The organism is Allobosea sp. 67-29, from assembly GCF_001898115.1.
Lineage (GTDB): Bacteria > Pseudomonadota > Alphaproteobacteria > Rhizobiales > Beijerinckiaceae > Allobosea.
The window spans coordinates 246,129-300,370 of the sequence record NZ_MKSQ01000005.1; the positions used below are offsets into that span (position 1 = coordinate 246,129).

57 protein-coding genes and 1 other RNA gene (1 of these 58 only partly in view) are annotated in these 54,242 nt (G+C 68.9%); 28 read left to right on the plus strand and 30 right to left on the minus strand.

Annotation, left to right across the window (positions count from 1 at the left end):
* Window positions 1–1,047 precede the first annotated feature (1,047 nt).
* The 5 genes from BGO20_RS01720 to BGO20_RS01740 are packed head-to-tail and all read right to left on the minus strand — an operon-like array spanning window position 1,048 to window position 6,247.
* Entirely contained in the window at window positions 1,048–1,953 is a 906-nt protein-coding gene (locus BGO20_RS01720; RefSeq protein WP_291662966.1) for a polysaccharide deacetylase family protein, read from the minus strand.
* Window positions 1,954–1,964: 11 nt separating this feature from the next.
* Window positions 1,965–3,677, minus strand: coding sequence for a dipeptide ABC transporter ATP-binding protein (locus tag BGO20_RS01725; RefSeq protein WP_291662968.1), 1,713 nt, complete (start codon window positions 3,675–3,677; stop codon window positions 1,965–1,967).
* Window positions 3,674–4,552 (minus strand): ABC transporter permease, encoded by an 879-nt coding sequence (locus tag BGO20_RS01730; protein ID WP_291662969.1) that lies wholly within the window; start codon window positions 4,550–4,552, stop codon window positions 3,674–3,676. Before BGO20_RS01730 ends, BGO20_RS01725 begins: the two co-directional genes overlap by 4 nt.
* Complete coding sequence (locus tag BGO20_RS01735; protein ID WP_291662970.1) at window positions 4,549–5,523, minus strand: ABC transporter permease; 975 nt, start codon at window positions 5,521–5,523, stop codon at window positions 4,549–4,551. The genes BGO20_RS01730 and BGO20_RS01735 overlap by 4 nt, the downstream gene beginning before the upstream one ends.
* Before the next feature lie 22 nt (window positions 5,524–5,545).
* Window positions 5,546–6,247, minus strand: coding sequence for a creatininase family protein (locus BGO20_RS01740; protein ID WP_291662971.1), 702 nt, complete (start codon window positions 6,245–6,247; stop codon window positions 5,546–5,548).
* 165 nt (window positions 6,248–6,412) lie between these two features.
* Between BGO20_RS01740 and BGO20_RS01745 the strand changes: the two genes are divergently transcribed.
* From BGO20_RS01745 to BGO20_RS01765, 5 genes are all read left to right on the plus strand, one after another.
* On the plus strand, window positions 6,413–6,943 hold the full coding sequence (locus BGO20_RS01745; RefSeq protein WP_291662972.1) for a MarR family winged helix-turn-helix transcriptional regulator: 531 nt from the start codon (window positions 6,413–6,415) through the stop codon (window positions 6,941–6,943).
* Window positions 6,944–6,970: 27 nt separating this feature from the next.
* The gene (locus BGO20_RS01750) at window positions 6,971–8,563 is read left to right on the plus strand and encodes an ABC transporter substrate-binding protein (protein ID WP_291662974.1); all 1,593 of its coding nucleotides are present in this window, start codon (window positions 6,971–6,973) and stop codon (window positions 8,561–8,563) included.
* Window positions 8,564–8,641: 78 nt separating this feature from the next.
* Entirely contained in the window at window positions 8,642–9,589 is a 948-nt protein-coding gene (locus BGO20_RS01755; RefSeq protein WP_291662975.1) for an isoaspartyl peptidase/L-asparaginase family protein, read from the plus strand.
* Between the two features lie 6 nt (window positions 9,590–9,595).
* The gene (locus tag BGO20_RS01760; protein ID WP_291662977.1) at window positions 9,596–10,633 is read left to right on the plus strand and encodes a ketopantoate reductase family protein; all 1,038 of its coding nucleotides are present in this window, start codon (window positions 9,596–9,598) and stop codon (window positions 10,631–10,633) included.
* Entirely contained in the window at window positions 10,606–11,361 is a 756-nt protein-coding gene (locus BGO20_RS01765; protein ID WP_291662979.1) for an SDR family NAD(P)-dependent oxidoreductase, read from the plus strand. Before BGO20_RS01760 ends, BGO20_RS01765 begins: the two co-directional genes overlap by 28 nt.
* Window positions 11,362–11,365: 4 nt before the next feature.
* Here the strand turns inward: BGO20_RS01765 and BGO20_RS01770 are convergent, their stop codons facing one another.
* Window positions 11,366–11,800, minus strand: a complete 435-nt coding sequence (locus tag BGO20_RS01770; protein ID WP_291662981.1) for a VOC family protein — start codon at window positions 11,798–11,800, stop codon at window positions 11,366–11,368.
* 140 nt (window positions 11,801–11,940) lie between these two features.
* Here BGO20_RS01770 and BGO20_RS01775 point away from each other — a divergent pair, with 140 nt between their 5' ends.
* Entirely contained in the window at window positions 11,941–13,395 is a 1,455-nt protein-coding gene (locus tag BGO20_RS01775; protein ID WP_291662983.1) for an AMP nucleosidase, read from the plus strand.
* 30 nt (window positions 13,396–13,425) lie between these two features.
* Here the strand turns inward: BGO20_RS01775 and metZ are convergent, their stop codons facing one another.
* The 9 genes from metZ to rpmH form a co-directional block, all read right to left on the minus strand.
* Complete coding sequence (gene metZ, locus BGO20_RS01780; RefSeq protein ID WP_291662985.1) at window positions 13,426–14,622, minus strand: O-succinylhomoserine sulfhydrylase; 1,197 nt, start codon at window positions 14,620–14,622, stop codon at window positions 13,426–13,428.
* Between the two features lie 118 nt (window positions 14,623–14,740).
* A complete protein-coding gene (locus BGO20_RS01785; protein WP_291662987.1) occupies window positions 14,741–15,481 on the minus strand; it encodes a pyrimidine 5'-nucleotidase in 741 nt (246 codons plus the stop codon).
* A gap of 177 nt (window positions 15,482–15,658) precedes the next feature.
* A complete protein-coding gene (gene argB / locus BGO20_RS01790) occupies window positions 15,659–16,555 on the minus strand; it encodes an acetylglutamate kinase (RefSeq protein ID WP_291662988.1) in 897 nt (298 codons plus the stop codon).
* 88 nt (window positions 16,556–16,643) lie between these two features.
* Window positions 16,644–17,012 (minus strand): DUF423 domain-containing protein, encoded by a 369-nt coding sequence (locus tag BGO20_RS01795; RefSeq protein ID WP_291662989.1) that lies wholly within the window; start codon window positions 17,010–17,012, stop codon window positions 16,644–16,646.
* A 6-nt stretch (window positions 17,013–17,018) separates the two neighbouring features.
* A complete protein-coding gene (gene yihA / locus BGO20_RS01800; RefSeq protein ID WP_291662990.1) occupies window positions 17,019–17,684 on the minus strand; it encodes a ribosome biogenesis GTP-binding protein YihA/YsxC in 666 nt (221 codons plus the stop codon).
* Between the two features lie 10 nt (window positions 17,685–17,694).
* Entirely contained in the window at window positions 17,695–18,327 is a 633-nt protein-coding gene (locus tag BGO20_RS01805; protein ID WP_291662992.1) for a CatB-related O-acetyltransferase, read from the minus strand.
* 66 nt (window positions 18,328–18,393) lie between these two features.
* Complete coding sequence (gene yidC / locus BGO20_RS01810; protein WP_291663496.1) at window positions 18,394–20,286, minus strand: membrane protein insertase YidC; 1,893 nt, start codon at window positions 20,284–20,286, stop codon at window positions 18,394–18,396.
* Window positions 20,287–20,323: 37 nt separating this feature from the next.
* Window positions 20,324–20,740 (minus strand): ribonuclease P protein component, encoded by a 417-nt coding sequence (gene rnpA / locus BGO20_RS01815; RefSeq protein WP_291662993.1) that lies wholly within the window; start codon window positions 20,738–20,740, stop codon window positions 20,324–20,326.
* 53 nt (window positions 20,741–20,793) lie between these two features.
* On the minus strand, window positions 20,794–20,928 hold the full coding sequence (gene rpmH / locus BGO20_RS01820; RefSeq protein ID WP_038364779.1) for a 50S ribosomal protein L34: 135 nt from the start codon (window positions 20,926–20,928) through the stop codon (window positions 20,794–20,796).
* A 230-nt stretch (window positions 20,929–21,158) separates the two neighbouring features.
* Here rpmH and ffs point away from each other — a divergent pair.
* From ffs to recR, 4 genes are all read left to right on the plus strand, one after another.
* An RNA gene (ffs, locus tag BGO20_RS01825) (signal recognition particle sRNA small type) lies at window positions 21,159–21,255 on the plus strand.
* Window positions 21,256–21,332: 77 nt separating this feature from the next.
* Window positions 21,333–23,198 (plus strand): DNA polymerase III subunit gamma/tau, encoded by a 1,866-nt coding sequence (locus tag BGO20_RS01830; protein ID WP_291662994.1) that lies wholly within the window; start codon window positions 21,333–21,335, stop codon window positions 23,196–23,198.
* A gap of 37 nt (window positions 23,199–23,235) precedes the next feature.
* Window positions 23,236–23,556: a YbaB/EbfC family nucleoid-associated protein gene (locus BGO20_RS01835; RefSeq protein WP_291662995.1), complete on the plus strand. Its 321-nt coding sequence runs from the start codon at window positions 23,236–23,238 to the stop codon at window positions 23,554–23,556.
* Window positions 23,557–23,632: 76 nt separating this feature from the next.
* A complete protein-coding gene (gene recR, locus BGO20_RS01840; RefSeq protein ID WP_291662997.1) occupies window positions 23,633–24,238 on the plus strand; it encodes a recombination mediator RecR in 606 nt (201 codons plus the stop codon).
* A 3-nt stretch (window positions 24,239–24,241) separates the two neighbouring features.
* Here recR and BGO20_RS01845 read toward each other — a convergent pair whose 3' ends face one another.
* Window positions 24,242–24,943 (minus strand): outer membrane protein, encoded by a 702-nt coding sequence (locus BGO20_RS01845; protein ID WP_291662998.1) that lies wholly within the window; start codon window positions 24,941–24,943, stop codon window positions 24,242–24,244.
* A 167-nt stretch (window positions 24,944–25,110) separates the two neighbouring features.
* On the opposite strand from BGO20_RS01845, the gene BGO20_RS01850 reads away from it, so the two are divergent.
* The 3 genes from BGO20_RS01850 to BGO20_RS01860 all read left to right on the plus strand — a co-directional run bounded on the left by BGO20_RS01850 (window position 25,111) and on the right by BGO20_RS01860 (window position 28,388).
* Complete coding sequence (locus BGO20_RS01850) at window positions 25,111–26,160, plus strand: YihY/virulence factor BrkB family protein (RefSeq protein ID WP_291662999.1); 1,050 nt, start codon at window positions 25,111–25,113, stop codon at window positions 26,158–26,160.
* A 4-nt stretch (window positions 26,161–26,164) separates the two neighbouring features.
* On the plus strand, window positions 26,165–27,400 hold the full coding sequence (locus BGO20_RS01855; protein WP_291663000.1) for an NAD(P)/FAD-dependent oxidoreductase: 1,236 nt from the start codon (window positions 26,165–26,167) through the stop codon (window positions 27,398–27,400).
* Between the two features lie 118 nt (window positions 27,401–27,518).
* Window positions 27,519–28,388, plus strand: a complete 870-nt coding sequence (locus BGO20_RS01860) for a VOC family protein (protein WP_291663002.1) — start codon at window positions 27,519–27,521, stop codon at window positions 28,386–28,388.
* Window positions 28,389–28,394: 6 nt separating this feature from the next.
* Here BGO20_RS01860 and BGO20_RS01865 read toward each other — a convergent pair whose 3' ends face one another.
* The 7 genes from BGO20_RS01865 to BGO20_RS01895 all read right to left on the minus strand — a co-directional run bounded on the left by BGO20_RS01865 (window position 28,395) and on the right by BGO20_RS01895 (window position 33,005).
* Window positions 28,395–28,847 (minus strand): GNAT family N-acetyltransferase, encoded by a 453-nt coding sequence (locus BGO20_RS01865; protein WP_291663004.1) that lies wholly within the window; start codon window positions 28,845–28,847, stop codon window positions 28,395–28,397.
* Window positions 28,844–29,818, minus strand: coding sequence for a cysteine synthase A (cysK, locus tag BGO20_RS01870; RefSeq protein ID WP_291663005.1), 975 nt, complete (start codon window positions 29,816–29,818; stop codon window positions 28,844–28,846). The genes BGO20_RS01865 and cysK overlap by 4 nt, the downstream gene beginning before the upstream one ends.
* Before the next feature lie 83 nt (window positions 29,819–29,901).
* Window positions 29,902–30,354, minus strand: a complete 453-nt coding sequence (locus BGO20_RS01875) for an RrF2 family transcriptional regulator (RefSeq protein WP_291663007.1) — start codon at window positions 30,352–30,354, stop codon at window positions 29,902–29,904.
* Between the two features lie 285 nt (window positions 30,355–30,639).
* On the minus strand, window positions 30,640–31,122 hold the full coding sequence (dut, locus tag BGO20_RS01880) for a dUTP diphosphatase (RefSeq protein ID WP_291663008.1): 483 nt from the start codon (window positions 31,120–31,122) through the stop codon (window positions 30,640–30,642).
* Between the two features lie 188 nt (window positions 31,123–31,310).
* The gene (locus BGO20_RS01885) at window positions 31,311–31,916 is read right to left on the minus strand and encodes a pyridoxamine 5'-phosphate oxidase family protein (RefSeq protein ID WP_291663010.1); all 606 of its coding nucleotides are present in this window, start codon (window positions 31,914–31,916) and stop codon (window positions 31,311–31,313) included.
* A gap of 15 nt (window positions 31,917–31,931) precedes the next feature.
* On the minus strand, window positions 31,932–32,396 hold the full coding sequence (locus BGO20_RS01890) for a nuclear transport factor 2 family protein (protein ID WP_291663012.1): 465 nt from the start codon (window positions 32,394–32,396) through the stop codon (window positions 31,932–31,934).
* Between the two features lie 57 nt (window positions 32,397–32,453).
* A complete protein-coding gene (locus tag BGO20_RS01895; protein ID WP_291663014.1) occupies window positions 32,454–33,005 on the minus strand; it encodes a carboxymuconolactone decarboxylase family protein in 552 nt (183 codons plus the stop codon).
* Between the two features lie 112 nt (window positions 33,006–33,117).
* Between BGO20_RS01895 and BGO20_RS01900 the strand changes: the two genes are divergently transcribed.
* Complete coding sequence (locus BGO20_RS01900) at window positions 33,118–34,059, plus strand: LysR family transcriptional regulator (RefSeq protein WP_291663015.1); 942 nt, start codon at window positions 33,118–33,120, stop codon at window positions 34,057–34,059.
* Here BGO20_RS01900 and BGO20_RS01905 read toward each other — a convergent pair.
* The 3 genes from BGO20_RS01905 to BGO20_RS01915 form a co-directional block, all read right to left on the minus strand.
* Window positions 34,042–34,455, minus strand: coding sequence for a DUF6314 family protein (locus tag BGO20_RS01905; RefSeq protein WP_291663016.1), 414 nt, complete (start codon window positions 34,453–34,455; stop codon window positions 34,042–34,044). The two genes, BGO20_RS01900 and BGO20_RS01905, sit on opposite strands and share 18 nt — an antisense overlap.
* A 121-nt stretch (window positions 34,456–34,576) precedes the next feature.
* Complete coding sequence (locus BGO20_RS01910) at window positions 34,577–35,095, minus strand: GlcG/HbpS family heme-binding protein (protein ID WP_291663017.1); 519 nt, start codon at window positions 35,093–35,095, stop codon at window positions 34,577–34,579.
* Window positions 35,096–35,206: 111 nt separating this feature from the next.
* Complete coding sequence (locus tag BGO20_RS01915) at window positions 35,207–36,124, minus strand: alpha/beta fold hydrolase (protein WP_291663019.1); 918 nt, start codon at window positions 36,122–36,124, stop codon at window positions 35,207–35,209.
* A gap of 172 nt (window positions 36,125–36,296) precedes the next feature.
* Between BGO20_RS01915 and BGO20_RS01920 the strand changes: the two genes are divergently transcribed.
* Window positions 36,297–36,902, plus strand: coding sequence for a CGNR zinc finger domain-containing protein (locus BGO20_RS01920; RefSeq protein WP_291663021.1), 606 nt, complete (start codon window positions 36,297–36,299; stop codon window positions 36,900–36,902).
* A gap of 85 nt (window positions 36,903–36,987) precedes the next feature.
* Here the strand turns inward: BGO20_RS01920 and BGO20_RS01925 are convergent, their stop codons facing one another.
* Together BGO20_RS01925 and BGO20_RS01930 are read right to left on the minus strand one after the other, a co-directional pair.
* A complete protein-coding gene (locus tag BGO20_RS01925) occupies window positions 36,988–38,256 on the minus strand; it encodes a phosphopantothenoylcysteine decarboxylase domain-containing protein (RefSeq protein WP_291663022.1) in 1,269 nt (422 codons plus the stop codon).
* A 98-nt stretch (window positions 38,257–38,354) separates the two neighbouring features.
* Entirely contained in the window at window positions 38,355–38,822 is a 468-nt protein-coding gene (locus BGO20_RS01930) for an Lrp/AsnC family transcriptional regulator (RefSeq protein ID WP_291663023.1), read from the minus strand.
* Window positions 38,823–38,983: 161 nt separating this feature from the next.
* Here BGO20_RS01930 and BGO20_RS01935 point away from each other — a divergent pair, with 161 nt between their 5' ends.
* From BGO20_RS01935 to BGO20_RS01950, 4 genes are all read left to right on the plus strand, one after another.
* Window positions 38,984–40,009, plus strand: coding sequence for an ABC transporter substrate-binding protein (locus BGO20_RS01935; RefSeq protein WP_291663024.1), 1,026 nt, complete (start codon window positions 38,984–38,986; stop codon window positions 40,007–40,009).
* Between the two features lie 4 nt (window positions 40,010–40,013).
* Window positions 40,014–40,766, plus strand: a complete 753-nt coding sequence (locus BGO20_RS01940; protein WP_291663025.1) for an ABC transporter permease — start codon at window positions 40,014–40,016, stop codon at window positions 40,764–40,766.
* Window positions 40,742–41,518, plus strand: coding sequence for an ABC transporter ATP-binding protein (locus tag BGO20_RS01945; RefSeq protein WP_291663026.1), 777 nt, complete (start codon window positions 40,742–40,744; stop codon window positions 41,516–41,518). Before BGO20_RS01940 ends, BGO20_RS01945 begins: the two co-directional genes overlap by 25 nt.
* A 91-nt stretch (window positions 41,519–41,609) precedes the next feature.
* Entirely contained in the window at window positions 41,610–43,811 is a 2,202-nt protein-coding gene (locus BGO20_RS01950) for a protein-disulfide reductase DsbD family protein (protein WP_291663028.1), read from the plus strand.
* A gap of 8 nt (window positions 43,812–43,819) precedes the next feature.
* Here BGO20_RS01950 and BGO20_RS01955 read toward each other — a convergent pair whose 3' ends face one another.
* Window positions 43,820–45,025 (minus strand): penicillin-binding protein activator, encoded by a 1,206-nt coding sequence (locus BGO20_RS01955; protein WP_291663030.1) that lies wholly within the window; start codon window positions 45,023–45,025, stop codon window positions 43,820–43,822.
* 171 nt (window positions 45,026–45,196) lie between these two features.
* Between BGO20_RS01955 and rsmI the strand changes: the two genes are divergently transcribed.
* The 3 genes from rsmI (at window position 45,197) to gshB (ending at window position 47,506) form a co-directional block, all read left to right on the plus strand.
* Window positions 45,197–46,105 (plus strand): 16S rRNA (cytidine(1402)-2'-O)-methyltransferase, encoded by a 909-nt coding sequence (gene rsmI / locus BGO20_RS01960; protein ID WP_291663032.1) that lies wholly within the window; start codon window positions 45,197–45,199, stop codon window positions 46,103–46,105.
* Window positions 46,102–46,497, plus strand: a complete 396-nt coding sequence (locus BGO20_RS01965) for a YraN family protein (protein WP_291663034.1) — start codon at window positions 46,102–46,104, stop codon at window positions 46,495–46,497. The genes rsmI and BGO20_RS01965 overlap by 4 nt, the downstream gene beginning before the upstream one ends.
* A 70-nt stretch (window positions 46,498–46,567) precedes the next feature.
* The gene (gene gshB / locus BGO20_RS01970; protein WP_291663036.1) at window positions 46,568–47,506 is read left to right on the plus strand and encodes a glutathione synthase; all 939 of its coding nucleotides are present in this window, start codon (window positions 46,568–46,570) and stop codon (window positions 47,504–47,506) included.
* 154 nt (window positions 47,507–47,660) lie between these two features.
* Here gshB and BGO20_RS01975 read toward each other — a convergent pair whose 3' ends face one another.
* Complete coding sequence (locus tag BGO20_RS01975; protein WP_291663038.1) at window positions 47,661–48,440, minus strand: HesA/MoeB/ThiF family protein; 780 nt, start codon at window positions 48,438–48,440, stop codon at window positions 47,661–47,663.
* A gap of 153 nt (window positions 48,441–48,593) precedes the next feature.
* Here BGO20_RS01975 and BGO20_RS01980 point away from each other — a divergent pair, with 153 nt between their 5' ends.
* The 6 genes in view from BGO20_RS01980 to BGO20_RS02005 are tightly spaced (at most 33 nt apart) and all read left to right on the plus strand, a layout consistent with a single transcriptional unit that may run on beyond the window.
* Complete coding sequence (locus BGO20_RS01980; protein ID WP_291663040.1) at window positions 48,594–49,595, plus strand: BMP family lipoprotein; 1,002 nt, start codon at window positions 48,594–48,596, stop codon at window positions 49,593–49,595.
* A 16-nt stretch (window positions 49,596–49,611) separates the two neighbouring features.
* Complete coding sequence (locus tag BGO20_RS01985) at window positions 49,612–51,150, plus strand: ABC transporter ATP-binding protein (protein ID WP_291663042.1); 1,539 nt, start codon at window positions 49,612–49,614, stop codon at window positions 51,148–51,150.
* Window positions 51,147–52,265: an ABC transporter permease gene (locus tag BGO20_RS01990; RefSeq protein WP_291663043.1), complete on the plus strand. Its 1,119-nt coding sequence runs from the start codon at window positions 51,147–51,149 to the stop codon at window positions 52,263–52,265. The genes BGO20_RS01985 and BGO20_RS01990 overlap by 4 nt, the downstream gene beginning before the upstream one ends.
* Window positions 52,265–53,239 carry an ABC transporter permease gene (locus BGO20_RS01995; protein WP_291663044.1) on the plus strand — a complete coding sequence of 325 codons (975 nt, stop codon included), beginning with the start codon at window positions 52,265–52,267 and terminating at the stop codon, window positions 53,237–53,239. The genes BGO20_RS01990 and BGO20_RS01995 overlap by 1 nt, the downstream gene beginning before the upstream one ends.
* Entirely contained in the window at window positions 53,223–53,648 is a 426-nt protein-coding gene (locus tag BGO20_RS02000; RefSeq protein ID WP_440140621.1) for a cytidine deaminase, read from the plus strand. Before BGO20_RS01995 ends, BGO20_RS02000 begins: the two co-directional genes overlap by 17 nt.
* 33 nt (window positions 53,649–53,681) lie before the next feature.
* Window positions 53,682–54,242, plus strand: the 5' portion of a protein-coding gene (locus BGO20_RS02005) for a purine-nucleoside phosphorylase (RefSeq protein WP_291663047.1). The gene runs 252 nt beyond the window's last position; only the first 561 of its 813 coding nucleotides appear in the window; it begins with the start codon at window positions 53,682–53,684; its stop codon lies off the right edge, out of view.

The following is a 54,242-nucleotide window of genomic DNA, read 5'->3' on the forward strand; positions in this document are numbered from 1 at the left end:
GAAGCGCTGGGCCCCCTGCGTCGCCATGATGCCGCCGATGACGCCGGCGCCAAGGCCGATCGCGCCGGCCACGCCTGGCGAGATGCCGCCGCGGCGTCCTTCACGCTGGGCTGGCTGACCCGGAGCGGCCCCAGGGGCCGGCGGCGCGCTGGCGGGGGCGGCGGCGCCGGGCGGAGAGAGTTGTGCGCCGGACGGCGGCGCCGCGGGCGGCACCGGCCGGTTCGGTTGCGCGGGCGCAGCGGGGGCGGATGGCGCCGCCGGCGAGGCGGGCCGCTGATCCGGTCTGGCTCCGGGCTGGGCGGCGCCGGGTGCGGGCGCGCCGGGCGGCGGTGACGGGCGCTGCGAAGGCTGGGCGCCGGGTTGTGGAGCCGAAGGCGCTGCCCCGGGAATCGCGGGACGGGCCGCTGGCGGCGCCGCTGGCGGAGGAGCGGCGGGGCGCGATGGCGAAGGCGCTGCGGCCGGCGGCGCTGCCGGGGCGGGATGGGGCGCCGGTCGCTCCTGGGTGGCAGGCGGAGCCGGGCGCGGTCCACCGCCGGTCTGTCCGGGAGCCGGCGCCGGGCGGGGCGGCGTGGGGCGCTCGGGCTGCGGCTGTGCGGCCGGCGGCGCGGGGCGTGGCTGGGCGTGCGGCGGGGCGGCCCGCTCGGCCGGAGCCGGAGCCGAAGGCATGGGCGGGCGCGGAGCCGCCGGAGCATGCTGCATCTGCGGCGGGCGCGGTCCTTGCGGAGCGCCGGGCGGTGTCGGCCGCTGCGGCGCATGCTGGCCGGGCTGGGCTCCCGGAGGGCCGTGCGGGCGCTCGCGCGGCCCGCGGCCGCGATCGTCGTCGCCCCCCGATGCCTGGGCGAGCTGGGTGCCCAATGGAGCGAGGGCCTGGCTGGCCTGGGAGAGGACGAGGGCCGGCAGGACGGTTCCGACCAGCAACCAGCGTTTCGTGCGCATTGCAATTCCCGTTGTCCGTTTCAACGTGCGGGCATCAGGCCGCTGTCGGCCTGAACCCGCGATGAAGCGAAAACGGCGGGAATCGGGCAGCGGTTCCGCTGCGCCTTGCCCTTAGAGCCCGGCTTCGGTCTTCACATAGGCCGCGATCTCGGCATGGCTCGCGAACCAGCAATCGCCTTTCGCCTTGGCCAGCCTGACGAGTTCCTCGAGGATCCAGAAGCGCGAGCGATAGGTGATGACATGCGGGTGCATGGTCAGCAGGAAAAGCCCGCCCTCGGCATAGGCACCTTCGAATTCGCGGCGGAAGATGTCGAAGACGGCCTCCGGAGAGGTGTAGGGCCTCAGCGCCTGGAAGCGGTTCATGCTGAGATAGGGCGCGTCGTCGCGGATCCACTCGACCGGCAGCTCGACGATGCCGGTCGGCTCGCCCTTCTCGACGATCTCGTAGGGGTCGTCATCGGCGAAGAGCGAGGAATCATAGAGCAGGCCGAGCTCGCGCTCGACCGCGAGCGTTACCTCGGAGAAATCCCACGAAGGCGTGCGCATGCCCACCGGGCGCACGCCTGTGACCTTCTCCAGCGTGTCGGCCGAGCGCAGGTGCAGTTCGCGCTCGTTCGCGGGGGGAACCGCCGTATTGACCTCGTGGATCCAGCCGTGAAGGCCGATCTCATGGCCCTCGCCGACGATGCGGCGCTGCTCGTCCGGGTAGAGCAGCGCGGTGACGGCGGGCACGAAGAAGCTTGCGGGAATGTCGTGCCGCTTCAGCAGGTCGAGGATCTTGGGCACGCCGACGCGGTTGCCGTACTGGCCCCAGGACAGGCGGCCGACCGACTTGCCTCCGTCGCGCAATTCGTTGGTCTCGTGGTCGACGTCGAAGGAGAGGGCCACGGCACAGCGCGCCCCGTTCTTCCACTTGGCGGGCTTGAGGTTGCGGCCGGCGCGGACCTGCTCGACCTTGCCGCGCCAGATCTCTTCCGGCCATTGCCACGGCAGGAGTTCATCAGGCTGGCTCGTCATGGTCGCTCTCCTCAGGTGGTCACGGCGCCCGGCAAGACCGGCACGGCGGCGAGCAGGCGCTTGGTGTAGTCGTGCTGCGGATGATCGTAGATCGCCCCGGCCGGCCCGCTCTCGACGATCCGGCCGCGATACATGATCGCGACGCGGTCGCAGAGATGGCGGACGACAGAGAGGTCGTGCGAGATGAAGATCAGCGTGAGATCCAGTTCCTGCCGAAGCCTGATCAGCAGGTTGATGATCTGCGCCTGGATCGAGACGTCGAGCGAGGCGACCGGCTCGTCGCAGACGACGACGTCGGGCTGCATCGCGAGCGCTCGCGCGATGGCGACGCGCTGGCGCTGACCACCCGAGAACTGATGCGGATAGCGATCCGCGAAATCCGGATCGAGCCCGACGGCGGCCAGCCATTGCCGGACGTAGGTCTTCGCTTCTCCCCGTGCGATCAAGCCATGCGCCAGCGGCCCCTCGGCGATGCTGTCGCCGACCGTCATGCGCGGGTTGAGCGAGGCGAAGGGGTCCTGGAAGATGGTCTGGACGCGCGTCGTGAGCTTGTGCGGCTGCTCGCCCGCGCTCATCACGGGTGCGCCGTCGATGCGGACGAGGCCGCTGTCCGGCGCATAGATGCCGGCGGCGACGCGCCCGAGCGTCGACTTGCCCGAGCCGGATTCGCCGACCAGGCCGAGCGCCTCGCCGCGCTTCAGCACCAGCGTGACGTCGTCGACCGCCCGCACCGCGTCCGGCGCCTTCGACAGGCCCGCCTTCTGGGCGAGCTTGCGCAGCAGCCCCGGTGTCTGGGCGAAGCGCTTGGCGACGTGCTCGAGGCGGACATAATGCGCGGCATCCGCGACGGCATCCGGCGCCTGCGTCGCGGCGCGCGGCGGCGGCGCGACATCGGAGCCGACGCCGCCGGCCAAGAGCTTGCCGGGCTCGGAACGCGAGGGCAAAGCGTCGAGCAGGGCTTGGGTATAGGCGTGCTGCGGACGGGTCAGCACGTCGAGCGTCGGCCCGGCCTCGACGATCCTGCCATGGCGCATGACGCAGACATGGTCGGCGAGCTCCGCCACGACGGCGAGGTCGTGGCTGATCCAGATCAGTGCCGTGCCGAGTTCGGCGACCAGCTCCTTCATCTCGGCCAGGATCTCTGCCTGCACGGAGACATCGAGCGCCGTGGTCGGCTCGTCGCAGATGATCAGCTTCGGCCGGTGCAGCAGGGCGATCGCGATGGCGACGCGTTGGCGCATGCCGCCGGAGAACTGGTGCGGGTAGAAATCGACCTTGCCGTCCGGATCGGGAATGCGGACCTGCGCCAGCGCCGCGACCGCACGGCGGCGTGCTTCCGCGCCCGAGACCGTCTCGTGCGCTTCCAGAGCGAGCCGGATCTGCGTCCCGATGGTCAGCATCGGGTTCAGCGTCATCATCGGGTCCTGGAAGACCATCGAGATCTGCTTGCCGCGGATCTTGCGCAGCTCGGCCGGCGGCAAGCCGACGAGTTCGCGCCCCTCCAGCCTGACCGAGGAGCCGGGCTCGACGCGACCGGGCGGATCGATCAGGCCGATGATCGAGAAGCCGGTGATGCTCTTGCCGGAGCCGGATTCGCCGACGAGGCCCATGACCTCGCCGCGCTTCAGCGCGAAGGAGACGCCGTCCACCGCCTTCACCAGGCCGGCGCGGGCATGAAAATGGGTCGCGAGATCGGTGACTTCGAGGAGAGGCACGTCGCTCATCGCTTCAGCCTCGGATTGACCTGGTCGCGGATGCGGTCGCCGACGAGGTTGATCGCGACGATCAGCACGATGAGCGCGATGCCGGGATAGATTGAGATCCAGTAGCGGCCCGAGAGCATGTACTGGAAGCCGTTGGCTATGAGCATGCCGAGCGAGGGTTCGGTTACCGGCAGGCCGACGCCGAGGAAGGACAGCGTCGCCTCCAGCGCGATGGCATTGGCCACCTGAACGGTCGCGACTACGATCAGGGGCGGCAGGCAGTTCGGGAAGATATGGCGCAAGACCACGCGCCAGCCCGGCAATGGCGTCGAGAGCACCGCCTCGACATAGTCCTTGCCGCGCTCGGCCGAGGCCGCGCCATGGGCGGTGCGGGCGAAATAGGCGTATTGCGCGGCGGCGAGCGCGGCGATGAGCTGCATCTTGCCCTGCCCCAGCAAGGCCGAGAGCACCAGCGCCAGCAGGATCGCCGGGAAGGCGAGCTGCAGGTCGATGACGCGCATGATGAAGGCCTCACGGCGCCCGCCGGCATAGGCCGCGCCGATGCCGAGCGCGACGCCGAGCGCGAAGGCGATGGCGCCCGCCACCAGCCCCATCTGCAGGGAGATGCGCAGGCCGTAGAGGATCGCGGAAAGCAGGTCGCGCCCCTGAGAATCGGTGCCGAGCCAATGGGTGTAGCCGCCTTCGCCGACATAGCCCGGCGGGCGGCGCGCATCGGAGAGCGAGAGGTTGGCGAGGTCGTAAGGGTCCTGCGGCGCGACCAGCGGGGCCAGCAGGGCGATACCGATCATCAGCACGACGACGGCGAGCGCGACGACCGCGGTGCGGCTCTCGCGGAATTCGGCCCAGAACCGGGCGGCAGGAGAGGCGTCGGTCATCGTGCGCCTCCTTGCCTCAGCCGCGGATCGAGCCCGACATAGGCGAGGTCGACGAGGAAGTTGATGGTGATGAAGACGAAGGCGACGAGCATCAGGTAGGCGACCATCACCGGCCGGTCGAGCGACTGGATGGAGTCGATGATCAGCTTGCCGATGCCCGGCCAGGAGAAGATCGTCTCGGTGACCACCGCGAAGGCGAGCGTCGAGCCGAATTCGAGGCCGAAGACGGTGACGAGCGGGATCGCGATAAGCCTGAGCACGTGCCGGCGCAGCACGGTCCATTCCGAGAGGCCGGCGGCGCGAGCGAATTTCACGGTGTCCGAGAGCATGGTCTCGCGCGTGCCGGCCCTCGCGAGGCGAGTCATCAAGGCGAGCTTGAAGAAGGCGAGGTTCAGTGCCGGCAGCAGCAGATGGCTCAGGCCATTCAGCGTTAGGAAGCTCCACTCGACGCCGAAGATCGAGACGGTCTCGCCGCGCCCGCCGGCCGGGAGCCATTGCAGCTCCACGGCGAAGGCCATGATCAGCACGAGGCCGATCCAGAAGGTCGGCACGGAGAAGCCGAGGATCGAAACGGTCATGATCAGCTTCGAGGCGAAGCTGTCCGGCCGGTAGCCGGCATAGATTCCGGCGGGGATGCCGATCAGCGCCGCGCCGCAGACGGCAGCCAGCGTCAGCTCCAGCGTCGCCGGCAGGCGCGACAGGATCAGCTCCATCACCGGCATGCCGAAGACAAAGGAGCGACCGAAGTCGCCATGCAGCACGCGGCCGAGGAAGGTCAGGTACTGCTCCCAGAGCGGCCGGTCGAGCCCGTAATGGGCGATCGTCTGCAGGCGCAGTTCCTGGCTGACATCGGGGCCGATCAGCACGTCGATCGGGTTGCCGATCGCGTAGACCCCGACGAAGACCAGCACCGACATGACGAGCATGACGACGAGGGCCTGCACCAGCCGGACGGCGACATGGCCTAGCATCGGTGAAGCTTCCGGCTGAGCCTCACGGCCAGTTCTCCACCATGATGGCGCGCGTCTCCTCGACGCCGACCTGCCAGATCCTGAGCATCTCCTCGTCCGGCCGCTGGTAGAGGCCGTGGAAATTGCCATCGCCGAGGATTTCGCGGCGCTTGGCCGGGCTCGCGGCCTGGTAGGCCGCCGCGTTGAAAGGCGGCTTCAGCGTATCCGGCATGGCGACGCCGGCAAGCCGGGTCCAGGGGAAGTTCTCCATCCATGACGCATGGGAGGCGGCCGGATCGACCGCCTTGACCGCCGCCTGGAATTGCGGCGCCGCCCACCAGTTGTGCAGCCGGATGCTCGCGTCGGGATGCCTGTCCAGCCATTCGGTCGCGAAGTTGAGGGCCGGTGCATTGCCGCCATGGCCGTTGACGAGGACGATGCGGCGAAAGCCGGTGCGATAGAAGCCGTCGAAGATGTCGCCGAGCAGAGCCGCATAGGTGCTCATCTTCAGCGAGATGCTGCCCGGGAAATTCAGGAATCCCGGCGTCAGCCCGTAGGCCAGCACCGGAAAGACGGGAATGCCGAGCGGTTCGGCCGCCTCACGCGCCACCCGCTCGGAGAGGATCACGTCGGTCGCGAGGCTCAAATAGGCGTGCTGCTCGACGCTGCCGAGCGGCAGCACGCAGCGGTCGTCGCGCTTCGCCTGCGCCTCGATCTGCATCCAGTTCATCTCGGCGACCAGCACGGCGCGTTCCTTGCTTCGCTGCTGCGGACGGTGGAAGCTTCGCCGTGCCGCTCTCGCGACCTGCCGGCGAAGCCAGGCGAGCCCTATCCGCGATAACCATCCTTGACTCCGGCCTCACGGAGCGTCAAGTTCCATTTGGAACTAAGTCGGCCGGGAGGCATCCCTATGCGGCATGCGCCAACCTCGATCTCGCGCGTCGACACCGGGCACGAGACGGCCGTTGCCGGGCTCGATCCGCTGACGGTGACGAAGCTCTGGGCCAATCCGTGCTGGCTGTCGTTCCGGCTGAATTTCCTCGCCTTCCGCTTCAACGACCCGGTCTATCGCTGGATCGAGACGCGCTACGGCCTCGTTCGGCCGGAGTTCGTCGCGCTCTATGCGGTAGGGTTGAAGGAAGGCGTCGCGGCCAAGAATATCGTGGCTTCGTCCGGTTTGCCGAAGAATACCCTGTCCCGCGCCGTTCAGAAGCTGCTGCAGCGGCGTCTGCTCCGGCGCGAGACGGATGCGGCCGACCTGCGCAGCTATGTGCTGCACCTGACCGCCGCCGGCCGCGCCATCTTCGATGAAACCATGCCGCTGATGGTGAAGCACCAGGCGGCGATGCTCGGCTGCCTCAGCGAGGACGAGCAGCAGCAGCTTTGCGCGCTGATGGACAAGCTCGTGATCGCCTCGCCCGCCTGGCCGCAGGAACTCTGAAACCAACCAACAACAGGGGAACCCGTCATGAAACTCGCGCAGACCTTCCGCCTCGCGGCTTTTGCCGCCTTCCTCGGAGCCGCCGTCTCCACCGGGGCGCTCGCCCAGACCCTGACGATCGGCGTGCGCGCCGGCCCGGAATCGATCGACCCGCATTTCACCGCGACCGGCACCCACGCCGAAGCTCTGAAGCAGGTCTTCGATACGCTGATCTGGTCGGGCGACAAGCTTCAGCTCGAGCCGCGGCTGGCGACGAGCTGGAAGGCGGTCGCCCCTGATGTCTGGGAGTTCAAGCTGCGCCCGGGCGTCAAGTTCCATGACGGCTCGGACTTCACCGCCGAGGATGTCAAGTTCTCGATCGAGCGCATCCCGACCGTGGCCGGTCCCAACCCGACGACGATCTATGTCCGCCGCGTCAAGGAGGTGAAGATCGTCGATCCGCTGACGGTCCAGGTCGTCACCGACGGGCCGGCGCCGAACCTGCCGAACGATTTCATCCGTCTCTTCGTCGTCTCGCACAAGGCCGCTGCCGGCCTCACCAAGGACAACGCCAACGAGGCGTTCAACTCCGGCAAGGCCGCGATCGGCACCGGACCCTACAAGTTCGTCTCCTGGACGCCGAAGGACCAGCTCGTGCTCGAGCGCTTCGACGGCTATTGGGGCCCCAAGGAGCCCTGGGCCAAGGTGGTGCGCAAGGAATTGCCGAACGACGCCGCCCGCGTCGCCCAGCTCAAGGCGGGGCAGGTCGATATCATCGTGCGCGCGCCGGCCTCGGACGTCCCGACGCTGAAGCGCGATCCGAAGCTCTCGGTCGCGACCGTCGATACGGTCTACCTCTTCAACATGGAACTCGACCTGCGCGACAAGCCCACCCAGGTCACCGCGAAGGACGGCTCGGCGCTGCCGAAGAACCCGCTGCAGGACGTCAGGGTGCGCGAGGCGATCGACATCGCCCTCGACCGCCCGGCGCTCGCCGAGATCGCCATGGAAGGCCTCGGCTCGCCCGCCAACCAGCTGGTGACGCCGACCATCGCCGGGTTCAACAAGGAGCTTCCGCCGATCAAGCCGGACATCGCCAAGGCCAAGAAGCTGATGGCCGATGCCGGCTATGCCGACGGCTTCAAGGTCACCTTCTCCTTCACCAGCGATCGCCTGCCCGGAGACCGCCAGGTCGGGACCTCGGTCGCCCAGATGCTCGCCCGCATCGGCATCGAGGCGGTGGCGAACGCCCAGCCGGCGGCGGTGTTCTTCCCGGCCCGGGCCCGTGCGGAATATTCCCTGACGATGTCGGGCTGGGGCACCCTGACGGGCGAAGCCAACTACACGCTCTCCTCGCTGGTCCATTCCAACGAGCCCGCCAAGAAGCTCGGCGCCTTCAACCTGCTCGGCTACAAGAACGCCGAGGTCGACAAGCTGATCGAGGACGCCTCGGTCGAGATGGACGAGGCGAAGCGCAACAAGATGCTCTCCGACGTCGCGGCCATCGTCGCCAAGGACCGGCCCCGCATCGCCGTCACCGCGATCGCCTCGGCCTGGGCGATGCAGAAGGACAAGGTCACGATCAGCCCGCGCGTCGACGAGGATACGCTGGCCATGGACATCAAGCCTGTTAAGAAGTGACGCTTCGCCCCGCCGTCCCGGCCGGCCGCGTGCGGGCCGGGACGGCGGAACCGGCCAGCCCATCGACGGAATCACTTCATGACGCTTGCTCTCGCCATCCACGGCGGCTGCGGCACCTTGCCGAAGGCCGAGATGACCGAAGCCGAATGGGCCCAGGCCCGTGCCGACCTTGCCGGCGCGCTGCGCGCCGGCTGGACGATCCTGAGCAAGGGTGGCAGCTCGGTCGACGCGGTGGAGGCGGCGGTCCGCGCCATGGAGGATTCGCCGCATTTCAACGCCGGGCTCGGCGCCGCCTTCAACACCGATGGCGAACATGAGCTCGATGCCTCGATCATGGATGGCACGACGCTCGCCGCGGGGGCGGTCTGCGCCGCCAAGCGAATCAAGAACCCGATCGTCGCCGCCAAGGCGCTGATGCTCCGCGGCGACCCGCTGCTGCTCGCCGGCCCGGCAGCCGACATCTTTGCCGAGCATGAAGGCATCGATACGGTCGACAACGACTATTTCTCGACCGAGCGGCGCCGCAAGAACCTGTCCTCGATGAAGATTCGCGAGCTGGTCGGCACGGCAGCCGAGGCGAGCGAGGCCGAGAAGCACGGCACGGTGGGTGCGGTCGCCTGCGACGCGCAGGGCCATCTTGCCGCGGCGACCTCGACGGGCGGCTACACCAACAAGCCGGCCGGACGCGTCGGCGATTCGCCGATCATCGGCGCGGGGACCTATGCCCGCGACGGGCGCTGCGCGGTTTCCGGCACCGGCAAGGGCGAGTACTTCATCCGCTATTGCGTGGGCCACGAGATCGCGTCGCTGGTCGCCTACAAGGGGCTTTCGCTGGCGCAGGCGACCCAGGAGGTTCTCGGCGAGCTCTCCTCCTGCAAGATCGGCGCCGGCCTGGTCGCGGTCGATTCGGACGGCACGATCGTCGCTCCCTACAACACCGAGGGGATGTATCGCGGCTGGGTGACGACGGACGGGCTGCTGCATGTCGCCACCCATGGCGACGTCGAGATGGCCGGGCAGGCCTGAGCGCCGATGGACGAGCCGATCCTGATCTGGGGCGCTGGCGCCATCGGCGGGACGCTCGGGGCGTATTGGGCCCGTGCCGGCGTGCCGGTTCTCCTGGTCGACATCGTAACCGGGCATGTCGAGGCCTGTCGCAAGCGTGGGCTCGCCGTCTCCGGGCCGGTCGAAGAATTCCGGCAGATCGTGCCGGCGGTGACGCCGCAGGAACTCGATGGCCGCTATCGCCGCATCGTGCTGGCCGTGAAGGCCGGGGCGACGGAAGCCGCGCTCGCCGCGCTGAAGCCGCATCTCGCCGATGACGGCTTCGTCCTGTCCGCCCAGAACGGGCTCAACGAACTCCTCATCGCGCAAGCGGTCGGTGAGCGGCGCACCATGGGCTGCTTCGTCAATTTCGGGGCCGACTGGCTCGGGCCGGGCGAGATCCTCTACGGCAACCGCGGTGCGGTCGTCGTGGGCGAGCTCGACGGCTCGCTCAGCGGGCGGGCGGCGGAGATGCATCGCCTGCTGCGGCTGTTCGAGCCGGACGCGATCCTGACCGACAACATCTGGGGCTATCTCTGGGGCAAGCTCGCCTACGGCGCGATGCTGTTCGCCACGGCGCTGACCGGCGATTCGATGTCGGCGAACTTCGCCGATCCGCTCCGCCTGCCCGCCTGGCTCGCCCTTGGCCGCGAGGTCGGTGCGGTCGCGGCCCGGCGCGGCATCGTTTCGCTCGGTTTCGGCGGGTTCGACCCGATGGTCTTCGCGCCCGGCGCGCCGGAAGAGCCGCAGCGCGCGGCGATCCGCTGGCTCGCCGATTACACGGCGCAGACCGCCAAGACCCATTCCGGCATCTGGCGCGACCTCGCTGTGCGCAAGCGCAGGACCGAGGTCGACCCGCAGATCGGCATCATCGCCGCGCTCGGCCGCGAGGCCGGCGTCGCCACGCCGGCGCTCGAGGCGCTGGTCGCGCTGATCCACGACATCGAGGAAGGCCGCCGTCCGATGGCCTTCGAGACGCTGAAGGTGCTGATCGACCGATGCAAATCCGTTTCGACGGCCGCGTAGCCCTCGTCACCGGCGCAGCCCAGGGTATCGGGCGGGCCATCGCGGCGGCGCTCGCCGAGGCCGGCGCCGATGTCCATCTCGCCGATATCGACGCCGATGGCGTCGCCGAAACCGCTCGCGCCATCGGTGCGACGGCGCATGCCGCCGATCTCGGTTCGCCTGCGGCCGCGCAGGCGCTGGTCCGTGCCATCGTCTCCGCCGATGACGGGCTTGACCTGCTGGTCCATGCCGCCGGCGGCGTGCGCGGGCAGGTGGGGCGGCCGATCGAGGACATCGCGGAGGAGGATTGGCGCGCCATCTTCGCGGCCAATGTCGATGCCGGCTTCTTTCTGGCCCAGGCCGCGGCACCGGTGATGCGGCAGGCGGGCTATGGCCGCATCGTCACCATTTCGTCCGGCGCGGGGCTGCGGCCGAGCCTCACCGGCATCCAGGCCTATGCCAGCGCCAAGCATGCCCTGGTCGGGCTGACGAAGCAGCTCGCGTGGGAGTTCGGCCCGCATGGCATCACCGTGAATTCGGTGGCGCCCGGCTTCGTCCGCTCGAACCCGGCGACAGAGCGGCAATGGCAGAGCTATGGCCCGGAAGGGCAGAGGAGGCTGGTCGAGGCCATCCATACGCGCCGGCTCGGAACACCGGCCGATATCGCCCATGCGGCACTGTTCTTCCTCAGCGAGCAGGCCGGCTGGATCACCGGCCAGGTGCTTTCGGTCGACGGCGGCCGGTCTTAGGGCCTCAGCCGCAGTCCATCTTGTCGGCAGGTTGCTCGGCGCCGACCATCCAGCTCGTGCCGAAACGGTCGGTCAGCATGCCGAAGCGCGGCGACCAGAAGGTCTCGGACATCGGCATGGCGACCTTGGCGCCGCCTTCGGAGAGCCCGGCGAAGATGCGCTCGGCCTCCTCGGGCGTCTTGACGCCGACGCTGACCGAGACCGAACGCATCGGTCCGTCGCTGCGGTCGGGCGGTGCATCGGAGGCCATCAGCATCTGCCCGTCGATCTCCAGGCAGGCGTGCAGGATCTTGTCGCGCCACGCCGGCGGCACCTGGTCCTCGGCCGGCGTTCCCCGATGGTCCATCATCGCCAGCATCTTGCCGCCCAGCACCTTCTCGTAGTGAGTGAAGGCCTCGCGGCAGTTTCCTTCGAACATCAGATAGGTCGACAGTTTCATCGCAGCCTCCGTGTCGCGGGCCCAATAACTTAACTAATTGGTTTAGTATTGGCCGCGCGGCCGCGGCTGTCAAGGCGGTGCATCGGTTGTTGTCCGGATCGGCCGCGGCTAGAACCGGGCAAGGAAAGGATCCCGCCGCCATGAATTTCGAAGCTGCAGCGACGCCCGAGGCCGCGATCGACCGGCTGGAGCGCCTGTACGAGGAGGCGCGGACGGCGCTGCGCGGCGACCTGCAGCGCTTTTTCGAGACCGGCGAGGCTCCGAAAACGGCGGACCGGGAGCGCTACCGCTACCCGATGCTGCGGGTGACCTACGAGCCGGCGAAGCTGCCGGAGGCGACACGGCGCGGCTATGCCAAATTCGCGGCTCCCGGCGTCTATTCGACCACGGTGACCCAGCCGGCCGAGTTCAGGGCCTACCTCCTCGACCAGCTCAGGCCGCTCGCCATGGAATACGGTGCCCTGATCGAGACAGGTGTTAGCAACCAGGAGATTCCCTACCCCTATGCGCTCGAGGGCGGGGACGAGCTGGGCCGCGGCAAGGCCACGGCCGCCGAGCTCGCCCGGCATTTTCCGACGCCCCTGCTCGCGCTGGTCGGAGACGAGGTCGCCGACGGCAGCTACGAGCTGGTCGAGGGCGAGCCGCGTCCGCTCGCGCTGTTCGACGCCGTGCGCGTCGACTACTCGCTGCGCCGGCTGGTGCATTACACCGGCACCGACTGGCGCGCCGTCCAGCCCTGGGTGCTGCTGACCAACTACCACCGCTATGTCGATCAGTTCGTCCGGCTGGGCTTGGCCGAGATCGAAGCCGGCACGGCCGAGGCGCTGGTCGCGCCGGGCGGCATCCGCATCGACCGTGACGGTGTCGACGTCTCAGCGGCCGAGCGTGTGATGTCGGCACCCTGGCACCGCTTCCAGATGCCGGCCTATCACCTGATCCGGAAGGGCGGCGATGGCGTCACCCTGGTCAATATCGGCGTCGGCCCGTCCAACGCGAAGAACATCACCGACCACCTTGCTGTGCTCAGGCCGAACTGCTGGCTCATGGTGGGCCATTGCGGCGGCCTGCGGCAGACGCAGATCATCGGCGACTATGTCCTGGCGCATGCCTATCTGCGGCAGGACCACATCCTGGACGAGCTGGTCCCGCCGGAGGTTCCGATTCCGGCCCTCGCGGAGGTGCAGGTCGCGCTGCAGCAGGCGGCCGCCGAGATCACGGGAGAGAAGGGCGACCGGCTGAAGCAGCGCCTGCGCACCGGCACCGTCGTCACGCAGGACGATCGCAACTGGGAGCTGCAATGGACGAAGGAGCGGCGCCGCATCAACCTGTCGCGCGCCATCGCGGTCGATATGGAATCCGGCACCATCGCGGCACAGGGCTACCGGCTGCGCGTACCCTACGGCACGCTGCTCTGCGTCTCCGACAAGCCGTTGCACGGCGAGATCAAGCTGCCCGGCGCCGCCAATGCCTTCTATGAGCGCGCGGTCGGCGAGCATCTGCGGATCGGGCTGGCGGCGCTCGAGAAGCTCAAGGAAGCCGGCTCCGCCATCCATTCCCGCAAGCTCAGGAGCTTCGACGAGCCGCCGTTCCGCTAGGGCGGAACGTATCGCGAAGCGCGGCGCGCGTCAGACCTGCGCCAGCGCCTGCTCCAGATCGGCGATCAGGTCGTCCGGATGCTCAAGCCCGATCGAGAGGCGGATCAGCCCGTCGCTCACGCCCATGGCGGCGCGCACCTCCGGGGTGAAGCGCTGATGCGTCGTCGTCGCCGGATGCACGATCAGGCTCTTGGCGTCGCCGAGATTGTTCGAGATCCGGATCAGCCTGCAGGCATCGAGCAGGCGGTAGGCCCCGTCCTTGCCGCCCGGCACCTCGAAGGCGATCATCGTCGAGGGGCCGCTCATCTGGCGCTTGATGATCTCGGCCTGCGGATGGCTCTCGTGACCGGGGAAGATCACCTTGGTCGGCTTGGCCTGCGCGGCCAGCCAGTCGGCCACCTTGCCGGCGTTTTCCGCCTGCTTGCCGACGCGCAGCGGCAGCGTCTCCAGCGACTTCAGCATCACCCAGGCGTTGAAGGGCGAAAGGCTCGGGCCGGTCTGGCGCAGGAACTGCTGGATATCGCCCTCGATCAGCTCCTTGGCGCCGAGGATCAGCCCGCCCAGGCAGCGGCCCTGGCCGTCGATATGCTTGGTCGCGGAGTAGACGACGACGTCGGCGCCGAGCGCCAGCGGGCGCTGGAAGAGCGGGGTGGCGAAGACATTGTCGATCACCAGCTTCGCGCCGACTTCCTTCGCCACCCTGGCGACGGCGGCAATGTCGATCACCTCAAGCGTCGGATTGGCGGGCGATTCAAGGAAGAACAGCTTGGTGTTCGGCCTGACGGCCCGCCGCCAGGCGTCGATTTCGGTGCCCTCGACCAGCGTCGATTCGATGCCGTAGCGCGGCAGATGGTCCTCGATGATGTAGCGGCAGGAGCCGAACAGCGCGCTCGCCGCGACCACATGGTCGCCGGCGCGCAGGGGCGCCATCACTGCTGCCGTGACCGCCGCCATGCCAGTGGCGGTGGCGCGGCAGCTCTCGGCGCCTTCGAAGGCCGCCATCCGGCTTTCGAGCATCGCGACCGTGGGGTTCGACAGCCGGCCGTACTGGAAGCCCGGATCCGTGTTGAGGAAGCGGCCCTCGGCCTGGGCTGCATTGTCGTAGACATGGCCCTGGGTCAGGAACAGGGCTTCGGAGGTCTCGCCGAACTGCGAGCGCATGGTGCCGGCATGGACCAGGCGGGTCTCGGGGTGCAGCTTCGCTGCGGCAGCGTCGACAGTCGACATGGGAGCCTCGGTCCGTTCTTTATAACGGACAACGCCAGTATCAGCTTCCCCTTCGTTCGTAAAGAAGAACAAATCTTCCCCTTTGGGGGACGCCGTGCGGCGCGATCCTTCTCCGCGCTCAGCCGGCCTGTACGGCGGGGCGGCCGAGCGGCTTCAGGAAGCCGGTCAGATCGGCCGTGACGTGGTGGACATGGCCGGCGGCGACGGCCGTCTGCTCCCAGGCCTCGCGGAAGGGGTCGGGCGTCTTCGGCACGATCAGCACGGTCTTCATGCCGAGCGCGCTCGGAACCAGCAGGTTCTTCTCGATGTCCTCGAACATCGCGGCGCGCCCGGGATCGACGGCGTGCTTGGCGAGGAAGTTCTCGTAGGTGGCGCGTTCGGGCTTCGGGGTGAAGCCGGCCTGCACGATGTCGAAGATGTCCTCGAAATGATGCAGGATGCCGAGCTTGCCGGCGACGTTCTCGGCGTGTCCGCGCGAGCCGTTGGTCAGGATCAGCTTGCGGCCGGGTAAGGCCGCGATGGCGTCGCCCAGATCGGGGTTGGGATCGAGCAGGGTCAGGTCGATCTGGTGGGCGAAGTCGAGGAAGTCGTCGGGGTCGACCCCATGCTCCTCCATCAATCCCTTCAGCGTGGTTCCATAGCGCTGATAATAGTATTTCTGCAGCGCCCGCGACGACAGCCCGTCGAGCCCGAATAGCTCGGCCAGGAACAGCGTGATCCGCTCGTCGACCTGGGGCCAGACCTTGGCTTCGTGGGAATAGAGCGTGTTGTCGAGATCGAAGATCCAGTGGTCGACATGCGCGAAGCCCTCGGTGGTCAGGGGCGGGGTCGCGGCGGGTGCATCGGCGAGGTTTTTCATTGGACTCCGTGATGTGGCGAGGCGGAGTCTGCCCTGCAAGTCCTTGGCCAAGGCTTAATCGCGGCGAACCCGTCCGCCTTCATGGCCGGGCGCGATCCGACGCTCCCGGAAGCCGATGCGCCCGGGTCACGAGAATGCCCGGGGAGGCAAGGGCGCCTCACCCGGGAACGGCGCCCGTCAACGCCGGATGATCGTGCCGGCGCCGGTATCGGTGAACAGCTCGATCAGCGCCGCATGAGGCACCTTGCCGTCGAGGATGACGACGGCCTCGACGCCCTTCTCCAGCGCGTAGATGCAGGTCTCGATCTTCGGGATCATGCCGCCCGAGATCGTGCCGTCGGCGATCAGGTGGCGGCACTCCTCGACCGTGAGCTCCGGGATGAGCTGCTTGTCCTTGTTGAGCACACCGGGAACGTCGGTCAGCAGCAGCAGGCGCTTGGCGTTGAGCGCGCCTGCGATCGCTCCGGCGAAGGTGTCGGCGTTGACGTTGTAGGTCTGGCCGTCGGCGGCGGCGCAGACCGGCGCCAGCACCGGGATCAATTCGGCCTTGAGCACGGCGTCGAGGACATCGGTATTGACCTTGTCGGGCTCGCCGACGAAGCCGAGGTCGAGCACCTCCTCGATCTTGGAGTCCGGGTCGACGATGGTGCGCGTCACCTTGCGGGCCGTGACCATGTTGCCGTCCTTGCCGCAAAGCCCGATGGCGCGCCCGCCCTCGCGGGTGATGTAGCCGACGATCTCCTTGTTGACCGAACCGGCGAGCACCATCTCGACGACCTCGACGGTCGCCTCGTCGGTGACGCGCAGCCCCTGCTTGAACTCGGACTGGATGCCGAGCTTCTTGAGCATGGCGGCGATCTGCGGGCCGCCGCCATGGCAGACCACCGGCTTCAGCCCGGACTGCTCGAGCAGCACGATGTCTTCGGCGAAATCCTCGGCGGTGGCGGCGTCGCCCATGGCGTTGCCGCCATACTTGATGACGATCACCTCCTGGTCGTAGCGCTGCATGTGCGGCAGCGCCTGAACCAGCAGCTCGGCCGATTGCGACGGAGTCAGATGGGGATGGTCGGTCATTCGGCAGCTCCGCGCACGGTCGCAGGAAGAATGTGCGGCCGCGCTTCTAGCGGAAGAACGCTCCAGGCGGAAGCAGTCCGGGCGCGGATCAGGCGCGTTTCGTCGACGCGGCCGCGATGGCGAGCCCGAGCCAGCCGCCGAGCATCAGCCAGCCGCCGATCGGCGCGGCGCGCGGGAACAGGGCCGCGCCGGCGAAGCCGCGGCGGGCGAGGTCGGCGGCGAACAGCGCCGCTCCGAGGATGATGGCCGACAGCGCGATCCGGGCGAGCAGGTCGTGGAGATGGCCGGTCCGGCGTGCGGCGGTCGCTCCGATCACGACCGGTGCATGGAAGAGCAGCATCTGGCCGGCGGTCTGGACATTGGCCGTGCCGGCGATGTGGGCGGCGGCCGCCAGCAGCGCGACGCCGGCAAAGCCCATCAGCGCGGCGAGGACGAGATGGAGCCTGGTTGCGGTCATCGGAGCTCAGCCGTGCTCCGCCAGCACGCGGCCGATCGCGGCGCGGAATTCCGGGATGCCCATGCCGGTCTCGCTCGAGGTCAGCAGCACTTCCGGGAAGGCGGCCGGGCGGCGCTTGATCTCGTCATAGGTCGCTTCCGTCATGAACTGCTGGTCGGCCTTCTTCAGCGCGTCGCCCTTGGTCAGCACGACCTGATAGGAGACCGCGGCCTTGTCGAGGGTCTCCAGCACGGCGCCGTCGACGTCCTTCACGCCGTGGCGGGCGTCGATCAGCACGTAGACGCGCATCAGATTGGCGCGGCCGCGCAGGTAGTCGTGGATCAGCCGGGTCCAGGCCGCGACCTTCTCCTTGCCGACGGCGGCATAGCCGTAGCCGGGCATGTCGACGATGGTCAGGCGCTCGTCATGGCCGACCTGGCGGAAGAAGTTGAGCTGCTGCGTGCGGCCCGGCGTATGCGAGGTCCGCGCCAGCGCGTTGCGCCGGGTCAGCGCGTTGATCAGGCTGGACTTGCCGACATTGGAGCGCCCGGCGAAGGCGATCTCCTGCCCGACCATCGGCGGCAGGTCGTCGATTTTGGTCGAGGCCCAGACGAAATCCCACGGCCCCTCGAAGAGCTTGCGGGCGGCCTCGATCTCCTCGGCGTCATAGGGCTTGGTCGTCGATGTGGTCATGATGCCTTGCCTACACGGCCGTGCGCAGCGCGTCGATATCGGCGCCCTGGATCGCGTCGACATGACGCGCGATCCTGTCGGCCTCCCAGTCCCACCAGCGGATCGCCAGCAGTTCGGCCACGATCTCGGGCGGGAACCGCATTTTCACGACGCGGCCGGGATTGCCCGCGACGACGGCATAGGCGGGCACATTCCTGGTCACCTGCGCGCGCGTGCCGATGATCGCGCCGTCGCCGATCCTGACGCCGGGCATGATCACCGCCTCACGCCCGATCCAGACGTCGTTGCCGATCACGAGGTCGCCGCGGTTGTTCGGGCCGGGGCGCTTCAGGCTGTCGGGATCGCCGAGGCCGAACATCTGGAAAGGAAAGGTCGAGAAACCGCCGATCGGATGGTTGGCCCCGTTCATGATGAACTGGGCCGCCTGCGCGATCGCCACGAACTTCCCGATGATCAGCCGGTCGCCGATGAAGTCGAAATGGTAGCGCACGCAGCGAGCGACGAAATGCTCGGGCCCGCGCGAGTCGTCGTAATAGCTGTAGTCACCGACCTCGATCAGCGGATGGTCGACCACCGCCTTCAGGAAGGCCGTGCCCTTCCAGCCGGGAATGGGATGGCGCGTCGTCGGGGCGGGCAGGGGCATGAGCACGGTCCTGCTGGGGCGGCCGGTCCGGAAAAGCGAAGGGGCGGGAAACCCGCCCCTTGCTCGTCACTTCTTGTTGCCGTTGGCGGGTTTCGCCGGAGCCGGCGTCGCCGGGGCTGGCGGCGGGGCCTTCCCGAACATCCGCTTGATGTTGTCGAAGAGCTCGATCTTCACCCCGTTCTTCTTCATGATGAAGCCCTGCTGGGTCACCGAGAGCAGGTTGTTCCAGCTCCAGTAGATCACCAGGCCGGCTGGGAACGAGCCGAGCAGGAAGGTGAAGAACACCGGCATCCAGGTGAACATCATCTTCTGCACCGGGTCCGGCGGCTCGGGGTTCATCTTCATCTGGATGAACATCGTCACGCCCATGATCAGCGGCCAGGCGCCGAGATGCAGCATGTGCGGCGGCGTGTACGGAATCAGGCCGAACAGGTTGAACAGGTTGGTCGGGTCCGGCGCGGCGAGATCGTGGATCCAGCCGAAGAACGGCGCATGCCGCATCTCGATGGTGATGAACAGGATCTTGTAGAGCGCGAAGAACACCGGAATCTGCAGCAGCACCGGCCAGCAGCCGGCGACCGGGTTGATCTTCTGGGTCTTGTACAGCTCCATCAGAGCCTGCTGCTGCTTCATCTTGTCGTCGGCATAGCGCTCGCGGATCGCCGTCATCTCCGGCTGCAGCGCCTTCATCTTCGCCATCGAGGCGTAGGACTTGTTGGCGAGCGGGAAGAACAGGCCCTTGAGCAGCACCGTGACGATCAGGATCGCGACGCCGAAATTGCCGATGTGCTTGTAGATCCAGTCGAGGACGAAGAAGAGCGGCTTGGTGAAGAAATAGAACCAGCCCCAGTCGATCAGCAGGTCGAAGCGCTTGATCTGCTGGCTTTCCTCATAGCCGTTGATCGCCGCCACTTCCTTGGCGCCGGCGAACAGCCGGGACTGCGAGGCGGTCGAGGCGCCGGGCGCCACCGCGATGCCCTCGCCGAGGAAATCGGCCTGGTAGGTCCGCTCCGTCCCGGTCTGCACCGAGGAGAAGCGGCCTTCGAACTTGCGGGCCTGGTCGGGGATGACGGCGGCGGCCCAGTACTTGTCGGTGATGCCGACCCAGCCTCCGACCGCGTCCTTCCAGACCTTGCCGACCGTGCCGGACGAGAGTGGGCCTTCCTTGTCGAGCTTGTCGTAGGTCAGCTCCTGCAGGCCCTGCTCGCCGAGATAGCCGACGAGGCCCTCGTGCAGGACGTAGTAGCCGAGCGTGTGCGGCTTGCCCTGCCGGACGACCTGGCCATAGGGGAAGAGGGTGACGGCGGCCGAGCCCTTGTTCTCGACCTCGTCGCGGATCGAGAACATCGCGTTGTCGTCGACGCGGATGATGCGCTTGAACGTCAGGCCCTGGCCGTTGTCCCAGCTCAGCGTCACCGGCTGCGACGGCGTCAGCAACTGGTTGTCGGCGGTCCACAGCGTGGTCGCGTTGGGGACGGGGACGTTGCTGCCGGGGGCCGCGACCCAGCCGAAATCCGAATAATAGGCGTTGGGGCCGCCGGCCGGCGAGAGCAGCACGATGATCGGGCTCTTCGGGTCGACCGTCTCATGATAAGCCTTCAGCGAGACGTCGTCGATGCGGCCGCCGGCGAGCGAGATCGATCCGGCGATCTTGGGCGTATCGATCTTGATGCGCGGGCTGGCGGCCAGCGCCTGCTCGCGCGTGCCGGACACCTGGGCAGCCGCTGCGCCGGGCGCGGCGCCCGGAGCGGCCGAGCCGGCTTGCTGGCCGGGCGGGGCGGCGGTCGCGGCGGGGTTGCTGGCCCCGGCCGGCGCGGCCTGCGTCTGCGTCTGCTGGTTCTGCCGGGCGATCTCCTGCTGCTTCTCCATCTGCGGCTTGGCATAGAAGAACTGCCAGCCCAGCAGGATGACCACTGACAGGACGATCGCGAGAAGCAGATTGCGGTTGTCTTCTTTCATCATGGTCGAAAACGGATCTCGCTCGGGTCCGGCTGAGTCAGGCGGATGAAACAGAAGGCGAAGGCGGCGCGCCGCGCTTCGAGACCGGACGACGTCGGTCGGCCTGCGGCTTTTGAGGCTTTGCCCGCTCGATGGCAACCGAAAGATCGGCGACGAGCCGGTCGAACGGCGCGCCGAGCACGTCGGCACGGGCGACAATCACGATATCGCAGGGGCGGCCGGCCTGTCCGGCGAGCGCTTTTGCCGCAGCGGCGCGCAGGCGGCGGCGGATGCGGTTGCGCTTCACGGCGTTGCCGGTCTTGCGGGAGGCGGTGAGGCCGAGGCGCAAATCGTCGCGCTCTTCATCGGCCCTGGCGTCGCGCACCTGCACGGTGAAGGCAGACGAACGAAAACGGCGGCCGTGCTCGGCCGCCGCCAGAAATTCCTTGCGTTGCGTCAGACGGGCGAGGCGCATGGCGATTGGCCGGTCTTCCGAAACGGGCGCGCGAGGGTCACGCGCCGCCGTCGTCAGGCCGACAGGCGCTTGCGGCCATGAGCGCGGCGAGCCGCGATGACCTTGCGGCCGCCCTTGGTCGCCATGCGGGCGCGATAGCCGTGGCGGCGCTTGCGAACCAGCTTGCTGGGTTGATAGGTTCTCTTCACGGTCCGTCTCCGGGGCCTTGGTCAGCGCGAGAGCCGCGGCTTTCCGGGGAAAGCGTGGCCGATCGAGCCTGTCATGCAATAAGGGTCGGCGCTGCCTTTCGGCTGCGCAGGTCGCGGGCTTATGACGGATGGATGGTACCAAGTCAATGCCGAAGCGAGGGCTGCGGCGAAGCTTCGCGGATTTTTCAAGCCGGCTTGCGCTTCGGCGAGACATCCCCGATATAGCGCCCGGGAGGTTGGCGAGGGACGTCTCACTCGCCAACCGGGTCAGGTCCGGAAGGAAGCAGCCCTAACGAGACCGAACGGGTCTTCGTCCAGCCTCCCACCTTGCTGCCGCGCATAACGGGCTTCTTGGCCGGGGCGGCGGCATTGACCCTCGCCTCCCGATTGGCGAAACCAGCTTCATGACCGACGCCATCGACGCCGCCACCGCAGACGAGCCGGGCTTCGCCGGCTTCGCGCCCGCGCCTGCGCCGGTCGCCGCGGCACCGACGCCCTATCGCGTGCTGGCGCGCAAGTACCGCCCCGCCCATTTCGGCGACCTGATCGGCCAGGACGCGATGGTGCGGACCCTCACCAACGCCTTCGCGGCCGGGCGCATCCCGCAGGCCTGGATGCTGACCGGCGTGCGCGGCGTCGGCAAGACCACCACCGCCCGCATCCTCGCGCGCGCCCTCAACTACCAGACGGCCGATGGCGGCGGCGCCCCGACCACCGATCTGCGCGAATTCGGAATCCACTGCCGCGACATCATCGAAGGCCGGCATATCGACGTGATGGAGCTCGACGCGGCCTCCAACAATGGCGTCGAGAACGTCCGCCAGCTGATCGAGGGCATCCAGTACGCGCCGGTCTCCGGCCGCTACAAGGTCTACATCATCGACGAAGTCCACATGATGTCGACGGCCGCCTTCAACGCGCTGCTGAAGACGCTGGAGGAGCCGCCGGCCCACGCCAAGTTCATCTTCGCGACGACCGAGATCCGCAAGGTGCCGATCACGGTCCTGTCGCGCTGCCAGCGCTTCGACCTGCGCCGCGTCGAAGCCGATGTGCTGGTGAAGCACCTCGCCGGCATCTGCCGTACCGAGAGCGTCGAGGCCGAGGATGAGGCGCTCGCCGCCGTCGCGCGCGCCGCCGAAGGCTCGGTGCGCGATTCGCTCTCGATTCTCGACCAGGCCATCGCCCATGCGGCGGGGCGCATCACGCTCGACGATATCCGCTCGATGCTCGGCCTCGCCGACCGGGCCCGCGTCATCGATCTCTTTGAGTCGGTGATGAAGGGCGACATCGCCGTGGCGCTCGGCGAATTGCGCGCGCAGTACGATGCCGGCGCCGATCCTGTCGTGGTGCTGAACGATCTCGCCGAGTTCACCCATCTCGTCACCCGCCTCAAGCTCGTGCCCGATGCGGTGAAGGATGCGACGCTGGCTCAGGCCGAGCGCGTGCGCGGCGGCGATTTCGCCCAGCGCCTGTCGATCCGCGTGCTCGCCCGCGCCTGGCAGATGCTGTTGAAGGGCATCGGCGAGGTGAAGCAGGCCGACCGGCCGGTGATGGCGGCGGAGATGGTGCTGGTGCGCCTCGCCCATGCCGCCGACCTGCCGACGCCGGACGAGGCGCTGAAGCTGCTGCGCGACGGTTCCGGCGCCATCCCCGGCGGGAGCGGCCAGGGCAATGGCGGCGGCGCGCCGCGCCCGCCCTCCGGCGGCGGCAACACCGCTCTCGCGGCCCGCCCGATCCTCGCCAGCGCCAATCCGGCGCCTGTCGCCGCGCCGCGGGCCGCCGTCGCGCCGCAGGCCATCGTCGCCTCGCTGGAGGATGTGATCGCGCTTGCCTCCCAGCATCGCGACATCACCATGAAGATCGCACTGGAGCGCGACGTCCGACCGGTGCGCTTCGAACCCGGCCGGATCGAGTTCTCGCTGGTCGAGGGCGCCTCGCGCACCCTGGCGCAGGATCTGTCGCGTAAGCTCAAGGACTGGACCGGCCAGACCTGGATGGTCGCGGTCGTCAACGCCGAGGGCGGCGCCACGATGCGCGAGCAGGCCGCCGCCGCCAAGGACCGGCGCGAGAGCGATGCCGCCGCGCATCCTTCGGTCAGGGCGGTGCTGGAACGCTTCCCGGGCGCGCGCATCGTCGATGTCCGCGATCCGCGCGCCGTCGAGGCGGCGGAGAACGCCGCGTCGGCTCCGGCTGAAGGCGATTATCTGCCGGATGGCGACGAGCCGCTTTTGGACGATGCCGAACCGGATTTCGACGGCATCGATTTCTGATGCCGACCGCTACACAACCGTCCGAGGAGGATTTCCCATGCGCGACATGATGGGCTTGATGAAGCAGGCTCAGCAGATGCAGCAGAAGATGGCCGACATGCAGGCCGAGCTCGAGACCATCGAGGTCGAGGGCGCGGCCGGCGGCGGCATGGTGACGCTGACGATGACGGCCAAGGGCGCGCTCAAGGGCATCAGGATCGACCCGAGCCTGATGGTGCCGGACGAGCGCGAGATCCTCGAAGACCTGATCGTCGCCGCGGCGGCGGATGCGCGCGGCCGCGCCGAGCGCGTCATGCAGGAACGCATGGCCGAGATCACCAAGGGCCTGCCGATCCCGCCCGGCATGAAGCTGTTCTGACCGTCTATCCGCTCAGCTCGTCCCGGGTCTCCCTGCGGTCTCCCGGAATGATGACTGGCGCCTTCCGAGAAGCATCATGTCCCGCGCCATCGCCGGCCCCGAGATCGAAAGGCTGATCCAGCTCCTGGCCAAATTGCCGGGGCTCGGGCCGCGCTCGGCCCGGCGCGCGGCGCTGCATCTGGTCAAGAAGCGCGAGCAGCTTCTCGGCCCGCTCTCGGAAGCGATGGCGGTCGCGCGCGAACGCATCGTCGTCTGCACGACCTGCGGCAACGTCGATACCAGCGACCCTTGCGGCCTCTGCTCGGACCCGCGCCGCGACGACGGCCTGATCGTCGTCGTCGCCGACATCTCCGATCTCTGGGCGCTGGAGCGCTCCGGCGCGGTCTCGGGGCGCTATCACGTTCTCGGCGGCGTGCTTTCGGCGCTCGACGGCATCCGGCCCGAGCATCTCTCGCTCGATGCGCTGGTCAGGCGTGCCTCCGATCCGGCGGTGAAGGAGGTCATCCTCGCGCTCAACGCCACGGTCGACGGCCAGACCACGGCGCATTTCATCACCGACCTCATGGCGCATCTGCCGGTCAAGGTGACGAAGCTCGCCCATGGCGTGCCGGTCGGTGGCGAGCTCGATTATCTCGACGACGGCACGCTTGCGGCCGCCATTCGCCAGCGCACCGGTTTCTGATCCTCAGAACTTGTAGGCGATGCTGGCGCGGGCGCTGTGGGTCGTCAGCGCCTGCTCGCCGTTGAGGCCCGGGAAGGCGCCCGAGGTCTCGAAGCGGTTCTTGCCGAAGTCGGTATAGCGGTATTCGGCGCCGAGGATGAGGTTGTCGGTGAAGGCGAAGTTGACGCCGGCGCCGACGTTCCAGCCGGTGCGCGTGCTGGTCAGCCGCTCGCCGAAGCCGGCCGGGTCGAAGACGCGGCGCTCGAATTCGGTGAAGGAGGCGCCGCCGGTGGCATAGATCATCAGCCGGTCGAGCGCGTAGCCGATCCGCGCGCGCGCCGAACCCTGCCAGTCCTGGCTGATGCGGGCGGCGAAGCCGGCGCCGTCGAAACGGCTGCGGCTGTTGAGAGCTTCGACATCGCCCTCGACGCCGAGGACGATGCCGCCGAACTGGTAGTTGAAGCCGGCATGGGCGCCGGCAAAGCCGGAATCGCCGTCGGCACGGAAGCTCGTCGGCGCGATAGGGCCGGTGAGCGTTCCGATCCGCACGCGGTCGCTGCCCCAGGAATAGCCGCCTTGCACGCCGGCATAGAGACCGGTCCAGGAATAGAGCGCGGGCAGCTCGGGCGCCGGCGGCAGGGCGACGCCGCGCAGATCGGCCGCGCCGGCGGCGCCCGACAGCAGGATCGCGAGGCCCGTCAGGCCGGCTTGGAGCAGCTTCGTCATCGGCTTTCCGTTGAAACACTGCGCCGGTCGTGCTGGCGGCGCCCGCCGATAACGAAGCATTAAGGTTAACAATCGGCTAAATCCGGGAAACTGGCCCGCGCGGAACAATTGCGATCCGCGCTTGTTGCCCGCAAACTTGCGCCCGGAACTGGAGATCGAATTCCGCGATGGCTTTCTTGAAGCGGATGACCGGCGCGGCAGGGGTCGGCGTGGCGCTTGGCTATCTGTCGGGGGTCGTCTCCGGCCGCTTGGGCCGCCGGCGGCAGCAGGCGGCACGCGGCCGGCTGGCGCGGACGCCGTTGCAGATGCCCTGGCTCGGCTGGAAGGACGTCCTGCTGCGCTTCGCCGGCAACGTCATTGACAACCGCCTGACCTCGCTGGCGGGGGCCGTCGCCTTCTTCACCCTGTTGTCGCTCGTCCCGGCGCTGTCGCTGCTGGTCACGATCTATCGCTACTTCACCGATCCGGCGACGATCGCAAGCCAGCTCGACGCGGTGACGACGGTGTTCCCCGAGGCGGCGCGCGAGCTCATCCACGAGCAGGCGCTGCGGCTGTCCGGCAATTCCGGCGTCACGCTCTCGCTGACCTTCCTGATCAGCTTCCTCGTCGCCACCTGGTCGGCCAACGCAGCGGTGAAGGCCATCTTCGACGCGCTCAACATCATCTATCGCGAGCGGGAGAAGCGCAGCCTCCTCAGGCTCAACGCCGTCTCGCTCCTCACCACGGTCAGCGGCATCGTCCTGCTCGCCCTGGTCCTGATCATCATCGCGAGCCTGCCGGTCGTAACGGCGCTTTTCCCGTTCCATTCCGAGCTGGAGCGGCTGATCCGGCTGGTGCGCTGGCCGATCTTCCTGGTCATCGCCACGCTCTCCATCGCGTGCCTCTACTGGATCGGCCCCAGCCGGGAGCGCATGCGCTTCGTCTGGGTGATGCCCGGCGCCGTTTCCGCTGCGCTGCTCTGGGCGGCGGCCTCCTACGCCTTCTCCTGGTATGTCAGCACGCTCGGCAACTACACGGCGGCCTATGGCTCGCTGGCGACGGTCGTCGTCTTCATGACCTGGCTCTGGCTTTCCGCGACGATCGTGCTGGCCGGCGCCGAGCTCAATGCCGAGCTGGAACATCAGACGGCGCACGACACCACGACGGGCCGTCCCAAGCCGCTCGGCGAGCGTGGCGCGACGCTGGCCGACCGGATCGGCCCGCCGCGGGCAGGCTGAACCCATGCTCGACCCCCGGACCACCACCCATGACGATCTGCGCAGCGGCACCGGCCCCTGGCGCCCGGGCCTGCAGCGCCCGCCGGGGCGTCCGCTCGAGCGCGACATGCGCTGCGACGTCGCTATCGTCGGCGCCGGCATCACCGGCGCCTTCCTCGCCGAGCATCTGAGCGCGCGCGGCCTCGAGGTTGTGGTGATCGACCGCGAGCGCGAGGGCTTCGGCAGCACGGCGGCCTCCACCGCGATGCTGCAATGGGAGATCGACCTGTCGCTTCGCGATCTCGCCGCCCTCTACGGCTTCGAGCGCGCGGCCGAAATCTACCGCCTCAGTTTCGAGGCCGTCGGAGGATTGGCCCGGCTCGTCGGGGAACTGGCGCTGCCCTGCGGCTTCGCCCGGCGCGAAACGGTCTATCTGGCGGCAGGAGAGATCGGGCCCCGCGAATTGATCGAGGAGGCCGCCCTGCGCGAGAGAGCCGGCCTGCCCGGACAATATCTCGAGCATGCCGCGCTGCTGAGCGGTTTCGGCTTCGACAGGGCGGGCGCCATCGTCTCGCCCGGCTCGGCCGAGGCCGACCCGCTCTGCCTCTGCCACGGATTGCTCGCTGCCGCGGCCCGGCGCGGCGCCAGGCTGGTCCGCGACGAGGTCGTCGCCTATGACGATGCCGGCCGCGCGGCCGCCGTCTCGCTGTCGGGCGGTGCGACGGTCGAGGCCGCGCATCTCGTCCTTGCCACGGGGTATGTCATGCCCGATTGCGTGAGCGACGACCTGCATGAAATGGCGTCGAGCTGGGCGATCGCGACCGTGCCGCAGCCGCCGCAGGCCCTCTGGCGGGGCCGCGCCCTGGTCTGGGAAGCCTCGCGGGACTATTGCTACAGCCGTACGACGCCGGATGGGCGCATCATTTTCGGCGGGGAGGACGAGCGCCTCTCAGATCCCGAGCGGCGCGACAGCCTCGACCAGGTGAAGACCGAGGCGCTGCGCGAGCGGCTTCATGCCCTGCTGCCCAGAGCCAGCCTCGCGATCGACCACGCCTGGTCCGGTGCCTTCGGGCTGACGGCCGACGGCCTGCCGCTGATCGGCCGGGTTCCGGGGCGGCCGCGGCTGCTGGCGGCCTACGGCTATGGCGGCAACGGCATCACCTTCAGCTTCCTGGCCTCCAGGCTCGTCGGCAGGCTGCTGGAGGACGGAGAGGAGCGCTGGTTCCGGCATTTCGCCATCGATCGCCCGCGTCCGGCCTGACCTGTCGCGATTGCAGCGATGCAATCACGATCTTGCCCTCCGGGCAGGCGACAAGACGCACCCGGCATATCATCTTTGCGGGGAGCGCGAGGCCGTCGCGCTGCGAAAGGACATCATCATGCCGGCGGTTCAGGACCAGATGGCTCCACCCATGCGGCTGGAAGCGCATGACGCGCCCTATCACATCGGCGCCGTGACCCTGCGCGTGCGCGATCTCGCGAAGCTCGCCGCCTTCTATCGTGACGCGATCGGCCTGAAGCTGCTGCGCGAGGGGCCGGGGCTTGCGGAGCTGGGGGCGGGCACGACCGTTCTGGTCCGCCTGAAGGCCGGCGCCGCCGAGCCGGCCTCCGCTGCCGGGCTCTTCCATCTCGCCATCCTGCTGCCGTCGCGCCGCGATCTCGCCGACTGGCTGCGCCACGCGGCCGGGGCCGGCATCCGGCTGGAGGGAGCCTCGGACCATCTCGTCAGCGAGGCGCTCTACCTCTCCGATCCGGAGGGCAACGGCATCGAGATCTACCGCGACCGCAAGCGCTCCGAATGGCCGCGCCGTCCGGATGGCGGCATCGCCATGGCGACCGAGCGGCTCGATCTCGACCGTCTGATCGCCGAGGCCCGAGCCGGACGCTATGGCGGCATGCCCGACGGGACCGGCATGGGCCACATCCACCTTCGGGTTGGCGACACCGCTGCGGCGGAGGCCTTCTACCGCGACCTGCTCGGCTTCGAGCTGATGGTGCGCTACCCGGGGGCGAGCTTCCTCGCCAGCGGCGGCTACCACCACCACATCGCCGGCAACATCTGGGGCAGCCGTGGTGCCGGACGGCGCGGCGCGGGGGAGGCCGGGCTCGACAGCTTCGAGGTCGTGGCTCGCGACGCCGATGATTTCAGCGCGATGCGCGAGCGCATCCTCGCGGCCGGCGGCGACGAGACCGATGGGACGCCGTCCATCGCCGACCCCTGGGGCAACAGGCTGGTTCTGGCCGGCTGAGGCGGCTCAGCACCTCAGCAGATGGGAGCGCCGGCTGCCTGCGCCGTCGGGGACGAAGCCGTTCGCTTCCCAGAAGGCCGCGGCGCGCGCATCGGCGGCCCGCAGCGAAAGCCGCGGCGCCAGCGCGAGCCCCTGCTGGATCAGCGCGGCGGCGAGGACCCGGCCGACGCCGGCGCCGCGATGCAGCGGCCGGACGTAGACGTGCCGCATCCGCAGCAGGTCGGGCGCCGGATCGTACGGGTCTGGCGTGACCGCGCCGATGCCGGCGAGTTCGCCCTCGTGGAAGGCTGCAAACACGGCAAATCGGCCGTCGTCGCCGGCATAGCGCCCGGCGAGCCATTCCTCGCGCAGCCCCTCGATGAAGCCGAAGCTCTCAGCGCCTGCTTCGCTTCGCAGCGCCTCGAAATCGTCCGGCAGGCTTTTCGCCAGCCGGACGATCTGGACGCCGGTCTGGCTCACAGGCCTTCGAACAGCGCGCTGGAGATGTAGCGCTCCGCGAAGGAGGGGATGATCACCACGATGGTCTTGCCGGCGTTCTCCGGCCGGGCCCCGACTTCGAGCGCGGCCGCCACCGCCGCGCCGGACGAGATGCCGGCCGGGATGCCCTCGCTCCTGGCAAGTGCGCGCGCCGTTTCGAAGGCGGTCTGGTTGCCGACGGTGACGACCTCGTCGATCACGGATCGGTCGAGCACGCCCGGCACGAAGCCGGCGCCGATGCCCTGGATCTTGTGCGGGCCGGCCTGGCCGCCGGAGAGGACCGGCGAATCCTCCGGCTCGACGGCGACCATCTTCACGTCCGGCTTGCGCGCCTTCAGCACCTGCCCCACGCCCGTGATGGTGCCGCCGGTGCCGACCCCGGAGATGACGATGTCGACCTTGCCGTCGGTGTCGTTCCAGATTTCCTCCGCGGTGGTCTTGCGGTGGATTTCCGGATTGTGCGGGTTCTCGAATTGTTGCGGTATGATCGCGCCGGGGATCTCGTTCTTGAGCTCCTCCGCCTTGGCGACGGCGCCGCGCATGCCGCCGGGGCCGGGCGTCAGCACCAGCTCGGCGCCGAGCAGGGCGAGCATCTTGCGCCGTTCGAGGGACATCGTCTCCGGCATGACCAGGATCAGGCGGTAGCCCCGCGCCGCCGCCACGAAGGCCAGCGCGATGCCGGTGTTGCCCGAGGTCGGCTCGATCAGCGTGCCGCCCGGCTTGAGGGTGCCGGAAGCCTCCAGCGCGTCGATCATGTTGACGCCGATGCGGTCCTTGACGCTCGAGATCGGATTGAAGAATTCGAGCTTGGCCAGGATGGTCGCCTTGACGCCACGCTCGCCCGGCAGGCGATTCAGCCTGACCAGCGGCGTGTCGCCGATCGTGTCGGTGATCGAGGCGTAGACCCGGCCGCGACCGGGCGATTTCGCGGGTTTCTGGTTGGCTTCGGCCATGGCGCACTCCTTCGAGCAGGTCGATCGGCTTCGACGCTAACGCATTTCACATCCTCTGTCGAAGAAAGAGATAAATAACACAATCAAATTGTAAAATCAGGATGGGACTCCGTGCCGCCCGTCTGTGCCTGCCGGAGGGCGCGCCGGCAGAGCTCCTCGACCGTGACACCCTCCAGTGACGACAGGAAGGCGGCCGAGGCGGTTTCGATCTCGGGCGCGATCACCTCGTCGATCAGCAGTGAGTGCGGCATCGGCCCCAGCGTATCCTCGCCTCCGTCCTGCATGGCGGCACGGACGATGTCGCCGGCCGTGATGCGCCGCCGCTCGCGGGCGAGCTCGTAGCCGCCGCGCGGGCCGCGCACGCCCTTCAGGATGCCGGCGCGCACGAGCGCCTGCAGCAGCGTCTCGAGATGGCGTGGCGGCAGTGCGTGCCGCGCCGCGAGCTGCTTTGCCGCGACCGGCAAGGGGCGCGCATGCAGCGCGATGTCGACGACGGCGGCGATGGCGAGAAGGCTGCGGCGAGAGAGCAGAATCATGACTATCCCTCGCCCTCACCAGTCGCGGCGGAGCGCGGAAGGCTGTTGCCCGCTATGACCGGGCGGCGGCGTCCCGGGCCAGCCGCGGCGGCGGCAGCCTGCGAGGCGGACACCGCGGATCGGCCGGCGCCTGTTTCCTGCGGGGGCGGGTCGTCTCGACAAGCGGAAGCCGGCGACCGGTGTCCGATGGCGCAGCAGAACGTCGTCCAAGCCCAACTCCCTGTTCGGCATTCCGCCGCCGAAGCATTCTGCAGGGCGTTCCTGCGGCATTGCGACCGGCGTGCCTCACACCCCGGTCGATCCAAATCCGCCATCGCCCCTTTGGGTCGACGCCGAAAACCGCTCGACGACCTTCAATGTCGGGCGAAGTATCGGCAAAAAGACGAGCTGTGCAATGCGATCGCCCGGCGAAATCGTGAGCGGCTCGCTGCCCGGCATCGTTCGAAGCCAGGCACTGATGAAGATCTCGTTGGTGTAGTCGGCATCGATCGTTCCGACGCCTTGTCCGAGAACGAGCCCCTTCTTGTGCCCGAGCCCGGATCTCGCCAGCAGGAAGGCCGCGACATCCGGGCGATTCATCTGGATGGCGATGCCCGACGGAATCAGCGTGGCCGGAGCCTGGGGATGGATTTCGATCGCGGTCTCGACGCAGGCGAAAAGGTCGATCCCGGCCGAAAGCTCCGTCTGGTATCGCGGGATGCCCCAGTCGAACAGGCGAGGGTCGCGAATCTTGATCTCGAACACGAGATCGTCGGAAGGGATGTCCACCTGTCGTCTCACCGCTCGATTGCGACCGGGCCCGGAGGGGCTCGTCGTCCGGCCATTCCGGGAGGAAGAACCTCGCCCCCGATATGGCATGAGCAGGCACGGCTGGCCATTCCTCGGTCGTCGGCGCTTCGAGCGGCAGGAGGCGAGCCATGGGGCGGACTTCCGATCGACCCCGCTCCGCCAGCCTGTCAGTCCAGCCGTGCCTTCAACTCGGCCAGCTCCCGTTCGAGCGCGTCGATCCGCTGGTCGCGCTGCGCGATGGCGCGCGCCACGTCCTCGGCCTCGAAACGCTGGGGAATATGCTGGGGGCAGTTGAAATCGAAGGTTTCGATATCGAACAGCAGCGCCCGCTCGGGGCGGGCACGATAGCCCTCGGGCATCAGCGTGGCGACGAGGGCGGGGTCGCCTTCGACGATCTGCGCGCGCCCCCAGATCTTGACCCGGCGCCGATGCACGTAGTCGATCAGGAGGAGGGCGGCTCTGGGATTGTCGGCGAGATTGCCGACCGTGACGTATTGCCGGTTTCCCGCGAAGTCGGCGAAGCCGAGGCGGTGCGCGTCGAGCACGCGCAGGAAGCCGGGCGGGCCGCCGCGGTGCTGGATGTAGGGCTGCCCGTCGCGATTGGCCGTGGCGAGGAAGACGCTCGTCTGCTCCGCCACGAAGGCGGCCAGCTCGGGCGTGATCGCGCTCGGCCAGGCACCGGCTTCCTCCCGGCGCGCATAGGCGGGCCGCGAACCCATGCGTTCCTGGATCGCCTTGACGGTCGGCGTGAAAACGACGTCGCTCGTAGGCATGTGCGGGCTCCTTCGTCAGAGGCCGAGTTCCGAAAGTCCCGGATGCTGCGGGGGCCGCGGCCCCTGCGGCCAGCGGAACAGGCGCTGCGCCTCGCGGATCGGCAGGTCGTTGATGCTGGCGATGCGCCGGCGCATCAGCCCGGCGGCATCGAACTCCCAATTCTCGTTGCCGTAGCTGCGGAACCACCCGCCGCGTTCGTCGCGCCACTCATAGGCGAAGCGCACGGCGATCCTGTCGCCGGCGAAGGCCCAGAGTTCCTTGATCAGGCGGTAATCATGCTCCCTGGCCCATTTGCGGGTCAGGAAGGCGACGATCTCCTCGCGCCCGGACAGGAATTCCGCGCGATTCCGCCAGTCGCTCCCGGCGGAATAGGCAAGCGCGACCTTCGCGGGATCGCGTTCGTTCCAGGCATCCTCGGCAAGGCGCACCTTGCGATGCGCCGTCGCCTCGGTGAACGGTGGAAGCGGCGGACGGCTCATGGTCGGTCTCGGTCAAAGAGTGGCAGCGCCGCCCACCTCCGGCGGGCGGCGCCCGGCTCAGGCCGCCTGGCGGGCCTTGAGGATCGGGAAGTCGATCGCGGTCTGGCCGACCACGTTCATGTAGTTCGTCCAGGTGTTCAGAGCGACGTGGACGGTGATCTCGATGATCTCGGCGTCGTCGTAGCCGGCGGCGCGCAGCGCATCGACATCGGCATCGCCGACATGGCCGCGCTCGCGGGCGACCTTCACGGCGAAGCGGACGGCCGCATCGGCCTTGGGATTGGTCGAAAACCCGGCGCGGTTGGCGGCGATCTCCTCGTCGCTCAGCCCGGCCCGGTTCTTGCCGAGGAAGCCGTGCGCCGAGAGGCAATAGTCGCAGCCGTTGAATTCCGCGATGGCGATCGCGATGCGCTCGCGCGTATCGGCAGGCAGCCGCCCGCCGTCGAGCGCCGCGGCCAGCGAGAGATGCCCTTCGAGCACGGCGGGATTGTTTGCGATCAGCCGGTAGAGATTGGGGACGACACCGACCTTCTTCCGGATGGCTTCGAGATGGGGACGGGACGCTTCGGGCGCATCGGCGATCGAGGCGGGCGTGTGAATGCGGGACATGGTTTGGACTCCTGGCTGGCTTTTCGGCTCCGGTCCCCCCGATCTAGGATCGTTCCGAAATCGGGTGTAGAATGTCATATCGGTACCCTGCCTTCCATATTTCGGAACAATCATGTCGGACCGCCTGGCCGCGATGCAGCTCTTCCTGGCCGTCGTCGAGGAAGGCAGTCTTTCGAGCGCCTCGCGACGGCTGGGCGTCCCGCTGACCACTGTCAGCCGCACCCTGGCCGCGCTGGAGCGCGAACTCGGCGTCGGGCTCCTGACGCGCACGACGCGGCGCAGCGAGCCGACCGAGGCAGGCAGCCGCTACGCCGCGGCCTGCCGGCGCATTCTGGAGAGCGTGGAGGAGGCGGAGCGCGAGGTCGCGGGTGAATATGCCGCTCCGAAGGGAGAACTCGTGATCGCCGCGCCGATCGTCTTCGGCCGTCTGCATCTGCTGCCGGTCGTTACGCAGTTCCTGGCCCGCTTTCCGGAGATCGACATCCAGCTCGTGCTGTCGGACCGCTATGTCGATCTGGTGGGCGATCACGTCGACCTCGCCTTGCGGATCGGCGTCATGCCCGACAGCGAGCTGATCGCGCGCTCCGTCGGCGAGGTTCGCCCGGTCTGCTGCGCGTCGCCGGCATATCTGGCAAGTCGCGGCCGCCCTGGCCACCCCGACGAGCTGCGCGGCCATGACTGCATCGGTTTCGACGGAGCGCTGCCGGGGCGCGAATGGCCCTTCCTGATCGGCGGGCAGCGGCGCAGCCTCGCGATGCGCCCACGGCTCGTCGTGAATACCGCGGAGGCGGCGATCGACGCAGCCGTCGCGGGCGCGGGCATTACGCGGGTGCTGTCCTATCAGGTCGCGGCGGCGGTCGAACGCGGGCAACTCGAGCCTGTGCTGCAGGCGTTCGAACTGCCGCCGTCGCCGGTCCGTCTCGTCCATGCGATGCGGGGCCTTGCGCCGCAGAAGCTCAAGGCCTTCATGGATTTCGCGGCGCCGCGGCTGCGGACCCGGTTGACCGTCCTCGATGCGGACGGATCGAGGCGGGAGTCACTCCCCGGGACATGACGGATCACTCGGGGCGATGCGCCGATAGCGGGCCAGGCTTCGATAATCCTTGCGCGGCCCGAGAACCGACCAGGATTCGGTCCAGAGATCGGCGTCGGCGAACAGGAACCGGCCGCGATAGCGGTCCTCGCCGCAGATGTGCTGGACCCGCTGGGCGCTCGCATGGGCGAGGGCGATGAAGGGACGCCCATCCGGAAAGAAAACCTGGATCTCGCGCTCGCCAAAGATGAGGCGATACCGGCGAGACGCCGCGAATGTCTGCCCGCCGTGATGGACGAGCCCGCTTTCGGCGAAGCGCAGGGGCGAAATCAGGGCAGTGCCCTCAAACCGCGTCACCTGCCCCGTGCGGGCGTCGAGAACGCGCCGGCGGACGCTCCAGCTTCCGCAAAATCCCATAATCCTGTCTCTGCCCGGACCGTCCTGAACTGGAGACTGCACCGATGGGCGACCTCGGTCGACCGGGCCCTTCGGCGAGCTCTCGGCATTTGCATCGGTCGTCGGTCCGGGCGCAAGCGGCTCAGTTGGCGGCCGGCAGCCTGGTCTTGATCGCGGCGGCGCCGGCCGCTGCGCAGGCCTCGTCCTTTTCTCCCCCCGGAGCCCCGCCGACGCCGACGGCGGCGACGATCTCGCCCTTCGCGCGGATCGCGACGGCGCCGGGCAGCAGGATGATGTTCGGCACGGTCAGGAAGGACGCGGCGACGGGGCTCGCCCGTGCTTTCTCGACGAAGGCTCCGAGCGCGTCGAAGCCGAAGACCGGCCCGAGCGTGACCGTGGTATAGGCCTTGCGGAAGCTCGTCTCCCGCGTATGGACGGTGGCATGGTCGCCCTTGAGGAAGGCACGGGTCTCGCCCGAGCTGTCGACGACCGCGACCGAGACCTTGTAGCCGGTGGTTTCGCAGGCTTTCAGCGCGGCGGTCGCGGCTTCCACGGCCAGCGCGACCGGCAGGTCATAGCCGCTGTTGCGGACCTGAGCGCCGGCTGCGCCAGGCCCGAGGGCAAGCGCCAGCAGCACCGCCGGCAGCGATATCGGTTTCATCGGAATTTCCTTCATCGGAAGAACGACAATGCAGCCGGGCGGCGAAGGGGGCGGCGACACCCGGCTGCACGCAACGGCTCCGGGCGCTTTTCGCGCCCGAGGCCGCTGTCCTCAACGGCCCTTCGGCAAGCGCGCGAGGAAGGCGCGCGAGAGCGCCGCGATCTCCTCGGAATGCGTCTCGAGCGCGAAATGTCCCGCGTCGAAATGGTGCATCTCGGTTCCCGGGACGAGCGTCCTGAACAGCTTCGCGCCCTCGAGCGTGAAATACGGATCGTTGTCGCCCCAGGCGACGAGCAGCGGCGGCCGCTTCGTCCTGAGATAATCCTGCCATTTCGGATACTGGGCGACGTTGTCCTGGTAGTTCCACAGCAACTCGAGCTGCAGCCGGTCGTTGCCGGCCCGGTCGAGCCCGGCCTGGTCATGGATCCAGGCATCGGGCGAGAGCCTTTCGCGGCGCGCCGCGCCGTGGGTGTACTGGAAGCGGGTGGTCTCGGCCGTCAGCAGGCCGCGGATCGGCTGCTCGGTTTCGGCGTTGCGCCCCTGCCAGAACGGCGCGAACGCCTTGACCGCTTCGGGATTCCAGCCCTCGACATTGGCTACCGCGTTCTGGACGATGATGCCGCGGACCCGCTCCGGATGCTTCAGCGCCAGGCGGAAGCCGACCGGCCCGCCGTAATCCTGCATGTAGATGACATAGCTGCTGGCGCCGACCGCCTCGGTAAAGGCCTCGATGACATCGGCCAGCGCCGCGAAGGTGTAGGGGAAGCGCTCCAGGCCTGGAGCCTCGCTGCTGCCGAAGCCGGGATAATCGGGCGCGAGGACGCGGTAGTCGCCGGCCAGCTGCGGAATCAGGTCGCGGAACATGTGGGACGAGGACGGAAAGCCGTGCAGCAGCAGAACGACCGGCGCGTCCTTCGGCCCGGCCTCGCGATAGAAGATGTCCAGGCCGCGCGCTTTCACCGTCCGGTAGCGGACGGCGGCTGCAGTCTGGCCGGGGGCGGCAGGCACGGCGGATTCGGCGGGAACCATGGCGGACACTCCGGAAAGGCCGGCTGCGGCAAGCGCGGCTCGGCGGGTTGGGAAGGAAGGGGTGAGCAAGGTCGTCTCCGTAACTGATGAATAATAATTTAGCTGGTGTCATTTGCAGAAACACCTTTCAAGCACTATTTTGAAGGTTACGGATTCGTGATCGGCAGCGAGGATGGCATTGGCGACCGGCGACCAGCGATCTGACGAGTTTCGCCACGGCTTTCCGTTCGTGGGCGGGCGTCTTTGGCTCGACCTGCTGAACACCGTCGTGTCGGATGGCGTGGCGAGCCGGGATCTGTTGGCGGAGCCGGGCGGCCCGGAGCTCTGGCGCAAGGCGGCCGGGATCGACGCGCCGCTGCCGGCGAGCGGCTCGGCCGCGCTGTCAGCGCTGCGTGAACTGCTGCGTCCCGCCGTCGCGTTGCTCAGGGGGCAAAAGGCGCTCCCGGCCGAGCTGCTGGAGCGGATCAACGGCCTGCTGGCCGAGGTCTCGCTCCGCTCTCGTCTGGTCGCGGAGGACGGCTCGCTCCGCCTGGAGTCTTGGCTCGATCCGGGCGCAGCCGGACCTGCCGGTGCGGTTGCCGAGAATTTTGCGCGCTTCGTCTGCGAGGCCGAGCCAGAACGGCTGAAACACTGTTCGAACCCGTCCTGCTCGCTCGTGTTCTACGACGGCGGCAAGAACAATACCCGGCGCTGGTGCTCGATGAATCTCTGCGGCAATCGCGACAAGGTTGCGCGCTACCGGGCGCGACGGCGCGAATCGCCGAAGACGGAAGGCTGATGCGCGAGCGCGAGCCGGATCGCGCGCTCGTCCGGGCGGGTCGGGAGATGCGGGGCCGGCTGCGGACCGGCGTGCGGCAGCGCGCTCAGCCTCCTGCGGGCAGCAGCCGCGCCAGATGCGCGACGAGGCGGCTTGCGACCTCCTCCTTCGGCAGCGTCGGCCAGGTCTCGATGCCTTCAGCCGTGACGAGGTGCACGGTGTTGGCGTCGCCGCCCATCACGCCGGTGCCGCCGACATCGTTGGCGACGATCAGGTCGCAGCCCTTTCTCGCGAGCTTGGCCTTGGCGTAGTCGATGACGTTCTGCGTCTCGGCCGCGAAGCCGACGACGAAGCCTGGCCGCCCGTTCTTGCGCTGCGCGACGGTGGCGAGGATATCCGGGTTCTCGACGAGCGAGAGCGGCGGCAGCTTGCCGCCATCCTTCTTCATCTTCTCCGATGCGGCATCGGCCACACGCCAGTCGGCGACGGCGGCGGCGAAGATCGCGAGATCGGCCGGCAGAGAGCCCTCGACCGCAGCGAGCATCTCGCGCGCCGATTCGACATGGACGGTCTCGACGCCGGGCGGGTCGGGCAGGTTGACCGGCCCGCTGACCAGCGTCACGCGTGCGCCCGCCGCGGCGGCAGCGGCGGCGATGGCGTGGCCCTGTTTGCCCGACGAGCGGTTGGCGATGTAGCGCACCGGGTCGATCGGCTCATGCGTCGGCCCGGACGTGATCAGGACATGCCTGCCGGCGAGCGCGCCGGCAGGGGGATGGTCGCGGCCCGGCAACCGGCCGAGAAAGCCGATGGCGCGCGTCGAGGGCTTTTCGCCCGCCAGCGCCAGCTCGATCGCGGCGAGGATTTCCGGCGGCTCGGCCATGCGGCCCGGGCCACTCTCGCCGCGCTCGGCCATGGCGCCGCTATTGGGCCCGACGACGAGGATGCCGTCCCGTTCGAGCTGAGCCATGTTCCGCCGCGTCGCCGGATGCTGCCACATGCGCGGATTCATCGCCGGCGCGATCAGCACGCGCTTGTCGGTGGCGAGCAGGGCGGTCGAGGCAAGGTCGTCGGCATGGCCGTTCGCCATCTTGGCGATCAGGTCGGCGGTCGCCGGCGCGACCACCAGGAGGTCCGTCGAGCGCGAGAGCTGGATATGGCCGATATCGGCTTCGTCGGTCAGCGAGAACAGGTCGGTGAAGCAGCGCTCGCCCGCCAGCGACGAGACCGAGAGCGGAGTCACGAACTGCTCGCCAGCCTTGGTCAGGATGCAGCGCGAGGCGATGCCGCGATCCTTCAGCCGGCGGATGAGTTCGAGCACCTTGTAGGCGGCGATGCCGCCGCCGATGATCAGAAGAACGGAGCGGGAAGCGGACAAGGCGGCTCCTTGGGCGGGGCGTCGTGTTGCCGCTTCCTAGCATTCGCCGCAGCGCTCTGTCATGCACCCGAGCAGGCGGCCGCGGCGCGTCCGCCTGCTCACTGCCGCGGCAGTTCCGGCACCTTGTAGGCCGTCGTCGCCTTGATCCGCTCCATGGCGAAGCGCGAGGTCACGTTCTTGAGCGGAATCGTCTCGATCAGCTTCTTGTAGAAGCCGTCATAGGCGGCCATGTCGGCGACCACGACGCGCAGCATGTAGTCGACGTCGCCGGCCATCCGGTAGAACTCCATCACCTCCGGCATGGCGGCGACCGTTTGCGCGAACTTGTCGAGCCAGGGGCCGGAATGGTCGGCCGTCTCGATCTGCACGAAGACGGTGAGTCCGAGCCCGATCTTCTCGGGCGCGACCAGCGCGACGCGCTTCAGAATCACGCCGGCCTGCTCGAGCTTCTGGATACGCTTCCAGCACGGCGTCTGCGACAGCCCCACCCGGTCGGCGAGGTCGGCGATCGAGATGTTGGCGTCGGCTTGCAGCACCGTGAGGATCTTGCGGTCGATGGCGTCCATTCTCTGAAATCCGCGCTGGAGAAAGCAAAATATCCTTCAAGACGGCTCTTAAGAGAACAATGTTCTTTTTGATGCCGATCTATTGCATCCAGATAGAAAATCCTTTTCTCAATCTGTCAATGGGCGCCCGTTTCGGCGCCACCTTGCAGAGGATATGAACGATGGATCGCCGCCAGTTTCTCGTCGCGGGTGCGGGCCTCGCCGCCACGGTCCCCTTCGTCGGCGCGGCCCGCGCACAGGGGATCGCGGCGCGGGTCGGCTACATTCCGATCGTCGGCACCGCGCCCTTCTTCGTCGCGAATGGCGAAGGCTGGCTGAAGCAGGGCGGCGTCGAACCGGCGATCACCGTCTTCGAATCCGGCCCCAACATGATCCAGGCGCTCGCCTCCGGCACGATCGACGTCTATGTCGCAGGTGTCGCTCCGCTCGCCGTCGCCCGCTCGCGCGGCGTCGACATCCGCGTCGTCGCTTCGACCGCGGTGGGTGAGAACGTCGTGGTCACCGCACCCTCCCTGACCAAATTCTTCACCGACGGCGTCGCACCCGCCGCAGCCTTCAAGGCCTTCCGCGCGGCCAATGGCAAGCCGGCCCGACTCGCGACGCAGCCGCCGGGCTCGGTGCCCGACACCGTGCTGGAATACTGGCTCTGGGAGATCGCCAAGGTCGACAAGGCCGATGTCGCGATCGTGCCGATGGGCATCGACGCGACGCAGCAGGCGATCCTGGCCGGCGCGGTCGATGGCGGCACGGTGCGCGAGCCGGCCCTGACCATCCTCCAGACCCGCAATCCGCAGATCAAGCTCGTCGCGGGCGGCGAGGAGGTTTTTCCGGGCCAGCCTGGCACGGTCGTCGCGGTCTCGGGCGCCTTCGCCACCAAGAACCCCGACGCGGTTCAGACGGTGGTCAACGGCCTCGTCAAGGCGGCGGCGCTGATCAAATCCGACCCGGACAAGGCCGCGCCCCATGTCGCCGCCGCGCTCGGCAAGGGCATCGTCGACCCCGCCCTGATCCGCAAGGCGCTGGTCTCGCCGGCGAGCCGCTTCGAGATCGACCTGCGCAAGATCATCGAGCCCTCGCGCGCGCTGCAGGCCTATCAGGTCAAGCTCGGCTCGCTCGACAAGGAGGCGCCCTTCGACGGGCTGTTCGACACGCGCTACTACGAGCGCGCGGTCAAGGCGGGCGGCTGACAGCGTGACGCGCCTGCGGGCTCCGGCCCTTGCCCTGCTCGGCCTCGTCGCCTTCCTGCTGATCTGGGAGGCGGTGCCCTCCCTCGGATGGGTCAACCCGGCCTTCCTGCCGCCGCCCAGCTCCTTGCCGCAGGCCTTCCTGCGCGAGGTCTCGTCGGGCGCCTGGCTCTCGGCCATCCTCGGCTCGCTGCAGCACTATGTCGTCGGCCTCTTCGTCGGTGCCGGCCTCGGCATCGCGCTCGGCGTCCTGATCGGCATGTCGAGGACCGCCGAGCAGGCGACGGCCTGGGTCGTGCGCGTGCTGCGGCCCGTGCCGGGCCTCGCCTGGGTGCCCTTCGCCATCATCTGGTTCGGCGTCACGCCCGGCGCCGCGGTCTTCATCATCGCCGTCGGCGTGTTCTGGATCAGCTTCTTCGCGGCGCAGGGCGCGATCCGCGGCGTCGATCGCGATCTCGTCGAGGTGGCGGACGCCTTCGGCTTCCGTTCCCCCTGGCAGCGCCTGTTCAAGATCCTGCTGCCCGCGGCGATGCCGGGCATCCTCGTCGGCTTCCGCACCGCTCTGGGCCAGGCCTGGATGGCAGTTGTCGCGGCCGAGATATTCGGCGTCGCCGGTGTCGGCCAGCGCATGATGCAGGCGTCCAGCCTGCTCGCGACCGATATCGTCGTGGTCTACATGCTGACGATGGCGGCGCTTTACGGGCTGCTCGATACCGCCTTCGTCGCCTTCCAGGGATGGGTGCTGCGTTGGAAAGCGTGATCGACATCAAGGGCCTGTCGCTGACCTTCACCCGCGACGGCGAAGACACCGAGGTGCTGCGCAAGCTCGACCTGTCGGTCGGCCGCGGCGAATTCCTCGCCATCGTCGGTCCCTCCGGCGTCGGCAAGTCGACGCTGCTGCGCGTCATCGCCGGGCTGGCCAGGCCGAGCGGCGGCGAGGTCGTCATCCATGCCAGGGACACCGCGCGCCGCCCCGTCGCGCTGGTCTTCCAGGATTCCCGGCTCCTGCCCTGGCGCAAGGTGATCTCCAATGTCGGCTTCGGCCTCGAGGGCCGGGCCTCGCGCAGCGAGCGGCTGGTCAAGGCGCAGGCGATGCTCGATCTCGTCGGCCTCGGCGGACTGGCGCAGCGCTGGCCGCATCAGCTCTCCGGCGGCCAGCGCCAGCGCGTCTCACTGGCACGGGCGCTCGCCGTCGAGCCCGAGATCCTGCTGATGGACGAGCCCTTCTCGGCGCTCGACGCGCTGACGCGCGAAAATCTGCAGGACGAGTTGATCCGCGTCTGGCAGCGCACCGGCAAGACGGTGCTCTTCGTCACCCATGACATCGACGAGGCCGCCTATCTCGCCGACCGGGTCGTGATCTTGTCGGGCGCGCCCGGGCAGATCGTCGCCGAGCACCGCATCGATGCGGCCCGCCCGCGCCGGCGCGGCGCGGCGGCGGAGGCCGAGATCGTCCGCGCGGTGCGGCAGGGTCTCGGCGCCGATATCGTCATGGACGGGGCGGCGATCTGAAGCACCATTCTTCCGCCTCACCGGCTTGTCATTGGCGCCAAGAGGTCGTTTGAGGCATCTGGCAGTCATGACGAAGGACGGAAGCGGGACGATGATGCGCCAATTCGACCGGTGCGAGGGCGCGAAGAGCGGACTCGCCCGCCGGTTCCTGGCCGGCGCGCTGCTGGCCCTGGGGCTGATGGCGCCGGGCATGGCCCGCGCGGCCGAATCGGCCGCCGTGACCTCGCCGCGCGTCACTGCGACCCTACTGTCCGGCCGCGATAGCGTCGCGCCGGGCGAGCGCTTCCATGTCGCGCTCGTCCAGAAGCTGGCGCCGCACTGGCATACCTATTGGCGCAACCCCGGCGATTCCGGCGAGCCCACCCAGATCCATTGGACCCTCCCGGCGGGAGCCCGGGCCGGCGAGATCGCCTGGCCGGCGCCGCGCGCCATTCGCGTCGATCCGCTGGTGAATTTCGGCTTCGAGGGCACGGTCCTGCTGCCGGTCGAGATCACGGTCCCGGTCGAGGCGAAGCCGGGGGAGACCTTCTCGCTGAAGGCGGAGGCGACCTGGCTGGTCTGCGAGAAGATCTGCATTCCCGAGGAGGGCTCCTTCTCGCTCGACCTGCCCGTGGCTGGTGCCAGCAGGACCGACGCGGCCGCACAGCAGCGCATTGATGCGGCGCTTGCCGCCTTGCCGAAGCCGGCCGGTTTCCGCGGCAGGCTCACGGCCGATGGCGACGGGCTGGCGCTGGCCTTGCCGGGCCTGCCGGCGGATGCGAGCGATCTGCGCTTCTTTCCCTTTTCCGACACGCTCATCGACCACGCTGCGGACCAGCCCGCGACCATCGGAAAGGCCGCGCGCCTCCTGCTGGCGCGCTCGGGCGGCTTCAAGCTCGAGAAGCCCGAAGTCGCGGGCGTGCTGACCTTCAACGAGGGGGGCGAGGCGCGTGCGCTCGTGCTGACGGCCGACGCGGATCCCGCCCTGCTTGCCGGTGAGGCAGGCCCTGGCACGGCGGCATCGCCGCCCGCCGCGGTGCGCATCTCCGTCCCCGCGCAGGGCGCCGACCTGACGCTGCTCGCGGCACTGGCCTTCGCCTTGGCCGGCGGGTTGATTCTCAACCTGATGCCCTGCGTGCTGCCGGTCCTGTTCATCAAGGCGCTCGGCTTTGCGCAGACGGCGCATCGCAGCCGCGCCGAAACCCGTGAGCAGGGCCTGCTCTTCCTCTGCGGCGTGCTGCTGGCCTTCCTCGTGCTGGCCGGCGCCGTGATCGCGCTGGGCGCTCTCGGCAGCAGCGTCGGCTGGGGCTTCCAGCTGCAATCGCCGCCGCTCGTCATCGCGCTGGCGGTGGTGATGGTGCTGATCGGCCTCAACCTGATCGGCGCCTTCGAGATCGGCGGCTCGGTCGTCGGCGTCGGCGACGGGCTGGCCAGCCGCGGCGGTCGCCTCGGCGCCTTCATGACCGGGATGCTCGCCGTCGTCGTCGCCACGCCCTGCACGGCGCCCTTCATGGGGGCGGCGATGGGCTATGCGGTGACGCAGCCGCCGGCGGTCGCGCTCTCGGTCTTCATGGCGCTGGCGCTGGGCTTCGCCTTGCCGGTGGTGGCGCTCTCCTTCGCGCCCGGCCTGCTGCGGCTGCTGCCCAAGCCCGGGCGCTGGATGCTGGTGCTGAAGCAGGCCTTCGCCTTCCCGATGTTCGCCACCGCGATCTGGCTGATCTGGGTCGCTTCGGTGCAGACCGGGCCGCAAGGCGTGCTCGCCGCGCTGGTCGCCGTGCTGGCGGCCGGCTTCGTCGTCTGGCTCGTCGGCGTGACGCGCGGCTCGCTGACGCGTCGCGTCTTCGGAACGGCCCTGTCGGTGCTGGTCGTCATCGGCGCCGGCTGGTTCGCGCTCGAGAACGCCGTCCCGGGCGCCAATACCGAGGCGCGGGCGGGCGCCGTCGAGGCCTGGAGCCCTGAGCGCGTCGCGGCCTTGCAGGCCGAAGGCAAGCCGGTCTTCGTCAACTTCACCGCCGCCTGGTGCATCACCTGTCTGGCCAATGAGCGCGTCGCGCTGTCGCGGCAGGAGGTCAAGGACGCCTTCGCCCGGCTCGGCGTCACCTATCTCAAGGGCGACTGGACCAATCGCGATTCACGCATCGCCCGGGCGCTCGCCGAGCAGGGCCGCGCCGGCGTGCCGCTCTACCTGTTCTATCCCGGCGCCAGGGACGCGACCCCCGAGGTCCTGCCGCAGCTGCTGACGCCGGACACGGTGATCGCGGCGGCGGAGCGGGCGGCAGGGCGGGACGGGAAGACGGCGGCGAACCGCCCCTGATCCCGGTGTCAGGGGGTGCGGGCGCCGAGGTCGCGCGGCGCCGCGTTCACCGTGACGATCTGGCCGTTGCGCAGTTCGAGCACGGCAAGCCCGCGGTCGATCTGCCCGTCGGGCCGGAAGCGGAAGACGCCGTCGGCGCCGGCAAAGCCCGACGCATTGGTCAGAACCGCTTCCGAGAAGCGCTGCGTGCCCTGCGTGCGGGCGAGCGCCGCAGCCAGCGAAACCGCATCGTAGGACAGGGTCGCCGTGCGGGTCGGCGCGCTGTTGAAGCGCTGCTGGTAGCGGCCGGCGAAGGCGTTGAAGCCGGCGGTGTCGGGCGAGGCGAACCAGCCGCCCTGGATCGCCTGGACCTGCGCGACGCTGCTGTCGTTCCAGACGCCGGTACCGAGCGGCTTCACCTTGCGCGGGTCGAAGCCGGCCTGCTGCAGCGCCTGCCCGAGCGCCGGCATGGTGTCGGCGGCGGCGGGCACGAACAGCGCATCCGCCTGCTGCAGAGACGGCATCAGGCGCTGGACGGCGGCGCGCATCGCGGCCGGGTCCGAGGTGAAGCGCTCGATCGCTGCAACGCGGGCGCCGCGCGCCGCGACCGCCTGCTGGAAGGCGGCCTCGACGACCTTGCCATAGGCGGTGTCCGGCACCAGTGCGGCGAAGGATTTGCGGCCCTGCTGCGAGGCATAGGCGATGACCCGGTTGACGTCGTTCTCGGGTGGGAAGGAAAGCAGGTAGACGCCGCGCGACGCCACGTTGGAATCGCTGGAGAAGGCGATGACCGGCCGGTTGGCCGCCTTCGCGACCTGCCCTGCCGCCTGCACCGCCGGGGCGAAGAGCGGGCCGATGATCAACTCGGCGCCTTCCGAGAGCGCGGCTTGCGTCGCGGCGCGCGCGCCTTCCGGCGTGCCACGGTCGTCCTTGACCAGCAGCGTCAGGTCGGCATTCGGGAATTCGGCCAGTGCCATTTCCGCCGCGTTCTTCAGCGAGTTGCCAACGACGCCGCCCTGGCCCTCGGCACTCAGCGGCAGCACGAGGCCGACCTTGACCTTGCCGGTGCCGATGGTTTCCCCGCTTGGTCCGGCAGGTTGCGTCGGGGCCGAACCCTCGAAGCCGGGGAGGCCCGAGGTGCCGCCACCGCAGCTTGCGAGCATCAGGCCGAGCGAGACGGCGAGCGCGCCCGCCTTGAACCGCAGAACCGGTGCGAAGTGCCGATGGTGCAACACGGGCGATCTCCAGTCGTGACCGGGCCGGCGAATGCCTCGCCCGGCGATACAGTCCCCCCGCGGGACTCTCGTGCCAGTGCGGCATGCTATTTTCAAGTTGTTAACTATAGGTTGCACGGGCCGGCTCGCCTCTCGATGGCGCCGGCCTGTCGCCTGTGGCAGCTTGCGGCCATGTCGAGCGCCGCCGGTCCCCGCCCCGCCACCTATACCGCCTTCGGGCTCAAGGCCGAGGCCGAGCCGCTGGCGCCGGGGCTGCACATCGTCGCGACGCCGATCGGCAATCTCGGAGACATCTCCTTCCGCGCGCTGGCGACGCTCGCCGCTGCCGACGCGATCCTCGCCGAGGACACCCGTACCTCGAAGACGCTGCTGGCGCATTACGGCATCGCGACGCCGCTCCTGCCCTATCACGAGCACAACGCGGCGCAGATGCGCCCGAAGGTGCTGGCGCGATTGCGCGAGGGCGGCAGGCTCGCGCTGATTTCGGATGCCGGCACGCCGCTGGTCTCCGACCCCGGCTACAAGCTGGTCGCCGAGCTGGTGACCGAGGGCTTGCCCGTCACCGGCATACCCGGCCCGTCCGCGGTGCTCGCCGCGCTGGTGCTCGCAGGGCTTCCGACCGACCGCTTCTTCTTCGAAGGCTTCCTGCCGCCGAAATCGGCCGCGCGGCGGACGCGATTGACGGAGCTCGCCACCATTCCCGGCACGCTCGTCTTCTTCGAATCGCCACGGCGTCTTGCCGAGATGCTGGCCGACGCGGCCGCGGTCTTCGGCAGCCGTACCGGTGCGGTGGCGCGCGAACTGACCAAGTTCCACGAGACGGTGCGGCGCGGCAGGCTGCCCGAGCTCGCGGCCCATTACGAGGAGGCGGAAGAGGCGCGCGGCGAGATCGTCGTCATCATCGGCCCGCCCGGCGCCGACGAGTTGCTGCCGACCGGCGATGTGATCGATGAGCGTTTGCGTGCAGCGCTCGTCGGGCTCTCGCTCAAGGAAGCGGTGGCTCAGGTCGCGGCCGAGACCGGCCAGCCGCGCCGCAAGGTCTATGCGCGCGCGCTCGAACTCACCCGCGGCGATCCGTGACGGACGGCGACAACCGTGCCGAACGGCGCAGCCGCCGGGCGCGGCGCTCCGGCCTGTCGGGCCGACGGGCAGAGTGGCTCGCCATCCTCTGGCTCAGCGCGAAGGGTTACCGGCTGCTCGAGCGACGCTTCGGCGGCAAGGGCGGCGAGATCGACCTCGTGATGCGGCGCGGACGCACGGTCGCCTTCGTCGAGGTCAAGGCCCGCGCCCGGCTGGAAGAGGCGCTGACAGCGGTGACGGCCCGAAAGCAGCGCCTCGTCGAGCGCCGCGTCCGGCAATGGCTCGCCCGCAACCCTTGGGCGATGGGCTACGACCTCAGGGCCGATGCGGTCTTCCTGGCGCCGTGGCATCGGCCGCGTCATGTGCCGGCCGCCTTCGAGCTTGTCCTGTGATGCAGGGCGCCCCACTTGCAGGAACCGGGTCCGCGGCCCGATAAGAACCCGCTGCAACAGGAAGCCTGCCATGTCTCTCAGCGTCGCCATCCAGATGGACCCGATCGAGCGCATCCGGATCGCCGGCGATACCGGCTTCGCGCTGATGCTGGAGGCGCAGGCGCGGGGCCACACGCTCTACACCTACACCCCCGACAAGCTCTCCATGCGCGACGGCAGGGTCACGGCACCGATGCGCCCGGTCACGGTGCGCGACGCCGAGGGCGACCATTTCACGGCCGGAGCCGAGGAGAAGCTCGACCTCTCGACGCTCGACGTCGTGCTGCTCCGGCAGGACCCGCCCTTCGACATGGCCTATGTCACGACCACCCACATGCTGGAGCGCATCCATCCGAAGACGCTGGTGGTCAACAATCCGACGGAGGTGCGCAACGCGCCCGAGAAGATCTTCGTCACCCATTTCCCCGAGCTGATGCCGCCGACGCTGATCACCCGCGATCGGGCCGAGATCGAGGCCTTCCGCGACGAGCATGGCGAGATCGTGATGAAGCCGCTCTACGGCCATGGCGGCGCGACCGTGTTCAAGACCAGCAGGACGGATCCGAATTTCGGCTCGCTCTTCGATCTCTTCAGCAACCTCTTCCGCGAGCCCTGGGTGGTGCAGGGCTTCATCAAGGAGGTCAGCGAGGGCGACAAGCGCATCATCCTGATCGACGGCAAGGCGGCCGGCGCGGTCAACCGCGTGCCGGCTGTCGGCGACCTGCGCGCCAACATGGTGCGCGGCGGCGCCGCGCGGCCGACCGACCTGTCGAAGAAGGAGCTCGAGATCTGCGAGGCGATCGGCCCCGAGCTCAGCCGTCGCGGCCTGCTGCTCGTCGGCATCGACGTGATTCACGGCAAGCTCACCGAGATCAACGTCACCGCGCCGACCGGCGTGCGCGCCATCAAGAAGCTCGGCGGCCCGGATCTGGCGGCGCAACTCTGGGACGTGATCGAGTCGAAGCGCTGAAGCCATTCGGCGGAAAACCGGCCGCCACTGCCTGACTCGTCATTGCGAGGAGCGTCAGCGACGAAGCAATCCAGGAAGACTGGGCTGACGTCTCACCCGGTCCTCTGGATTGCTTCGCTGCGCTCGCAATGACGGACAAGGGTGGAGAGGGCAATCAAGCCGCGACGCCGGTGCCGTTCAGCGGATTGGTCTCGTCCCAGCCATAGCGCAGCGTCTCGAAGCGCATCGTCAGCGAATCCAGCAGCAGCAGCTTGCCGACCAGCGGCTCGCCGAAGCCGGTGACGGCGCGGATCACCTCCAGCGCCATCAGCGAACCGATGACGCCCGGCAGCGCGCCGAGCACGCCGGCTTCCGCGCAGGTCGGGATCGCGCCGGGCGGTGGGGCTTCGGGGAAGAGGCAGCGCCAGGTCGGATTCGGCCGCCCGTCCGGCCCGGTCTCATGGGCGCGGATCGTGGTCAGCGAGCCGTCGAAGCGCCCGAGCGCGCCCATCACCACCGGCCTGTGCTCGTGAAAGCAGGCATCCGAAACGGCGTAGCGCGTGGCGAAATTGTCCGAGCCTTCGGCGACGACATCGTAGAAGGCGATCATCGCGCGGGCATTGTGCGGGTCGACGCGCGTGACATGCTCCTCGACCACGACATTGGGATTGAGCCTGCGGATGAATCCGGCGGCCGCGACCGCCTTGTGCGCGCCGATGTCGCCGGTGGTGAAGATGGTCTGGCGCTGCAGGTTCGAGAGCGAGACGATATCGTCGTCGACGATGCCGATCTTGCCGATGCCGGCAGCCGCCAGATACTGGATCAGCGGCGCGCCGAGCCCGCCCGCGCCGACGACCAGGACCCGGGCGTTCTTCAGCTTCTGCTGCCCCGGGCCGCCGATCTCCGGCAGCACGATATGGCGAGCGTAGCGCTCGATCTCGTCGTCGTTCAGCATGGCGCGCAGGATACGGCTTCAGGCCCGGTCTCGGCAATCGCGTCCTGCGCGATTGCCGAGACCTTCCGACAGCTTGGCCGCGCGGCCGCGCCATGCCATCGTGGCCTGATCGAGGGCCGGCCAACGGCGCCCGGCGTCAACAGGGGATATGCGATGCGTTTGGGTTCTCTAGCGGCGGCGCTGGCGGGCGTTGCGCTTTCGGCGATGGCGGCTTTCGCACAGCAGCCGGTCAAGCCGGCGATCGTCTATGACAAGGGCGGCAAGTTCGACAAATCCTTCAACGAGGGCGTCTTCATCGGTGCGGAGAAGTTCCGCAAGGAGACCGGGGTCGAATTCCGCGATTTCGAACCGAACAATGATGCCCAGATCGAGCAGGCGCTGCGCCGTTTCGCCCGCGACGGCAACTCGCCGATCATCGCCGTCGGCTTCTCTCAGGCGACCGCCTTGCAGAAGGTCGCGGCCGAGTTCCCCGACCTGAAGTTCACGATCATCGACATGGTCGTTGACCTGCCCAACGTGCAGTCGATCGTCTTCAAGGAGCATGAGGGCTCCTACCTTGTCGGCCTGCTGGGGGCGATGGCGTCGAAGACCAACAAGCTCGGTTTCGTCGGCGGCATGGACATCCCGCTGATCCGCAAATTCGCCTGCGGCTACGTCCAGGGCATCAAGGCGGCCAAGCCCGATGCCGAGATTTTCCAGAACATGACCGGCTCGACGCCCGCGGCCTGGGCCGATCCGGTCAAGGGCGGCGAGCTCGCCAAGTCGCAGATCGACCGCGGAGCGGATGTGATCTATCACGCTGCCGGCGGCACCGGCATCGGCGTGCTGCGGGCCGCGGCCGATGCGGGCAAGCTCGGCATCGGCGTCGATTCCAACCAGAATGCGCTGCATCCCGGCAAGATCCTGACCTCGATGCTGAAGCGCGTCGACGTCGCCGCCTACAACTCCTTCATGGCCGCCCGCAACGGCGGCTGGAAGCCGGGGATCTCCGTGCTCGGCCTCAAGGAAGGCGGCGTCGACTGGGCGCTCGACGACAACAACAGGGCGCTGATCACGCCCGAGATGAAGGCCGCCGCCGACAAGGCCAAGGCCGACATCATCTCGGGCAAGATCCAGGTCCACGACTACATGTCCGACCAGAAATGCACGATGTGAGGCGCGGACCGCGCTCTTGAGCACCGCCCCTGTCCCTCCGGCGATCGAGCTCGCCGGCATCTCCAAGCGCTTCGGCGCGGTCGCGGCGAACAGGGACGTCTCGCTCGCGGTCGCCGTCGGCTCGATCCATGGCATCGTCGGCGAGAACGGCGCCGGCAAGTCGACGCTGATGTCGATCCTCTACGGCTTCTACGAGGCCGATGCCGGCGAGATCCGGGTTGCCGGAAAGCCGCGCCGCATCCGTTCTCCGGCCGATGCGATCGCGGCGGGGATCGGGATGGTCCACCAGCACTTCATGCTGGTCGACACCCTGAGCGTCGTCGAGAACGTCGTGCTCGGCGCCGAGGGCGGGGCGAGGCTCAAGGGCGGCCTGGCGAAAGCCCGGGCCGAGTTGGCGCGGCTGTCCCGGGAATACGGCCTCGCGATCGAGCCCGACGCCATTGTCGGCGAGCTGTCCGTCGGCCTGCAGCAGCGCGTCGAGATCCTGAAGGCGCTCTATCGCGGTGCCGAGGTCCTGATCCTCGACGAGCCGACGGCGGTATTGACGCCGGCCGAGGCGGACCAGCTCTTCGCCCTGCTCCGGGCCTTGAAGGCGCAGGGCAAGACGGTGATCCTGATCACCCACAAGCTGCGCGAGATCATGGCGGTCACCGATACGGTCTCGGTGATGCGCCGCGGCGAGATGGTCGCCGGGTTTCGTACGGCAGAGACCTCGCCGCCGGCGCTGGCCGAGGCGATGGTCGGCCGGCGCGTGCTGCTGCGCGTCGAGAAGCCCCCGCGCGAGCGCGGCGCAGCCGTTCTCGAAGCGGTCGGCCTCACCTGTCGCGACGCGCGCGGTACCGAGACGCTGCGGGACGTCGGCCTCACGCTGCATGCCGGCGAGATCGTCGGGATCGCCGGTGTCGCGGGCAACGGCCAGAGCGAGTTGCTCGAGGTGCTTGCCGGCCTGGTCCAGCCGACCCGCGGCGTCATTCGCCTGGGTGGCCGGATTCTGACAGCGGCGGACCGGCATCCCGCCAGACTGCGCGAGCGCGGCGTGATGCATGTCCCCGAGGATCGCCAGCGCAGCGGCCTCGTCACCGCCTTCAGCGCCGCTGAGAACGCGATCCTGGGTTATCAGGGCGATCCGGCCTTTCGCGCCGGGCCCTTCCTCTCGCCGGCGCGTATCGAGGCGCATGCGCGCACGGCCTTCGCCGCTTACGACGTGCGCCCGCCCGATCCGGCGCTGAAGACCGCGAAGTTTTCGGGTGGCAACCAGCAGAAGATCGTCCTGGCCCGCGAGATCGAGCGGCATCCCAGGGTGCTGCTCGTCGGTCAGCCGACGCGCGGCGTCGATATCGGCGCCATCGAGTTCATCCACCGCCGGCTGGTCGAGCTGCGCGATGCCGGCGTCGCGATCCTGCTCGTCTCGGTCGAGCTCGAGGAGGTGATGGCGCTGTCCGACCGCATCCTCGCTCTCTGCGGCGGCCGCATCACCGGCGAGCGTGCGGCGGAGCGGGCGGATGAGCGCGAGCTCGGCCTGCTGATGGCCGGCGTCACGGACGAGGCCGCATGAGCGCCGCGCCGATCGACCTGCCGCGCTGGGCCGACACCGCCCTCGTTCCGCTCGTCTCGGTCGCGGCGGCGCTGCTAGTCGCCGGGCTCGTCGTCATCGGCATCGGCGAGAACCCGCTGGAGGCGACGGCGCTTCTGCTGCGCGGCGCGCTCGGCAGCGCCGAGGGGATCGGCTTCACGCTCTACTATACCACGAACTTCATCTTCACCGGGCTTGCCGTCGCGGTCGCCTTCCATGCCGGCTTGTTCAATATCGGCGGGGAGGGCCAGGCGACGGTCGCCGGCATTTTTGCGGCGCTGGCCTGCACGGCGCTCTCGGCGATGCCGGGCTTTCTGTCGGTCGCGGGCTTCCTGGCGGCGCCCATCGCCATCCTCGCCGCGGCGGCGGGCGGCGCGGCCTATGCCTTCGTTCCGGGCTGGCTCCAGGCCAAGCGCGGCAGCCATGTCGTCATCACCACGATCATGCTGAACTTCGTCGCCGCGACGCTGATCGTCTATCTGCTGCGCGAGGTGATCGGCAAGGTCGGCTCGATGCAGCCGGAGACGCCGGATTTCCCGCCTCAGGCCGTGCTGGCGCCGATGCATCAGCTTCTCGCGCCGCTCGGCCTCAAGCTGCCGGCGACGCCGCTCAACAGCGCCTTCCTGCTGGCGCTGATGGCGCTCGTCGCGGTCTGGCTGCTGATCTGGCGCACGCGGCTGGGCTACGCGATCCGCACCGTCGGGGCCAATCCGCGCGCTGCCGCCTATGCCGGCATCTCGCCCGCGGCCGTCACCATGGTCGCGATGGCGATCTCCGGCGCGCTCGCCGGCGGTCTGGCGGTCAACGAGGCGCTCGGCGTGCAGCACCGGCTGGTGCTCGATTTCACCGCCGGCTACGGCTTCGTCGGCATCGCGGTCGCGCTGATGGGGCGTGGTCATCCGGTCGGCGTCGGTCTGGCGGCGCTGCTCTTCGGGGTGCTCTACCAGGGCGGAGCCGAGCTCTCCTTCGACAAGCCGACCATCACCCGCGACATGGTGGTGGTGATCGGCGGCGTCCTCATCCTGTTCGCCGGAGCCCTCGACGGGCTGTTCCGCAAACTGGTGGCGCTGGCGCTTGGTCGCGGGGGACCAGGCTGATGGACTGGCTCCAGACGCTCGCCGTCGTGCTCGATTCCATGGTCCGCCTCTCGATTCCGCTGATCTGCGCGGCCATGGCGGGGCTGTGGTCCGAGAAGGCCGGCGTCGTCGATATCGGCCTCGAGGGCAAGATGCTGGTCGCCGCCTTCGCCGCCGCCGTCGCGGCCTATGCCTCGGGCTCTGCCTGGGTGGGGCTGGGCGCCGGCATCCTCGCCTCCGTCGCCCTGGCGCTGCTGCACGGTTTTGCCGCCATCACCTGGCGCGGCAACCAGATCGTCTCCGGCGTGGCGGTCAACATGCTCGCTGCGGGCCTGAGCGTCGTCCTCGGCAACGCCTGGTACGGGCAGGGCGGGCGCACGCCCTCGCTCGAAGGCGCGGCGCGCTTCGGCGAGCTGACGCTGCCCTTCGCGCGCTGGGCACGCGAGCACGTCCCGGTGCTCGGCCTGTTCTACGACGAGGTCGTCTCCGGTCATGCCGCGCCGGCCTATCTCGCCATTCTCTGCGTGCTCGCGACGGCCTTGATGCTGAAGCGGACCCGCTTCGGCCTGCGTATCCGGGCCGTTGGCGAAAATCCCGCGGCGGTCGACACCGCCGGCATTTCCGTCGCGGGCCTGCGCTACGCCGCGGTCGCGATCTGCGGCCTGCTCTGCGGTCTCGGCGGCACCTATCTCGCCGTGGCGCAATCGGCGGGCTTTCTGCCGCAGATGACGGCGGGGCGCGGTTTCATCGCGCTGGCGGCCGTGATCTTCGCCAATTGGCGGCCCTGGCCCGCGCTCGGCGCCTGCCTGCTCTTCGGTCTGCTCGATGCGGTCGCGATCCGGCTCCAGGGCGTCAGCCTGCCGGGAATCGGTCTCGTCCCGGTGGAAGCGATCCAGGCCTTGCCCTATCTGATGACCATCATCCTCCTTGCCGGCTTCATCGGCAAGGCGACGCCGCCAAAAGCCTCCGGGATTCCCTATGTCAAGGAACGCTGATGTGGCCGATGCCGATTTGGACGCGCTTTTCGCGGCGGCCTCTCGCATTCAGCCACGAGCCTATGCGCCCTATTCGCGCTTCAAGGTCGGTGCGGCGCTGCTGGCGGATGACGGCGCGCTGTATGCCGGCTGCAACGTCGAGAATGCCGCCTATCCGGTCGGCGCCTGCGCCGAAGCCGGCGCGATCTCGGCGATGATCGCGGGCGGTGCCAGGACGATTCGCGCCGTGCTCGTCTTCGGCGAGGGTCCGGAGCTCGTCACCCCCTGCGGCGCCTGCCGCCAGCGGATCCGCGAATTCGCCTTGCCGGAGACGCCGGTCGCCATCGCCGGACCCGAAGGCATCCGCGCGCGTTTCACGCTCGGCGAGTTGTTGCCAGCGTCCTTCGGACCAGCCAACTTGCCGCGGTGATTTGCGGCGGCCGGCTGGCCGGAAGGAGTTCGCATGGCGGCCGATCCGGCCTTCGACGAAGCGGCCTCGGTGCTGATCGACAAGGGCGTCGACGGCCCGGTCGACTGTGCGCTGGTGCTCGGCACAGGGCTTGGCGCCGTCGTCGACGACGTCCAGGACGCGATCCGCATTCCCTATGCGGATATCCCCGGCTTTCCGCGCGGCGAGGTCTCCGGCCACGCCCGCCAGCTCTGCTACGGCACGTTGTTCGGCCGCAAGGTGCTGATCTATCAAGGCCGCGCGCATTACTACGAAGGCGGCGATCCGGCGGTGATGCGCGTGCCGCTCGGCCTGCTCACCGCCTTCGGCTCGCCCCCCCTGATCCTGACCAATGCGGCGGGCTCGCTGAGGCCCGAGATGGGGCCGGGCAGTCTCGCGCTCATCACCGATCACATCAATCTCAACGGGCCCAACCCGCTGGTGGGCGACCGGGGCGACGGCCGCTTCGTGCCGATGGTCGATGCCTATGATCCGCTGCTGCGCGGCCGCCTGAAGCGCGCGGCCGCCAACGCGGCCATGTCGCTGGGCGAGGGGGTCTATATGTGGTTTTCCGGC

What these genes read in the sequence shown, in the direction of transcription:
- BGO20_RS01720 (WP_291662966.1), bottom strand. Translation starts at nt 1,953, where the DNA reads ATGACGAGCCAGCCTGATGAACTCCTGCCGTGGCAATGGCCGGAAGAG.
- BGO20_RS01725 (WP_291662968.1), bottom strand. Translation starts at nt 3,677, where the DNA reads ATGAGCGACGTGCCTCTCCTCGAAGTCACCGATCTCGCGACCCATTTT.
- BGO20_RS01730 (WP_291662969.1), bottom strand. Translation starts at nt 4,552, where the DNA reads ATGACCGACGCCTCTCCTGCCGCCCGGTTCTGGGCCGAATTCCGCGAG.
- BGO20_RS01735 (WP_291662970.1), bottom strand. Translation starts at nt 5,523, where the DNA reads ATGCTAGGCCATGTCGCCGTCCGGCTGGTGCAGGCCCTCGTCGTCATG.
- BGO20_RS01745 (WP_291662972.1), top strand. Translation starts at nt 6,413, where the DNA reads ATGCGGCATGCGCCAACCTCGATCTCGCGCGTCGACACCGGGCACGAG.
- BGO20_RS01750 (WP_291662974.1), top strand. Translation starts at nt 6,971, where the DNA reads ATGAAACTCGCGCAGACCTTCCGCCTCGCGGCTTTTGCCGCCTTCCTC.
- BGO20_RS01755 (WP_291662975.1), top strand. Translation starts at nt 8,642, where the DNA reads ATGACGCTTGCTCTCGCCATCCACGGCGGCTGCGGCACCTTGCCGAAG.
- BGO20_RS01760 (WP_291662977.1), top strand. Translation starts at nt 9,596, where the DNA reads ATGGACGAGCCGATCCTGATCTGGGGCGCTGGCGCCATCGGCGGGACG.
- BGO20_RS01765 (WP_291662979.1), top strand. Translation starts at nt 10,606, where the DNA reads ATGCAAATCCGTTTCGACGGCCGCGTAGCCCTCGTCACCGGCGCAGCC.
- BGO20_RS01770 (WP_291662981.1), bottom strand. Translation starts at nt 11,800, where the DNA reads ATGAAACTGTCGACCTATCTGATGTTCGAAGGAAACTGCCGCGAGGCC.
- BGO20_RS01775 (WP_291662983.1), top strand. Translation starts at nt 11,941, where the DNA reads ATGAATTTCGAAGCTGCAGCGACGCCCGAGGCCGCGATCGACCGGCTG.
- metZ (WP_291662985.1), bottom strand. Translation starts at nt 14,622, where the DNA reads ATGTCGACTGTCGACGCTGCCGCAGCGAAGCTGCACCCCGAGACCCGC.
- BGO20_RS01785 (WP_291662987.1), bottom strand. Translation starts at nt 15,481, where the DNA reads ATGAAAAACCTCGCCGATGCACCCGCCGCGACCCCGCCCCTGACCACC.
- argB (WP_291662988.1), bottom strand. Translation starts at nt 16,555, where the DNA reads ATGACCGACCATCCCCATCTGACTCCGTCGCAATCGGCCGAGCTGCTG.
- BGO20_RS01795 (WP_291662989.1), bottom strand. Translation starts at nt 17,012, where the DNA reads ATGACCGCAACCAGGCTCCATCTCGTCCTCGCCGCGCTGATGGGCTTT.
- yihA (WP_291662990.1), bottom strand. Translation starts at nt 17,684, where the DNA reads ATGACCACATCGACGACCAAGCCCTATGACGCCGAGGAGATCGAGGCC.
- BGO20_RS01805 (WP_291662992.1), bottom strand. Translation starts at nt 18,327, where the DNA reads ATGCCCCTGCCCGCCCCGACGACGCGCCATCCCATTCCCGGCTGGAAG.
- yidC (WP_291663496.1), bottom strand. Translation starts at nt 20,286, where the DNA reads ATGAAAGAAGACAACCGCAATCTGCTTCTCGCGATCGTCCTGTCAGTG.
- rnpA (WP_291662993.1), bottom strand. Translation starts at nt 20,740, where the DNA reads ATGCGCCTCGCCCGTCTGACGCAACGCAAGGAATTTCTGGCGGCGGCC.
- BGO20_RS01830 (WP_291662994.1), top strand. Translation starts at nt 21,333, where the DNA reads ATGACCGACGCCATCGACGCCGCCACCGCAGACGAGCCGGGCTTCGCC.
- BGO20_RS01835 (WP_291662995.1), top strand. Translation starts at nt 23,236, where the DNA reads ATGCGCGACATGATGGGCTTGATGAAGCAGGCTCAGCAGATGCAGCAG.
- recR (WP_291662997.1), top strand. Translation starts at nt 23,633, where the DNA reads ATGTCCCGCGCCATCGCCGGCCCCGAGATCGAAAGGCTGATCCAGCTC.
- BGO20_RS01845 (WP_291662998.1), bottom strand. Translation starts at nt 24,943, where the DNA reads ATGACGAAGCTGCTCCAAGCCGGCCTGACGGGCCTCGCGATCCTGCTG.
- BGO20_RS01850 (WP_291662999.1), top strand. Translation starts at nt 25,111, where the DNA reads ATGGCTTTCTTGAAGCGGATGACCGGCGCGGCAGGGGTCGGCGTGGCG.
- BGO20_RS01855 (WP_291663000.1), top strand. Translation starts at nt 26,165, where the DNA reads ATGCTCGACCCCCGGACCACCACCCATGACGATCTGCGCAGCGGCACC.
- BGO20_RS01860 (WP_291663002.1), top strand. Translation starts at nt 27,519, where the DNA reads ATGCCGGCGGTTCAGGACCAGATGGCTCCACCCATGCGGCTGGAAGCG.
- cysK (WP_291663005.1), bottom strand. Translation starts at nt 29,818, where the DNA reads ATGGCCGAAGCCAACCAGAAACCCGCGAAATCGCCCGGTCGCGGCCGG.
- BGO20_RS01875 (WP_291663007.1), bottom strand. Translation starts at nt 30,354, where the DNA reads ATGATTCTGCTCTCTCGCCGCAGCCTTCTCGCCATCGCCGCCGTCGTC.
- BGO20_RS01885 (WP_291663010.1), bottom strand. Translation starts at nt 31,916, where the DNA reads ATGCCTACGAGCGACGTCGTTTTCACGCCGACCGTCAAGGCGATCCAG.
- BGO20_RS01890 (WP_291663012.1), bottom strand. Translation starts at nt 32,396, where the DNA reads ATGAGCCGTCCGCCGCTTCCACCGTTCACCGAGGCGACGGCGCATCGC.
- BGO20_RS01895 (WP_291663014.1), bottom strand. Translation starts at nt 33,005, where the DNA reads ATGTCCCGCATTCACACGCCCGCCTCGATCGCCGATGCGCCCGAAGCG.
- BGO20_RS01900 (WP_291663015.1), top strand. Translation starts at nt 33,118, where the DNA reads ATGTCGGACCGCCTGGCCGCGATGCAGCTCTTCCTGGCCGTCGTCGAG.
- BGO20_RS01905 (WP_291663016.1), bottom strand. Translation starts at nt 34,455, where the DNA reads ATGGGATTTTGCGGAAGCTGGAGCGTCCGCCGGCGCGTTCTCGACGCC.
- BGO20_RS01910 (WP_291663017.1), bottom strand. Translation starts at nt 35,095, where the DNA reads ATGAAACCGATATCGCTGCCGGCGGTGCTGCTGGCGCTTGCCCTCGGG.
- BGO20_RS01915 (WP_291663019.1), bottom strand. Translation starts at nt 36,124, where the DNA reads ATGGTTCCCGCCGAATCCGCCGTGCCTGCCGCCCCCGGCCAGACTGCA.
- BGO20_RS01920 (WP_291663021.1), top strand. Translation starts at nt 36,297, where the DNA reads ATGGCATTGGCGACCGGCGACCAGCGATCTGACGAGTTTCGCCACGGC.
- BGO20_RS01930 (WP_291663023.1), bottom strand. Translation starts at nt 38,822, where the DNA reads ATGGACGCCATCGACCGCAAGATCCTCACGGTGCTGCAAGCCGACGCC.
- BGO20_RS01935 (WP_291663024.1), top strand. Translation starts at nt 38,984, where the DNA reads ATGGATCGCCGCCAGTTTCTCGTCGCGGGTGCGGGCCTCGCCGCCACG.
- BGO20_RS01945 (WP_291663026.1), top strand. Translation starts at nt 40,742, where the DNA reads ATGGGTGCTGCGTTGGAAAGCGTGATCGACATCAAGGGCCTGTCGCTG.
- BGO20_RS01950 (WP_291663028.1), top strand. Translation starts at nt 41,610, where the DNA reads ATGATGCGCCAATTCGACCGGTGCGAGGGCGCGAAGAGCGGACTCGCC.
- rsmI (WP_291663032.1), top strand. Translation starts at nt 45,197, where the DNA reads ATGTCGAGCGCCGCCGGTCCCCGCCCCGCCACCTATACCGCCTTCGGG.
- gshB (WP_291663036.1), top strand. Translation starts at nt 46,568, where the DNA reads ATGTCTCTCAGCGTCGCCATCCAGATGGACCCGATCGAGCGCATCCGG.
- BGO20_RS01975 (WP_291663038.1), bottom strand. Translation starts at nt 48,440, where the DNA reads ATGCTGAACGACGACGAGATCGAGCGCTACGCTCGCCATATCGTGCTG.
- BGO20_RS01980 (WP_291663040.1), top strand. Translation starts at nt 48,594, where the DNA reads ATGCGTTTGGGTTCTCTAGCGGCGGCGCTGGCGGGCGTTGCGCTTTCG.
- BGO20_RS01990 (WP_291663043.1), top strand. Translation starts at nt 51,147, where the DNA reads ATGAGCGCCGCGCCGATCGACCTGCCGCGCTGGGCCGACACCGCCCTC.
- BGO20_RS01995 (WP_291663044.1), top strand. Translation starts at nt 52,265, where the DNA reads ATGGACTGGCTCCAGACGCTCGCCGTCGTGCTCGATTCCATGGTCCGC.
- BGO20_RS02000 (WP_440140621.1), top strand. Translation starts at nt 53,223, where the DNA reads ATGTCAAGGAACGCTGATGTGGCCGATGCCGATTTGGACGCGCTTTTC.